This window comes from Aestuariivirga sp., from assembly GCF_037139295.1.
Lineage (GTDB): Bacteria > Pseudomonadota > Alphaproteobacteria > Rhizobiales > Aestuariivirgaceae > Aestuariivirga.
Window position 1 is genome coordinate 1 of sequence record NZ_JBAXGR010000003.1, and the last position, 56641, is coordinate 56641.

A 56641-nucleotide genomic window follows, 5' to 3' on the forward strand; every position below is an offset into this window, starting at 1 on the left:
TGTGTCAAAAGACGATCCCTCACATACTCTATGAGATTTTCTCATGGAGCCGTTCCGGTGTCCCGCCTGCCCTCCCTCAATGCGCTCCGCTGCTTCGAAGCCGCCGCCCGCTCAGGCTCCTTCTCGAAGGCGGCGGAGGAACTGAACGTCACCCAGTCCGCCGTCAGCCACCAGGTGCGCCAGCTTGAGCAATGGTTCGGCCTCTCCCTGTTCGACCGGCTGGGCCGCCAGACCATGCCCACCCCGAAAGGCCAGGACCTCGCCCGTTCGCTGGCCGAGGCCTTCGACATAATGGCCGCCGCCTGCCGCCGCCTGCAGCAGAGCGAGCAGGGCCCGGCGATGACCATCGCGGCCCTTCCCTCCTTCGCCACCATCTGGCTGATCCCCCGGCTGTCGCAGTTCTTCAGCGAGCACCCGGAAATCTCGGTCAAGGTCGTCTATGCCTTCGCCGACCACAAGATCGATTTCGACGAGGTGGACGTCGCCGTGCTCTGGGGCCCGGGCGAATGGGAGGGCTGCCGCTCCACAAGGTTGCTGCCCGGCAGCACGGTGCCCATCTGCAACCCGATCTACCTCGAGAAGGAAGGCCCCTTCGACGTGCCGCAGGCCATCCTCGGCAAGCCCCTGCTTCACGATACGGACAGACTCGACTGGCAGAACTGGATGCGCCACGCCGGCCTCAAGCACGCCGGCCCTTCGCCCGGCCCCATCTTCCAGGACTTCAACCTGCTGCGCGCGGCCGCACTCGCCGGCCAGGGCATTGCGCTCTGCCCCAACAGCCTGATCGCCGACGACCTCGCCTCGGGCCGCCTCGTCCAGCTCTTCGACATCGACATCAAGCACGACTACGCCTACTCGATCATCGAACCCAACTCCGGCGCCGGCCGCCGCACCGAGGCACTCGACACCTTCAAGGACTGGCTGCTGTCGACGGCGAAGGGGAAGTAGCTCGCCCGCGTCTTCTCCCGTTTCTTCAACGGGAGAAGAAGGGACCCGTTGCGGCACGCAACGGGGCGATGAGGGGACGGAGGTACGCGGGCCAGTTCTGAGCCCGTTGCCCCTCACCTCCCCCAACTGCGTTGGGGCCCCTTCCTCTCCCGCAGGCGGGAGAGGACGACAGCGCACATACCCAACCTGCCCACTCGGCATTGGCCATGGTCTCGGTTTCCCGCTAGGCACTCCCGCATGGCCACCACGCATTTCACCCCTGCCAAGGTCCAGGGCACCACCTATGCCGTGCTTTTCGCCGTCACGGCGGGGCACCTGATCAATGACACGCTGCAGGCGCTGCTGCTGTCGATCTATCCGCTGCTGCGCGACCTGCACAATCTGAGCTTTGCGCAGGTGGGCTTCATCACCATGGCCTTCCAGGCCACGGCCTCGGTGCTGCAACCGCTGATCGGGCACTATACCGACAAGAAGCCCTTCCCCTATTCGCTTCCCGTGGCGCCCGCCATGTCGCTGATCGGCCTCGTCGTCGTCGGCCTCGCCCACAGCTATGGGATGATCCTCGTCGGCGCCACGCTGATCGGCATCGGCTCGTCGATATTCCATCCGGAGGCCTCGCGGCTGGCGCGGCTGTCGTCGGGCGGCCGCTATGGCTTTGCGCAGTCGGTGTTCCAGGTGGGCGGCAATTTCGGCACCTCCATCGGGCCGCTTCTCGCAGCCTTCTTCGTGGTGCCGCACGGGCAAGGCAGTGTCGCGTGGCTGTCGTTGCTCGCGCTCTTCTCCGTCGCGGTGCTGAGCTATGCCGCGAAGTGGTATGCCCATCACCTCTCGCCCAAGGGTGGCCCGAAGCGCGCGCATGTCATTCCGCCCAACCCGCTGCCGCGGCGCATGGTCGTCACCTCGCTCACCGTGCTGCTGGGCCTGATGTTCTCGAAGTTCCTCTACACATCCAGCATGTCGAGCTTCTACACCTTCTACCTGATCGACACGTTCGGCCTCAGCCCGAAGGAAGCGCAGATCGACCTGTTCATCTATCTCGCGGCCTTCGCGGCGGGTACGCTGCTGGGTGGGCCCATCGGCGACAAGATCGGGCGCAAGGCGGTGATCTGGTTCTCGGTGCTCGGCGCCCTGCCCTTCACGGTGCTGCTGCCCTATGCCAACCACTTCTGGGCGGTCGTCCTGTCAGTGCCCATCGGCTTCATCCTGGCCTCCGCCTTTTCGGCCATGTTGGTCTTTGCGCAGGACCTGATGCCGGGGCGGGTGGGCATGATCTCAGGCCTGTTCTTCGGCGTGGCCTTCGGCATCGCCGCGGCGGGCGCGGCCCTGCTTGGCATGGTGGCGGACGCAACGTCCATCGGCTTCGTCTTCCACATCTGCTCCTTCCTGCCGGCCTTCGGGCTGCTGGCCATGTTCCTGCCCAGCAAGAAGCAGCTTGCGGTGGCGGAAGCTGCGGGTTGACCTTTCCGATATATATGGCCAAATATAACGCACGATGACCCAGCAGGCCCCCTTGATCGACCCGTTCGGACGCCACGTCAGCTACCTGCGCGTGTCGGTGACGGACCGCTGTGACTTCCGCTGCGTCTATTGCATGGCGGAGGACATGACCTTCCTGCCCAAGCGCGACCTGCTGTCTCTCGAGGAGCTGGACCGGGTCTGCACCGCCTTCATCGACAAGGGCGTCAGGAAGATCCGCCTCACCGGCGGCGAGCCTCTCGTCCGCAAGGGCATCATGACGCTGGTCGAAGGCCTCGGCCGTCATCTGAAGTCCGGCGCGCTGGAGGAACTGACGCTGACCACCAACGGCTCGCAGCTGGCCCGCTTCGCGGATGAGCTCTCTGCCCATGGTGTCCGCCGCATCAATGTCTCGGTCGATACGCTGGACGAGGCGAAGTTCCGCCAGATCACCCGCTGGGGCGACCTGCCCAAGGTCAAGGAAGGCCTCAAGGCCGCGCAGAAGGCGGGCCTTGCCATCAAGATCAACGCCGTGGCGCTGAAGGGCGTCAACGACACCGAAATCCCCGAGATGCTGCGCTGGGCCGGCGGCGAGGGCATGGACCTCACCCTGATCGAGACCATGCCGCTCGGTGACATCGACGGCGACCGGACGGACCAGTACCTGCCGCTCTCGGTCGTGCGCGCGCAGCTGATGGACCAGTTCACGCTGGAAGACATCCCCTACAAGACCGGCGGCCCGGCCCGCTACGTGACGGTGAAGGAGACGGGCGGCCGCCTCGGCTTCATCACCCCGATGACCCATAATTTCTGCGAGAGCTGCAATCGCGTCCGCCTCACCTGCACCGGCACGCTCTACATGTGTCTTGGCCAGGAAGATGCCGCCGACCTGCGCGCGCCGCTCCGCGCCTCGGAAGGCAACGAGCTCCTCAACGCCGCCATCGACGAGGCCATCGGCCGCAAGCCCAAGGGCCACGACTTCATCATCGACCGCCAGCACAACAAGCCCGCCGTCGCCCGCCACATGAGCGTCACCGGCGGCTGAGCCCTGCGCTGCCGGCATGGCGGCGCAGCCCCGAAGTGCGCTACCCATCATTGATGCTTCGCCTGCCGCAAAACACGGCACTCCGCGCCGGCCTTCTCATGGTCTGCGCCATGGGGTCCTTCGTCTGCAACGACACGATCGTGAAGATCGTCGGCGCGCATCTGCCGGTGGGCGAACTCATCGCGCTTCGCGGCGTCATGGCCATGACCATCCTCACTGCCATCTGCGCCTCTCAGGGCCTGCTGAAGGACCTCCCCCGCATCCGCCAGAAGAACGTGCTGATGCGCTCCACCTGCGATCTCTTCGCAACCGTCGCCTTCGTCACGGCCCTCGTCCACATGCCCATCGCCAACCTCACCTCGGTGATGCAGGCGGTGCCGCTCGCCGTGGCGCTGCTCTCCATGCTGTTCCTCGGCGAGGAGGTGGGCTGGCGGCGCATGATCGCCATCATCGGCGGCTTCATCGGTGTGCTGATGATCGTTAAGCCGTCAGTGTCCAACTTCTCGGTCTATGAGGTGCTGGCGCTGGCCATCGTGCTCTTCGTCGCCGTGCGCGACCTTCTGACCAAGACCATTCCCGCCCGCATCCCCGTCTTCGTGATTGCACTCGCCAATGCAGGTTTCGTGACGGTTGGCGGCCTCGCGCTGATGCTGTTCCAGGGCTTCGTCCGCCCGGAAGCATGGCAGGTTGGGCTACTTGCGCTCGCCGCCTGCTTCCTGTCCTCGGGCTACCTGCTGATGGTGGCCACGCTCCGGCTCGGCGAACTGACGGGAACGGCACCCTTCCGCTATTCGGTGATGATCTTCGCCATCATCTCCGGCATCCTCGTCTTCGGCGAATTTCCGGACTGGATCGCCATTCTCGGCATGGTGCTGATCGTGGTCTGCGGGCTCTATGCCGCGCACCGCGAGGCCAGGCGGTCGAAGGCGCTCAGTGATAGCGCAGAAATGCCAGCGCCGTAAGGCACACCGCCCAGATCAGGATGCCCTTCCTCACATAATGGTGCGGAATGCGCATCGCCACCTTTGCCGTGAAATAGCCCGAGATCATCGCGCCCGTCATCATCACCAGTGACGGCACCCAGCGGATGACGCCGGCCTGCGCGAAGATGGCGATCGAGATCACCGTCATCAGGGTGATCGTCACGTTGCGGATGGCATTGGCCTGGTGGATCGTCATGTGGCTGAAGATCGCGTAGATCGCGAACATCACGATCCCCATGCCGAGCCCGAAATAGCCACCATAGACGAAGACGATGAACTCGAGCAGGAAGGACAGCCACAGCCAGCGCGACCCATCGAAGGCGAAGTCGCGCTCCAGCTTGTTCTTCAGCCACGGCCCGAAGGCGAAGGACGAGGTGGCGAAGAGGAGGAGCCACGGGATCACCTTCTGGAAGGCCGCCTGCCCCGTATGGATCAGGATCCACGAGCCCAGCACGCCGCCCGCGGCCGCAAGGCACAGCCTGAACCACAGGTGCTTCCTGACCTTCTTCAGCTCATGGCGATAGACCACGGTGCCCACCACATTGGCTGGCAACACGGCCACGAAGTTCGAGGCATTGGCCTCGATTTCCGTCATCCCCGCCGCTAGCAGCAGCGGGAACGTCATGAAGCCGGCCCCGCCCGCCATCACATTGATGAACCCCGCAAGCAGGCCGCCGGCGAAAAGGAGGATGATGTGGAGGAGGTCCAAGGGCGCGGCTCTGAGGGTATCGATCATCCCTTATGCCGAGGGAGGCGCATGCTTCGCAAGGTCGCCTGCCTCAACCCTCCCCTCCCATCATCGCCAGGCCTGACCCGGCGATCCTCTTCCCCGCGCCGGCAAAGGATGCCCGGGTCGAGCCCGGGCATGATGAACCTTGGCCGGTACACGCCCCTATCATCAGCCCCCGAATGACCCTACACTTCCCCCCATGTGGCTCCATATCCTGATCCTCACCCTCGTCACCCTGCAGCGGGTGATCGAACTCGTCATCGCCCACCGCAACACGGGCAAGATCGACGCGCGCGGCGGCTTCGAGGTAGGCTCCAACCGCTATGGCTTCGTGATTGCCCTGCAGGTGCTGTGGCTCGCAGGCCTCTGGTACCTGGTGCTCACCTACCTTCCAGCCATCGACCAGCCGTGGATCTATGCCTATGTGGTGCTCGAAGCCACGCGCGGCTGGATCGTGGCGGCGCTGGGCAGCAGCTGGACGACGAGGCTCATGGTGGTGCCCGGCGAGAAGCTTCCCGACGAGGGCCTCCACGGCTGGATCCGCCACGCCAACTACTTCGTGGTGGCGGCCGAGATCTTCATCCTGCCCATGGCCTTCGGCTTCATCTGGTATGCACTGGCTTTCGGCATCCTCAACCTCATGCTGCTGTTCTGGCGCATGCAGTCCGAGGATGCGGCGCTGAAGCCCCTGCGGGAAGAGCCTTCGCCCGCCGAGCTGCCGCCCGAAGCCTAGTTCGTTCCGGCGGCAACGCCGGCGACCTTGACCATCACCTTCACATCACCCGCCTTCTCGAAGGTGAGAGTAAGTTCGATCTCGTCGCCTTCCTTCAGTGGCTTGGTCAGCCCCATCAGCATGATGTGGTAGCCGCCGGGCTTCATCGGCAGCCTGCCGTGGGCGGGAATATCAATGCCATCGACGTGTTCCATCTTCATCACGCCATCGACCTGCACGGTCTTGTGGAGACCCGCCATCTTTGCGGCAGGAGTCGAGGCTGCAACCAGCCTGTCTGCGTCGCCATGCAGCATCAGGCTGACATAGGCGGCTCCCGTCTCGGCACCGGGCGTGGCTGATGCACGGGCATACGCCTTCGTGATCATCACCCCACTGGCGCTGGCCCCGGGCGCCAGTGCTAGGATGGCCGCAAAGGTGAGCAGGATGGCGGCGGCGACTTCGATCAGATTCTTGCGCATGGGAACCTCCGTGACCGCGTTTTGGCGCGGCACGGCGGGCCTGTCACGCGCCATGGCGTCGCGGCTGCTTCCCGTCCTTCTGCTTGCGACCACCGCCCATGCGCAGGACACCCCGGTCGCCATCGAACTGGTGCTGGCGCTTGATGCCTCGGCCAGCGTCGACCGCCAGGAATTCGCGCTGCAGGTCGAGGGCCTTGCCATGGCCTTCCGTGATCCGGATGTGCAGCGCGCGGTGGAAGACCTGCAGCCGCTGGGGGTTGCCATCGCCGTCGTCCAATGGGGTGCCCCGGGCGACACCCAGCTTGTGCTGCCCTTCACCCAGTTGAACAGCGGGCGGGACGCCAAGGCATTCGGCTTCCGCATGAGCCTCATCCACCGCTTCATGTGGGCTGGCGTCACCTCCATTGCCACGGGCATCCGCGACAGCGCCGCCCTCATCGAGGGCAACGAGTTCGACGGGCAGCGCAAGGTGATCGATGTCGCGGGCGACGGCGAGGACAATGGTGCACCGGACCTCGAAGCTGCGCGCCAGTCAGCCCGCGCCCAGGGCATCATCATCAACGGCCTGCCGATCATGGCCGACAGCGTCGAGCTTGCGGACTACTACAAGGCCCGCGTCATCATCGGTCCGGACAGCTTCGTCGAACCCGCCCGCGACTTCGACGACTATGCCCGGGCAATCAGGGCAAAGCTGCTGAAGGAGCTGCGGCCGCTGGCGTCGTGAATATCCTGGGGCAATCACCCCAACTCTCATCATGCGCGGTCTTGACCCGCGCATCCTTTTCAACGCCCACAGAGGATGCCCGGGTCAAGCCCGGGCATGATGAGGGAGAGGGCTCGTAGTGCGCCCAGGACAGGGCTGTACTGGCTTTCCGTGGCCAGCACCTAGGTGCCTAGCGCTCTTCAAAATCGCCCAAAATCAATCGTTACGAACTCGATTATACGCAGATCGCCTTCGCTCACCGCTCCATCGCCCGGTCCGTCGCCGTCGCCGGGATCCACCATTCCCGCCCGCGCGGCGTCTCCACATATTCGGGCCATGGAAAGTCGATGGGCGGAGCGTAGTCGCACCACGGATCCGGATCGGCCGCCTGTGCACGGCGATCCCGGAACTCCGCTTTGGCACGTTCCAGCGCCGACGTGTCGGTCATCAGGTCGATGATCGTTCCGGCGATGGTCTTGCCCGCCGTCTCCACCGTCGGGTCGATGGTGGCGGGAATGCCGCCCAGCGCGTTCAACGCCCATTCGGGATAGCTGAAGCCCGGCGGCGCCTTCAGCACGGCGCGGCCGATGTAGAAGCGCACCGTGGGGGCGAACCACGTCATGTCGGTGTAGTCGTCGGAGGTGTAATGCGTCTGCCAAGACGGCAGGTCCCGGCGCAGCCGCCGCTCCGCTTCCTGCGGGGGAACGAGCTGCGACAGCTCATCCGCGAAGGGCTCAGCCAGCGGGTCGAGGCCAAGTTCCTTCTGCAGCGCCTGCGCCATTTTCACCGCTTCCGCGCCATAGCGCGGCGCACCGGCGCGCTCGAGATTGCGGAAGGTGATCTCGGCCATGGCATGGTTGGCAAGGCCGGGCTTCGACTTCGACACCCAGTGGCGCTTCACCGTGCAATGCGCCGCCGCCGCTGCGGCCTCGGCGTTGCGATCCAGCACGGCATAGATCTTCTTCAGCATGGCGACGTCCGGGCAGCGCGCCGCGTACATGATCATCGCCATCTGGGCCGCGAGATTATCCGCCGTGGCCTGCCCGCTCGCCAGGATCGTCTCGTTCAGCGTCCATGTGCCGGAGTGCGGCAGCATGTGGTCGCGCATCATCTTGGACAGCGTGTACATGGCGACGACCGCGTCGTTCGCACCCGGCGCACGCGCTGCCGTGTGCGCGGCGGGAATGGGCGCACCCGCCGCATCGGTCACCGCCCCTTGCAGCCACGTCTCCGGCCGTTCGCACAGGAACTCATAGATCGCTGCGAAATAGGGCCCGCAATGGGTGTCCCAGCGCGCCGTGTTGCACAGCGGCAGCATGTAGAAGGGGTGGAAGGAAATGATGGCGTCGAGCCCGTCGTAATAGCCCTTCGCCGCATGGATGGACTTGGAGCCCCGCACCTTCTCGGCGGGTTCGCCCATGAAGCGGAGCGTGCCGGTGATGCCGTGCTTTTCCATCGCCGCCTTGGCCGCGAGAGCGCCGACGAGCGAACCCATGCCCAAGGCCGAATGCGGGTCGGTGTGGCCGCCCGCGAAGCGCGAGAGGCCCTCGCGCGGCTGGCGCCACGGCACCGCTGCCTGGCAATTGCCGGGCACCGCGTCATATTCGGCATAGGCCATGATGGTGGGGCCGGGTCCGTTCGACCATGTGGCGGAGAAGGCCGTGGGCATGCCGCCCGAGCCTTCTTCCACCGTGAAGCCCTCGGCGCGCAGCCGCTTCACATACCAGTCTGCCGAGCGGTATTCGCGCCACGCCGTTTCGGCCAGGTGCCAGATGTGGCTGTTCCACGCCGACCAGTCGGCATGCCTTTCTTCTACCCAGCGGAAGGCGTCAGCGCGTGCGGCATCACTCATGAGAGAACTCCAATCAATCTGGCAGCGGCCTGCTGCAGGTTGTCTTCGCTGAAGCCCGCGAAGCTGAGCAGCAGCCCCTGCTCGCGCTTGCGGCTCGCATAGTGGCTGGACAGCGACTGCGTCTCGATGCCCTTTGCTTCGAGTTTCTCCACCAGTGCCTCGTCGCTCACACCCGGTGGCAGGCGCAGCAGCAGCATGAGGCCAGCAGGCGAGGCATCGACCGTGAAGAGCTTTCCCTCGCCGGGCTTCAGCGCCTCGATCAGCGCGCGGCGCCGCGCGGCATAGATGCGGCGCATGCGGCGGATGTGAATGGCGAAGGCACCCGAGCCCATGAACTCGGCCAGTGCCGGCTGCGCCATCAGCGACGGCGGTGCGCCATGCGACACACGCTCCTCGCGGAAGCGCTTGACCAGTGCTTGCGGCACCACGATGTAACCCAGCCGCACGATGGGCGAGAACACCTTGGAGAAAGTTCCGGTGTAGATGACGCGCGCCCGCTTATCGAGGCTCATCAGTGCCGGCAGCGGCTTGCCGACATAGCGGTACTCGCTGTCGTAGTCGTCCTCGATCACGATGGCATCGGCCTCCGCCGCCCAGTCGAGCAGTTCGAGGCGGCGCGCAAGCGGCATGGTTACGCCCGTCGGATACTGTCGCGCCGGGGTCACGAAGGCGGCCCGCGCCCCTCCTGCCCGCTCGCAGCCGCGCGTCACCACCATGCCCTCGGCATCGACAGGCACCGGCACCGCGGTGACACCACCCAGCGAGAAGATGCGCCGCGCCGTGGGGTAGCCCGGTTCCTCGAACCACACGTCGTCGCCCGGGCTGAGGACCGACCGTCCGATCAGGTCGAAGGCGTCCAGACCACCCGCCGTCACGATCACCTGTTCCGCCGCGCAGTCGATGCCGCGCCATTCATAGAGATGCCGGGCAATCGCCTCGCGCAATGGCAGCCAACCGAAGGGGTCGTTGTGTTCCAGAAGTGTCACCGGCGGGTTGCGCCAGAAGCGCCCGAGCAGCCTGCCCCAGTCGTCATGCGGGAAGTTTTCCCAGTCGACCAGGCCGGAGCGAAAGGGCCGTGCCGGTTCGCGGCGGCCTGTGCCGCGCGACGGTTCCCGCGCCCGTTCCCTGGGTGGCGAGGTGAGGAGCGACTCCGGCAGTTCCGCCGCAACCCGCGTGCCGGAGCCGGAGCGGGTCTCGAGATAGCCCTCGCTCAACAGCTGCTCATAGGCCTCCACCACCGTGGCACGGGCGACGTTCAGCTCCTCCGAAAGTGCGCGGGTGGAGGGAAGCTTGGTCTGCGGCTTCAGGCGGCCGCTCAGCACCAGCGAACGCAGCTGCCGGGCGATCTGGGCCTGAATCGGCTCGCGGTCATCGCGGTCGATGCCGATCTCGCTGGCCGAAGTGCCGAGAAGTGGTCTGCTCATTGGGGTCTGACTTGGTCCTTTCCACCAGACCATATCGCAGGCATTCGGGGTGCACAATGGAGTGACTGCGATGGATGCCCCCAGCGAACGGACCCGCGTCAAGCGGATGAACAAGCGCGCCGCCTATAACTCCGGGACGGTGCATGGCATCCTCGACGCCATGCCGATCTGCAATGTGGGCTATGTCTTCGACGGCGCGCCCTACGTGACTCCCACGCTGCAGTGGCGCGAGGGCGACCACGTTTATTGGCACGGCTCTTCCGCCAGCCGCATGCTGGAAGCCTGCGAGCAAGCGCAGGTCTGCCTCACCGTCTCCATCATCGACGGCTTCGTGATGGCGCGCTCGGCCTACAACCATTCCTGCAACTACCGCTCCGTGATGGTGCTCGGCACGGCGCACAAGTTGACGGACGCGGCGGAAAAGGAAGCGAGCCTCAAGTTGTTTACCGAGGGCCTGTGGCCCGGCCGATGGGACATGCTGCGCCAGATGACGCAGAAGGAACTGAAGGCCACGACCGTGCTGAAGATGTCGCTCGACGAGGCCTCGGCCAAGGTGCGCGACGGTGCGCCGGGTGACGACGAGGCCGATTACGCGCTGCCCATCTGGGCCGGCGTCATCCCCGTGCGCCAGCAGGTGCTGGCGCCGGTGGACGATCCGCGCTTAATCCCCGGCCTCTCGCCGCCGCAGCACATCACGGACTTCAGGTTCGGCTGAACCCTATGTCTTCTCCCGCCCACGGAGCTTCGGATTGCCGCAGCCGGCGATCAGCTGATGCGTCTGCGCGGAGAACTCGATCTCGCAGAAGCCGCGCCTAAGCTTCAGGTTGTGGTCAAGCCGACCCCTCCGTGATACCCCGGTCAAAATGCCGGGGGAAAGGTCAGCACACGGGTCGCTTCACAGTGGACACCCGTGCCCCTCCCGGGTCAACGCCCGGTTCAAATCAACCGGCCGGCACATTCCCGGACGGCCGGCACGGCCGGAACGCTGAGCTGCTGCGCTCATCGCGCCTGATGTCCGCCGTCGCGATGCACAGCACCATCCGCTCTCAGCAGTTCACCGAGGACCCGCTGGGCCTCCTCAATCAATGCCTGCTGATACCGATAGTAGATTTCGCTTCCCATTGGTGTCACGATCGACTTGAGCTGGCTCCGGCAACGCCTGTGCAGAAGATCGAAATCCGCTCGAAGCGCCAACAGCCTCTCATGATCCCGTTGAACCACAGAGACGCCGTCAGAATCGGCTTCGCTGCTCAAGCCCCCGCCTTGACGGGCATTCAGCAGCAACTTGAGGCGCTCATCCAACTGCTCCCGGTTGGCATCGATTCGCCACAGCCTAAACCGGCTATAGATGCCCAGGGCATTGATGACGACCGTTGCCAGCATCAACAGATAAATCCAGTACGTCGGCGACATGAGATCCACGAACACCGGGAAGTACTTATCGGCAAACTCCGGTTCACCGACGGCGAAGAATTTTCGCGCTTCTTCGGCCAAAGGGGCCTGGTCCTGCGATTTTGCAGCGGGGGGCGGATTGGAACGGATAAAGCTCGGGAACTCATGGCTCATCAGCATGAGGAATGCCACGCGCTCGGCGCGATGCACGCACTCGTTGGCCACGATCAGCGTATCCACCTGGGCAACCAATCGATCTGTCTCGGGACTTGGCTGGGTGACATCAAAAAACCCCGAAGGAATTCTGCCGATCCTCAGCCATCTCAGTCTCGACACCATTCCTTCGATATCATCCGGGGACAATATTTCCAGGCCGTATTCGGAGATTATCTTCCTGATCAGCGGCGAGTTCTCGTTCATGACTATCGACGCGACGTCAATACTGCCGCGTGCAACGAGAGCCGCCTCGGTCTCGAAATCATAATTCGATGTCTGCAACTGGAGCCCGTTTATGTCGTCCATCTCCAGTATTTGCCGCATCAGATAGTCGGTTCCGGAGCCGACGGGCCCCAATCCTATTTTTGCGTGCTTGAGATCGGCGAAATTCGCGATATTGCGGCCGCGCCGCATCAATAGGAAAAGCGTTTCCGGCTGCGGCAGTCTTCCCAGAATTTGTATTCCGGCATCCGCAGAGATCGGCAGGCCATCCTGCACGAACGCGAAACCGGGCGCACACTCCGAGGCCGGGTCGTCGAGTCTGGCAATGTTGTCCATCGCGCCTGCGGTCGCAACGACCTGCAGACTGCCGCCCCGGTCCCGGGCGGCCTGCTCGAGTTTCTTCGCGACCGCATGATACTGACCCTGCGGTGTGCCGGAGTAGAGAGCCGCCTTGAGAAACGAATAATCAATCGCGACCGAAAAATAGGACAGGGATACGAGGAGACCGACAAGGGTCAGGACCAGCAGGATACTCTTGATCCAAGCCCCCCGATCGCGTCCGGGCCCGAAGGCCAATTGATCCATCAAATTCATTTTCAGTATCCGTCGTCAGATTCATTTGGCTGTTGAGCAATGCGTCCACTGCTTCAGTTAAGGACCCAGCGCGCTTGTCACCGCGAGCTTGTCACCGCGGGCTTGTGCTCTTCCCGGGTCGACTCCGAGTGCAAATCAACACAGCATCTATTCTTTGAAACCACGGAAAACGCCACTGCCGTCCAAGGAGCTCGAGAAATCTCTGAAGTCCATGTTGCCGAGCGACAGGTTGTTCTCCACTGACCATGCCTGCGAGGCAATCAGGCGGAATGTGCTTCCGGGTTCGTCTGAAAGATCCAGACAGAGCATGGGGTATCCGGAACCTGTCATCGTGGCCTGGTCTGCGAGAAAGATGAACGGGCTTTTTGACTTTCCCTCAAGCGCCTGTTCAAGCTCGGCTGGACCGACGCCGTCGAAGGACGAATCTTCAACGAACATCAGGTTCGCCGCAAAATCACCAACGGGTGAGGCAGATACCGCTTTCACAGCATTCCACGACTCGTTGTTCGAATAGTCTGTCCTCAGAACGATCGCCTTGTCCGATCCTGACAGTAGCAATGCCGTATTCATCATGTCCGCAAACCCCGCCGAGATGCTTCAGGAGTGTCGTATTATCCATGCGACTCCGCCTGATAGAGCAAAATGCGATGACGCAGAAGGGGATCATGCCCGTTCTGATGGCGCAGCTGACGGCGCATGCGGCTGATCTCCTCCCGCTTGGGAGCGATGACAGTGAAGAAGGCCACGCGCCCGCCGCGCCGGCCACTCAGCTAAGTGGCGCCGATCCAGAGACAGGTCGGGTCAACCTTGATGGGACGGCCGTGGAAAGCTTTCGCCTCGCCCGCCGGAGCGACCCCATGGGCGCGCTTCGCGCGTGGATCCACGAGCGGAGGCTACTCCACGTCAAGGGCCCCCTCCGCCCTGCCCATCTGGGCCGGCGTCATCCCCGTCCGCCAGCAGGTGCTGGCGCCGCAAGATGATCCGCGCCTGCTGCCGGGACTGACGCCGCCAAAGCACATTACCGATTTCAAGTTCGGCTGAGCTGTTCGTCTTCTCCCGCTCCTTTAGCGGAAGAAGAAGGGACCCGTTGCGGAACGTAACGGGGAGATGAGGGGATGCCATTGCTGTCCCGACATCTGCGCCCGTTTTCCCTCACCTACCCCGACTGCGTCGGGGCCCCCTCCTCTCCCGCTTCGCGGGAGAGGAGGCGTGCTACTGCGTCCGTCGCACCAGCTCGACCATGTAGGCCGTCGACCAGCCAAAGCTCAGCAAGCCATTTGCCGCCGTAAGGCCGGAGAGGATGCGCCACTTCTCGTCGAGGATGATGTCGCCGAAGCCGAGTGTGGAGAAGGTGACGAGCGAGAAGTAGAGCGATGGCTCGAAGGCCTGAAACACCCCCGTCAGGTAGAAGGCCGTGGCCCAGACCCAGACATTCACCGTCTGCACACTCATGACGAACAGCACGCAGATGACGATCGTTGCCGTGTTGGCGAAGCGCCTGAAGATACGGCGCAGATGGATGATGATCTTCTCCAGCTGCTGCGCGAAGGCCGTGAACATTTCCGCCTGGATCACCGCATTGATTGCGATGACGAGCGTGCCAAGGGCGAGTTGTCCGATCATGCGTCGGTGACCTCGACGTGGGCGATGAGCCCATCGCCGTTGAAGGTGACCGTCTGCGTGCCGCGCCGCGTGACACGCTGACCGGTGGAACGTGCGGTGGCCTCAAGCTTCCAAACAGATTTTACTGCATCGGGCGCGACTCGCGTGACAACTTCATCGATTGCAGCCTGGTCCGGGTACTCAGCAAAATAAGCGGTGAAGGCAGCGATAATGGCATCGCGCCCCGCGATCCGGCCCTTCACGCCGGGAGAAACGTAAATCGCGTCTGCCGCAAACATCGCCTTCACCGTCTCCTCGTCATAGTCGTTCAGGGCCGCGTGGTAACGCCTGAGCAGCGCCACGGGATCGGTGGTCATCTGCCGAATTCACCCATGATGCGCACCCAGCTGCGGATGCCGCGCCGGTAGCTTTCGAGATCGTATTTCTCATTCGGGCTGTGGATCGCGTCATCGGTGAGCGCGAAGCCCACGAGGATCGAATCCATGCCGAGAATGTCCTTGAAGAAGCGACAGATCGGGATCGAGCCGCCGGAGCCCATCAGCACCGTGTCGCGGCGGAACTCGTCTTTCAGCGCCTCGGCCGACTTGGCGATAAAGGGATTGTCCTCGGGGATTTCGGTCGCAGGGCTGCCGCCGCCGCCCGCGAACTCGACCTTGCAGTCCTTCGGGATCAAGCCCTTCACGAATTTCTGGAAGGCCTTGAGGACCTTGTCCGGGTTCTGCTTGCCGACGAGGCGGAAGGTGAACTTGGCATGCGCCTTGGACGGCAGCACCGTCTTGGTGCCGACACCCGTGTAACCGCCCCAGATGCCGTTCACCTCGGCGGTGGGCCTTGCCCATATCTGCTCCAGCACCGACTTCCCCTTCTCGCCGGCGGCCTGCTTCAACCCCACGTCCTTGAGGAACTTCGCTTCCGAGAACTTCAGCGACTGCCACTGCTTCTTCGTCTGCTTCGGCAGGTCGGCCACGCCGTCATAGAAGCCGGGGATCGTGACCTTTCCATTCTTGTCGTGGAGCGCCGCGATCACCTTGCTCAAGACCCGGATGGGGTTCATCGCCGGGCCGCCATACATGCCGGAGTGGAGATCGATCTTCGGGCCGGTGATGGTGATCTCCTCGCGCACCATGCCGCGGAGCCTCGTGGTGATGGCGGGTGTCTTCGGGTCCCACATGTTGGTGTCGCAGACGAAGGCAGCGTCGCAGGAAAGCTCTTTCGCATTGGCCTTGAGGAAGGGCACCAGCGACGGCGAGCCTGACTCTTCCTCGCCCTCGATCAGGAAGGTGGCGCGGATGGGCAGCGTGCCGGTGGTGCGGATCCAGGCGCGCGCGGCCTCGACGAAGGTCATGAACTGACCCTTGTCGTCCGAGGTGCCGCGGCCATACATGCGCGTCACCGCGCCATCCTTCTTGATGGTGGGCTCGAAGGGCGGCGTCTTCCACAGCTCCAGCGGGTCAGCCGGCTGCACGTCATAGTGGCCGTAGAACAAGAGATGCGGCGTGTCCTTCGTCGCTTCCTTCGGCGTGTAATGCGCCACGACCATGGGGCGGCCCGGGGTTGGCCGCGCTTGCGCCTTGAAGCCCAGCGCCTGCAGGTCATCGACGATGGCATTGGCCGCCTTCTCGCATTCCGCGGCATAGGCCGGGTCGGTCGAGATCGAGGGGATGCGCACCAGCTTGAACAGCCTTTCGAGGCTGTTGTCGAAATCCTTCGTGGCGGCGTCGAGCACGGCGTTGAGTTCGGTCATGTCAGTCACTTTCCTGCAAATTGCGCGAAGATGCGGGCCCAGGCGCGGGTGCCGCGCCGGAAGCTCGCCACATCATATTTCTCGTCGGGTGAATGGGCATTGTCGTCGGGCAGGCCGAAGCCCGTCAGCAGGCTGTCGACCTTCAGGTATTTCTTGAAGCTCTCGACCACGGGGATCGAGTAGCCCGCCCCCATCAGCACCGCCTCGCGGTCGAACTCGGCCTTGAGTGCGGCGCGCGCCGCCTTGATCCAGGGCGTATCCTCCGAGACGGCGATGCCGCTGGAATTGCCGCCGCTGTCATCGAAGCGCACCTTGCAGTCCTTTGGCAGGCGGGCCTTCACGAAAGCCTTGAAACCGGCGCGGATCTTCCTCGGGTCCTGGCCCTCGACGAGGCGGAAGGTGAGCTTGGCGGTGGCCTCCGACGGCAGCACGGTCTTGCTGCCAACACCGCGATAGCCGCCATGGATGCCGTTCACCTCCGCAGTGGGCCTGGCCCACATCTGCTCGAGGGCCGAATAGCCCTGCTCGCCCGCCGGAACCGACAGGCCAACGTCGCCAAGGAATTTCTTCGCGGGAAACTTGAGGCCCGCCCAGGCCTTGCGCAGCTTTGCAGGGATCGGCTTCACGCCGTCATAGAAGCCTGGAATGGCAATGCGCCCGCGCTTGTCATGGATGGCCGCGATGATGCGGCTCACCACCTTGATGGGGTTCTGCACCGGCCCGCCGTAAAGTCCGGAATGCAGGTCGATCCTGGGGCCTGTCACGGTGAACTCGATCCCCATGCAGCCGCGCAGCCTGGTGTCAATGCCGGGCGTTTTCGCATCCCACATGCCGGTGTCGCAAATGAACACTGCATCGACGGGAAATTCACGCGCGTGGGTCTTGAGGAAGGTATCGATGTGGCTGGCATCGCCTTCCTCGTCGCCCTCGATCATCACGGTCAGGCGGAAGGGAAGAGACCCGTGCACCTTCAGCCAGCTGCGGCTGGCTTCCAGAAAGGTCATCAATTGGCCCTTGTCGTCCGCCGCCCCGCGCGCAAAAATTGCATCCTGGCCTCGCTTGCCCTTGCGGATTTGCGGTTCGAAGGGGGGCGACGTCCAAAGCTCCAGCGGATCGGCGGGCTGAACATCGTAATGACCGTAGAACAGGATATGGGGCAGTTTCTTGCCCCCCGGAGGCGCATACTGGCCCAGCACCAGTGGTTGGCCCGTGGTCTTGCGCAGGCCCGCCGTGAAACCCATGCCCTTCAACTGCCCGACCAGCCAATTGGCGGTCGCGAGGCAATCCTTGTGGTGGGCGGGATCGGTGCCGACGCTCGGAAATCGCAGCAGCTCGAACAGGCGATCCAGGCTCTCAGGGAATTGTTGATCTATTTCTGCAAGAACTGTCGTGGGATGTACCAAGATTTCACCAGTGGCCTCTCTTGCGCCGACAATGTCACGGCGGCAGCCCTTGCGGCAAGGGCCGCAGCATGAAGCCGGACGCGTTCTCGCTGGCACGTGACAGCCTGCAGGCGCAGGAGCCTTCAGCAGGCATCCGGCGCTTCCGCCGCCGCGGCTACCAGCGCTTTCTCGCCTTCATGGGTGATATCGATCTTGCCTTCCTGTGGAAGCGCCGCTGGTTCTTCATCACCATGGTGGTCGGTTTCGCGCTGATGGCGCTGCCCACACCCTCCGGCCTCACCCACGAAGGCCAGATCGTGCTGGTCATGTCGCTGATGGCGACCATGCTGTTCATCACCGAGCCCATTCCGCTGCCCACCGTGCCGCTCCTCATCATCGTGGGGCAGGTCGTGCTGCTGCACGTCGACCCCACCAAGGTGGCGCAGAGCCTGATGACGGACTCGGTCCTCTTCATCATGGGCTCGCTGATGCTGGCCGTCGCCATCGTCCGCCAGCGCCTCGACAAGCGCATCGCCTGGTGGATCGTGCGGATGACGGGCACCAACATCTACTGGATCAGCTTCGGCATCACGGCGGTCTGCGGCGTCATCGCCGCCTTCATCGGCGAGCACACGGTGGCGGCCATGATGCTGCCCGTAGGTGTGGCGCTCATCACGCTGACATCGAACGACCCGAAGAAGGTCCACAACCTCGCGGCCGTGCTGCTGTTCTCGATTTCCTATGGCTGCTCCATCGCCGGTGTTGCAACCCCTTCGGGTGGCGCGCGCAATGCCATCATCATCAGCTACTGGAAGGACTTCTTCTACAATCCCTCCGATCCGGCCACCTACCGCTACCTGATGGATTACGTGACCTGGATGACCTACGCCTTCCCGATGTTCATCCTCAGGCTGCCCATCGTCACGGCCATTCTCATCTTCACTTTCAAGCCAGAAGTCACCGACATGTCGCGCGCCATTTCGCGGCTGCGCACGCAGGTGTCCATGCAGGGCCCGATGCGCGCATCGGAATGGCTCACCATCATGATCTTCGCCCTCACCATCGTCGGCTGGGTGACTCTATCGAACTCGCTGGGCCTTGGCGTCATCGCCATCGGCGGCGCCTCGCTGTTCCTCATCCTCGGGCTGGTCCGCTGGGAGGACATCAACTCCGGCGTCAACTGGGGCGTCGTGCTGCTCTATGCGGCGGCGATCTCGCTGGGCGTAGAGATGAAGGCCACGGGCGCTGCCGAATGGGTGGCACAGAGCGTGTTCGAGGGCATGCGCCAGATCGGCGCCACCGGAACCTTCGGCTTCAACGCGGTGATCTCGCTCCTGACCATCGGCGTCTCCAACACCATGACGGCAGGTGCCGCTGTCGCCGTGCTGGCCCCCATCGTGCTCAAGACGGCCGTGACAGCCCACCAGGACCCGATCAGCGCCGGCTTCATCACCGCCATCTCCTCGGCATTCGGCTATCTCACGCCGGCCGCCCAGCCGGCCTTCACCATCATCTATGCCTCGGGCTTCCTGCGGGGCAGCGACTTCTTCAAGGTCGGCATCCGCATGATGGTTCTGTCCTTCATCGTGCTGATGGCGATTTCCGTGCTGTACTGGCCGCTGCTGGCTCCCTAGACTGAGGCCATGCTGTTCAAGCGCTCAACCCTTTCCGACCGGCAGGAAGCAGCGGTTAACAAGACGCTGCAGAACTTGCGTTCGCAGCGCCGCAACCGCTTCCGCTCACTGGCGTGCATCGACGGCACGGAGGAGTCCCTCGTCACCGTCCGCTTCGCCGCGCGCTTCAGCATTCAGGACAATTGCGACCTGATCATTCTCTTCGTCCGGCCCATCGATTCCGGCCTGCAGTCCGGCGGGTTGCAGGTCAGGCTGGCGCGCGAAAACATGCTGGATGCTGGCTTCGAACTGCCGGGCGTCAGGCACCTCAAGCGTGCCCTCGACATCCTCAGGCAAGAAGGCATCGACGTCGAAGGCTGGCCCAAGGAAGCCCAGCGCAGCGAGGCCTGGGGAGATCCGGCGGGCGACAACAAGCTCGAGTTTCGCAGTCCGGAAGGCCGCTCCGTGGTGCTGAAGCTCAAGACCGCGCCCGACGTCGCCAACGGCATCCTCGACCAGTATGAACTCGGTCCCTACAACCTCATCATCATGGGCCAGCCATCGCGCTGGCATGGCGAGCTGGTGACGTTCTTCCGGTCCGGCATCGTGCAGACGGTCACCACCATGGCGCCTGCCTCTGTGCTGGTTGCACGCGACAGCTTCGACAGGAAGGGCTTCTTCATCTGCACCGACGGCTCATCGCGCTCCATGCAGGCAGTGCGTCGTGCCGCCGTTCTGGCAGAGGTGACGGGCGAGCCGATCACGCTGTTCTCGGTTGCGGATGCCGAGGCAGGAAAACCTGCCGCAGAAGAGGCCGTGGCCAATGCCAAGGCACTGCTCAAGGCGATGAAGATCCAGGTCGCGGAAACCCGCGTTGCGGTCGGCAAGCCCGTGGAGGAGATCGTGGAAGTTGGCTCGCTCTACAAGGTGATCGTGGTCACCGACGAGGGACGCTCACGGCTCGAAAGGCTGTTGCGCGGATCGACGGCAACCGAGGTGGTGCGCAAGGCGCGCACGAGCGTGCTGGACGTCAGGTGACGGCAATTCGACAGGAGTGGGGCATGGCGGACTACAGGCTCTGGTGCATGGGGGAATCAGGCAACGCCTACAAGGTGGCGCTCATGCTGGAGCTCTGCCATCTCCCGTGGCAGCCGGTGTGGGTCGATTTCTTCCATGGCGAGACACGCACGGCCGACTATCGCGCAACGCTCAACGAGATGGGCGAGGTGCCGGTGCTGGAACATGCGGGCAAGCGCCTCAGCCAATCGGGCGTGATCCTTGACTATCTCGCCGAGGTCACTGGCAAGTTCGGCGCGACGAACGCGGATGAGCAGCGCGAGATCTGGCGCTGGATCCTCTTCGACAACCACAAGTTCACGGCGAACCTCGCCACGCTGCGCTATCTCATCCAGTTCGCCAAGACGGGTGAAACCCCGGTCACCGAGTTTCTGCGGGCGCGCAGCATCAATGCAATGAAGGTCGTGAACCACCAACTGGCGGACAAGCCGTTCATCACCGGCGACCGCATGACCATCGCCGACCTGTCGATGCTGGGCTATCTCTATTACGGCGACGAACTCACGGTGCCGCTCGCCGACTTCGCCCACATTGGGTCGTGGATGGACAGGGTCAAGGCGCTACCGGGCTGGAAGCACCCTTACAACATCATGCCGAGAGCCCCAGAGGGCGGCGGCTGAGCCTCAGCTCCGCACGCGATCCATGGCGTCGAGATATTCGTCGAGGTGCTCGAGGTTCTCGAAGCGCATCCAGCCTTCCGCCGTTTCGGCTTCAACCGTACCGTCGGACAGGATGCGAGCCGGATGGCGGCGGATGATCCGCTCCTCCACCACATAAAGCTGGCCTTCATCCATCACCTCTTCCTCGGTGATGGTCTCTTCCTCGGCCGTGGCATCATCCTCGGAAGCGACCTCTTTCTCCACAACCGATTCCTCGGACGCGACAAACGTCTCCTCGACTTCGGCAGCAGTCGCGGCAGGTGCCTCGCTGGTGCGGGCATCGAAGGCCTGCTCGATCTTCTGGCGGGCCTGCTCGAGGGCCTGGATGGTGTCGCGAGTCGGGCGGGAGACCTCTTTCTCCATGATCACGGCGGTAGCGGCGGCAACGGCGGCCTCCGGTGCCGTGGCGGCGGGCTTGGCGCCGCGCGGGTCATATTCGGGAATGGCGGCCTTGGCCGGGATCATGGGTTCGGGCATGAGCGAGCGCGCATGCGCCCCGGCGTGCCCGTTGGCCTGGCCATCGATCACGCTTCCAAGGCCGAGGGACAGCACGCCACCCACCAGCAGGATGGCGGCGGTCTGGAGATCGACACCGGCCGGAGGTGCCGCAGATACGAGGGCCACGATGCCGAGGGCCACGCCCGCCGCGATCAGCAGGATGCCGCAGATCCACATCAGCTTTGCCATCATAACCTCCCCGGACTGAATCGATTCGCCCGCAGTGAAACCTTCAGCATAAACAGCGCAGACACGGTTAATTTTTCATCAACCGGCGAACCGGCGCAACGATTACCCGTCAATCACGATCCGGGGTGCGGGTCGGGCCAGTTGCCCGCCTTCGAGGCTTGCCCAGACCTGGCGGGCCACATCCCGGTAGAGGGCAGTGTGCAGGGAATCAGGTTGGGTTGCCACCACCGGTTCGCCGGAATCGGAGCGCAGCCGCACTTCCTTGTCGAGCGGGATCTCGCCGAGGAAGGGAACACCGATGCGGGACGCCTCCTCCCGCGCGCCGCCGTGGCCGAAGATCTCGTGCCGCTCGCCGCACTTGGTGCAGGTGAAGTAGCTCATGTTCTCGACGATGCCGATGACCGGCACATTCACCTTGGCGAACATGTTGAGGCCCTTGCGCGCATCGATCAGCGCCAGGTCCTGCGGAGTGGACACGATCACGGCGCCGGCCAGCGGCGTCTGCTGTGCGAGCGTCAGCTGCACGTCGCCGGTGCCGGGCGGCATGTCGATGACCATCACGTCGGCCTCGCCCCACTCTGTGTCGCGCAGCAGCTGGGTGAGTGCCGACATCACCATGGGGCCGCGCCAGATCATCGCCGTGTCCTCAGGCACGAGGAAGCCGATCGACATGACCTCGACGCCATAGCGTGACATCGGCTTCATCTTCTTGCCGGCGGCAGTGGACGGTTCAGGCTTGCCGGTGAGGCCGAAGAGCTTCGGGATGGAGGGCCCGTAAACGTCCGCATCGAGCACCGCCACCTTCAGGCCCAGCGACTTCAGGGCGAGCGCCAGGTTGACGGCGGTCGTGGACTTGCCGACGCCGCCCTTGCCGGAAGCGACCGCGATCAGGTGCTTTACGCCGGGAATGCCGGTTCCACGCTGCCCCTGGGGCTGCTGCGATTGGCCCGGCTGCTGCGGGGCACGTTCGGCGGTCAGCGCCACCATCGCCTTGTCGACGCCGGCAATGCCGAGCACCGCCTTTTCGACGGCACCGCGCAAGGCTTCCATCGTTTTCACATGCTGTGGGCTGGTGGTGAGCGCGAACATCACCGTGCCACCCTGGATGGCGATGTCGGAGACGAGCCCGGCGGACACCACATTGCCCCGCCCGTCGGGCGCGGCGATGCGCTTCAACACCGAGAGAACGTCGTCCTGCGTGACAGTGGCCATGTGCTTCAGAATCCTTCGTGGTTTAGACATCTAGAACGGGGCTGACGGCGCTTCAAGCACGCGGGGCAAGAAGCCGCGCAACGCGGGCTTGCAGTTCGGGCAGCAGGTCGGCCGCAAACCACGGGTTCCGCTTCAGCCAGCCGCTGTTGCGCCAGGAAGGATGCGGCAGCGGGATCACCGCGGGCGTGAGGGCAAGCCCCACCCGCCAGTTCCGCACCGCCGCATCAACCGAGCCCGGCCAGGCCCGCCCCATGTGCCAGCGCATGGCATAAGACCCGAGGCAGACCACCAGTTCGATTTTCGGCATCGCCGCCAGCAGTTTCGCCCGCCAGGCCGGGGCGCATTCGGGGCGCGGCGGCAAGTCGCTGCCCTTGGCATCGAGCCCGGGGAAGCAGAAGCCCATGGGCAGGATCGCCACCTCGCGCGGGTCGTAGAAGATAGCCTCGGTCACCCCCAGCCACTCCCTCAGTCGTACGCCCGAAGGATCGGTGAAGGGCCTCCCCGAGGCATGAACGCGCAGGCCAGGGGCCTGGCCCGCGATCAGGATGCGCGCCTTCGGCCCCGGCTGCAGCACCGGGCGCGGTTCATGCGGCAGGGGCTTTGCGGCACCAATGCAGATGCGGCATGCGTGGACCTGGGCCAGAAGCGCGTCGAGCCCCATCGCCCCTCCTACTCTTCCTTGTTGCTGACACCCGCCGAGGCGAAGGTGGCCATGCCGGTGTGCAAGTTTGCAGCAGTCTTCACGATGCCCGCCGCCATGGCAGCGCCTGAGCCTTCACCGAGCCGCATGCCGAGTTCGAGAATGGGCTTGAGCCCCAGCTTCTCCAGCAGCCTGCGATGCGCGGGTTCAGCCGAGAGATGGCCCGCCACGCAATGTTCCAGCGCATCCGGCCGCATTGCGAAGAGCACCGCAGCGGCGGCGGTTGCCACATAGCCGTCGAGGATCACCGGGATGCGCTGCAGGCGGGCTGCCAACACGGCCCCAGCCATGGCCGCGAGTTCACGTCCGCCGAGGCGGCGCAGCACTTCGAGCGGGTCGCCCAGATGCGCCTTGTGCAGCGCCACCGCGCGCCTGACGGCATCTGCCTTGCGCTTCAGGCCTTCAGAGTCGACTCCGGTGCCCGGCCCCACCCAGTCCTCCGGCGCGCCGCCGAACAGGCCGTGGCAGATGGCCGCGGCAATCGTCGTGTTGCCGATCCCCATCTCGCCCACGCACAGGATGTCGCAGCCTTCGGTTGCCTCCATGCCATAGGCCATGGTGGCGGCGCATTCCGCCTCGTCCAGGGCGGCATCCTGGGTGATGTCGCGGGTGGGCTTCTCGAGGGCGAGCTCGAACACCTTGAGGCCCAGGTCGAAGCTCTTGCAGATCTGGTTCACGGCGGCGCCGTCATTCTGGAAATTGGCGACCATCTGCATGGTCACTTCCTGCGGATAGGCGGCAACGCCCTGTGCAACAACACCATGGTTTCCGGCAAAGACAGCAACGACAACACGCTCGGTTTTCGGCGGATGCTGGGCCTGCCAGGCGCAGAGCCATTCCGTCAGGTTTTCAAGGCGGCCAAGTGCGCCCGGCGGCTTCGTCAGCTGGCCTTCACGGGCGCGGCAATCCGCCACGGCGTCAAGATCGGGGCCCGGAATGTCCTTCACAAGGTTGCGGATATCGTCGAAGGGCAAACCTGTGGCAGCATTTGTCATTTGTAAAAAAGGCTCCTATTTCTATAGGCATAACACTACAGGATTCGGGACTGCCACACATCATGAGCGACGCGTTCGAGCCCCGCAGCGTACATCGGGGGCGGTTCCGGCCATTTGCGTCATTCCTCACGGCGCTGCGCTTCCTCACCCGCATGCCGGTGCCGTTTGTGAGAACGCTTGATCCGCCGCCCCTGAAGGATGCGATGTGGATGTTCCCGGTCGTGGGCGCCGTGGTGGGAACGGTGACGGGCGTGGCCCTTGTCTTCGCCCACTTCGCCCGCTTGCCGGAATTGTTCTGCGGCCTCTTCGCGCTGGCCATCGCTGCCATGCTGACCGGTGCCTTCCACGAGGATGGTCTGGCCGATGTCGCGGATGGCTTCGGCGGTGGCAACACGCGCGAGGAACGCCTTGAAATCATGAAGGATAGCCGCATCGGCGCCTTCGGGACGCTGACCCTCGTCATCACCGTTCTGGCCCGCGCCTCGCTGCTGGCCGCATTGCTGGTGCTGAAGCCACTGGCCGTCCTTGTGCTGGTGGCGGGGGCTGCGGCCTTCTCCCGGTCGCTGATGGTGGACCTGCTGTGGGCCACGAGGCCGGCGCGACCCAATGGGCTGTCGGTCATGGCGGGGCAACCTTCGCGCAACACGACGCTGCTGGCGCTGGCGCTTGGCGGCCTGATCGCGGGGGTTGGTGGCAGCGTGGTGCTGACGCCCGAGGCCGGGGTGCTGGCCCTGGTGGCCGGCGGACTGACGCTGGCGATGGTGCGGGCACTGGCGATCCGCAAGATCGGCGGGCAGACCGGTGACGTTTGCGGAGCCGGCCAGATTCTGGCGGAAACGGCCATGCTGGCGGTTTATGCCGCCGCCGTGGCATTCCGATAAACTGCCGTTTTTGAACTACCTTTCGGCACGGGCAGCATTACATTCGGCATGATGAACGCACCCCACCAAGCCGCCATCGAGACGCCCTGCGTCAAGATCTGCGTCGTCGATCCGGAGACCGGTTTCTGCATCGGCTGCGGGCGGACGCGCATGGAAATCGGCGGCTGGCTGGGCATGTCGCCGGACGAGCGGCGCAGCGTGATGGCGGAACTTCCCGAGCGCGTTGAAGGACTTACGCGGCGAAAGACGCGCCGGGGCGGACGGGCGGGACGTCTGCAGGCGGGCTGACCCGCGAGGCCACTTCTTTCGCAGCCTTTTCAAGCACTTCAAGCCCCGCACCGGGCTTCGGCGCCTCTTCCGACAACACGCGCCGCCACAAGCGGCCGCCGGGAAGCCCATGGAACAGGCCGAGCATGTGGCGGGTGATGTTCTGCAGCCAGACCCCCTGCGCAAGCTGTTGAGACACATAGGGTTTCATGCGCTCGACAACCTCCAGCGGATCGCTGATCTCACGCGCCTCGCCGAAGATGCGGGAGTCGACCTCGGACAACAGCCACGGCGTGTTGTAGGCCGCGCGCCCCAGCATGACGCCGTCGACGTGTTTCAGATGCTCCACTGCATCGTCGATGGTTGCGATTCCACCGTTGATAATGATGTTGTTGCCGATGTGCTTTTTCTTGATGCGGTTGACACGTTCGTAGTTGAGCGGCGGCACCTCGCGGTTCTCCTTGGGCGAGAGCCCCTTCAGCCACGCCTTGCGGGCATGGACGATGAAGGTGGTGACGCCCGAGCCCATCACCGTCTCCACGAAATTCGTGAAATCGTCTTCCTCGTCCTGGTCGTCAATGCCGATGCGGCACTTGATGGTAACCGGCACCTGAACCGCCGCGCGCATCGCGCCCAAACAATCGCGCACCAGCTCCGGCTCGGCCATCAGGCAGGCGCCGAAGCGGCCCGTCTGCACCCGGTCCGACGGGCAGCCGACATTGAGGTTGATCTCGCTGTAGCCGAAGTCCTCGCCCCACTTCGAGGCCTCGGCGAGAAGTTTCGGGTCGCTGCCACCGAGCTGCAGGGCGACGGGCTGCTCCAGCGAGTTGAAACCGAGAAGCCGCTGCCGGTCGCCGTGGCGGATGGCGAGCGCGGTGACCATTTCGGTATAGAGCAGCGCATGGCGTGTCATCTGACGGTGGAACACCCGGCAATGCCGGTCCGTCCAGTCCATCATCGGCGCCACCGAAAAACGGGAACTGCGCCCCACGTTATGCTTGCCCTGCTCTTCCAAATTCCTGACCGCGTTACCGGACGACCAAATCGCTGCCGTCGCCTCATGCTGGCGACCAAATTGCAAACTTGGGGCCAAAAAGCAAATTGGGGAGGCGGCCGTGCCAAATGCGAGTGTTCCGGCGCCCCTCAACCATAGCATGCATGACGCAGGGCGAATGGAGCCTGGAATGCGGTCATGTGACGGCCAGAGCACCGGAAAGGCGCTGTGGCAACGATATTGAACAGAAGCAGGCAGCGCCACATGACGATAAACAAATCCACTGAATGTCTTGTCAGTCACTTGCAAAGGTTTTTTAACTAACTAAGCGCTGATGTCCCAAGGCAATAATATGCCAGAACAGCCTGTAATTCATAAATTTTCGGACTGATATACTGTTTTCCCGTGCGACTCCGCTAGACGTGTTATACTTACTTATTTACACGGTCTTCCGGAGTAACGGACAAATGCCGCGCAGTAAGTTACGTGCACGCAAGTTGCTTACGGAAATGCATGAGGATACGGGCGGCGCGATCCTGATCTGGGTGGCTCTGGTGCTGACGGTGCTGATCGGACTCATTGGGCTTGCAATCGATGGCGGCCGCCTGTTCAACCTCAACAGCAATCTTCAGGAAGTGGCAGACGCCGCAGCGCTGGCAGGGGCCGCGGAACTGGATGGCTCCTCCGACGCCATCACGCGGGCCACCGATGCCGCCGTGAACTACCTCAACAACAACCCGAAATGGTCGGACGTGGCCAAGGCTGGCGCGCGGATCGTCAGCACGGGCACGTACAAGCCGCTGTTCTACAAGACGCTGAACGGCGCGCCGACCACCAATCCGGCAGAGGCTGTCTACATCAAGGTCCGCACCGTGAACCGCGAGGTGTCCATCACCTTCGCCCGGCCCATGTTCCCGCAGAGAAGCACCGGCAAGACCTTTGCCGAGGCCACGGCCAAGTCATCCTTCTCGTCCTGCGCCAACTTGCAGTCCTTCATGTGCAATCCGTGGGAATCCGAACAGACCAACAAGGGTGCGGCGACGAACTGGATGAGCAAGATCATTCCGGGCCAGATGCTGAAACTGGTGGGTGGCACCAACGGTGCGCCGGGCAACTGGGGCCTCATCGAACCTCCCGCGGCGAACGGCAATCCCCATAACCAGGCGGGTTTCTGGGCAAGGATGGCGCCCAGCACCTGCGAAGCGATGGACTTTTCGCAGCTGGGGCATCCGGTTGATACCGGCAACAACGGCCCCTTCGCGGCGCCGGGAATGAATGTGCGCTTCGACAATCCGCAGAACCAGCTGACCAACACGGCGGCGCCCATCGTGATCGACGGCCTCGAGCACACCTCGAACGCCAATGCCGCAAGTTGCGCCAATACGGTTGACATGCGGAACAGGGGTGCGATCCCGTTCAAGCAGACCAACGAAGACGGAGGCGTTGCCTATGGCCAGCTCTGCGTCGTCACCACGCCAGCCTCAAAGCGCATCAGCTGCCCGCTGCCGCGCGACCGTACGATGGCCAATCTCGGCGGCAATTCATGGTCAACTTCAATGATCGGCACTGGGGTGAACGCCGCAGACCTGCTCGCCTACTGGAAGAACCATCACACGGGCACGACGATCCCCAATTTCTACGATTCCAACCTTGGGCAATATGTTCCCACGACGACGCGCTGGCAGGTTTATCAGATGGAAAACAACCCGACCACCTACCCTTCCGCCGCCTTTACCTCTGACTCGATCGAAAGCTCCAGGCCGTTCTGCCGGGACAGCAAGCCGGCCGGCGACATCAAGCGGCGATTGATCAATGTGGCGATCGTCGACTGTGACTACTGAAACATCAGGGGCAGCTCGCACAACCTGCCGGTCACGACGCTGATGGCCGAGTTTTTCATGACGGAGCCCGCCAATTCGAACGGCGAAATCTACGGCGAACTGGTGAAGACCTACCAGGTGAACAGCGCGGGCAGCAACCTCTATCACCTCGTGGAGCTGGTGCGCTGATGCGGCTTAGGGACTTGCTGCGCCGCCTCGACCGTTGCACATCGGGGATATCGATCCTTGAAACCGCCATCGTGCTTCCGGTCATCCTGGTCGTCATCGGCGGCATCTTTGATTTTGGACGGGCCTATGCAACGCTTTCGGCCGCGCAGAAGTCGCTGTGGAGCGCAACGCGCTACCTGTCGCACGTGCCCTATGAGCAGGTCTGCAGCAGCTGGGCGCTGGCAGATGCGAAGAACATCGCGCTCTACGGCAACACGGCTGGCACTGGACCCTTGCTGGTCACTGGCTGGACCGCCGGCGACATCACGCTCAATGCGCCCACCAACTGCAACAACCCCGTCGTCGCCATCCGCATGAGTGCCAATGTGCCCTACCTGTCGTTCATGTGGGGCGTGGTGGGGCTGCCTGAACGCATAACAATGACTGCAGAACATGAAGAACGCTGGATCGGCCAATAGCATGAGAAACGACGAGCGCGGCGCAACCTTCGTGGAGTTTGCGGTCGCTTTCCCCGTCATCATGCTGTTCATCCTCGGTGGCGTGGACATCGGCCTGATGATGGTCAACTGGACGAGCTACAACCGCGCAACCTTTGCCGGAGCACGCTTCGCATCGATTTCAAACCCGGTGGCGACGGGCATCAATGCGACGATCAGCGGTACGTCAGGCACGATCCTTCCCGGGCAATCCTGCCTCAACAGCACCACGGGCGCGTCGTCAGGCAGCTGCACAATCAAGCAGGCGTCCACATGCATTGCCACGAGTGGGGTGACGGGAGGGGCGGGCAGCTGCACCAACGGCTACACCTTCGACAAGGCGGCATTGGATGCCATCGTCGCCAGGATGCGCGAACGCCTCATCGAAGGCCCACTGGACCGGCGCCAGGTTTCCGTCACCTACACGCCGACCAATTTCGGACATGTTTCACGCGTCGGCGGTGCGCCCATGAACGTGACGGTTTCGTTGCGCTGCCTGCGGCAGCATTTCTTCTTCCTTGATGGGCTGATGGGCTGGGCCTTCCCGCCGCCGACCGACTGCGTCGGCATATCGGTTGCGGAAGGCGTCAGGCTTCCCACCTTCTCGACGACACTGTCGAGCGAAGACCTGACCACAAACTAAGCAGAACAGCCGCAACTGGACGGCGCCGGCCGGGCATGCTCCAAGTCACTGCCGGTGTGGATCGACATGATCCCACGGACGCGAAACATGAGACGGAATGGCCCAGTGATCGAAATCAAGCTCAACACGCCGGAGCAGTTGCTGAACTCCTTCGATCCATCTCCCTTTCACACGCGCGACCTCGACGACAAGGCTGCCGACTACATCATCGAAAGCGCCGAGGAGGCGGGATCCGGGCAACAGCTGCTGCTCGTGATCGAGCTTCCGGGCGACCAGGCAATGCGTGAGCTTTCGAAGGACCTGCCCGTGGCCCTGCGCAACTCATTCCGCTTCCGCGCCAGCCAGTCTCGCCTGCGGCTGAGGGAGATGTTCCGGATCGGCCGATGGTCGCTTGCCATCGGACTGTCGGTTCTCGGGCTCTGCACGCTCATCATCCACCTTCTTGAACTCTCGGTGACGCAATCGACCTTCGCCCAGACGTTCGAGCAGGGCCTGTTCATCGTCGGCTGGGTGGCACTGTGGCGGCCGCTGGAGATCTTTCTCTACGACTGGTGGCCGCTCATGCGGCGGATCCATCTGCTGGAGCGCCTTTCGGACGCGACCGTCGAGATCAGGTCAAACTGACGGCGACTCGAAGGGCAGGTTGACGACCCACATCGGCGAGCAGGCAGATTGAGGGGAGCCGAAGTGGATTTCTGCAATTAAAACGTGAATTATCTTCCTGATTAGATACATAAACCAAATTAACAATTATTGATTGATATTTGACTGCAGAGGGACAATGAATTGAGAGCCGACGCCAGTGCCGGCAATGTAGCGAGAGGTCCACCATGAAGAGACTGAACTTACGTGCTCTGTCCGCTCTGCTTGCCTGCGTGTGGTGCGGGCTTACCGTTCCAGCCACCTCGGCAAAGGCCGATCCGGCATTCGTGATCAGGAACAATTCCGGCCTGACAACCAGCAAAGCCAAATTCTACTATCTGGGCTTCGGGCAGATCGGCAATGACTTCATGGTGCTCATGCCGGATGGCACCTGGTCGACGGCCGGGTCGGCCAATACCGGATGGAGTGCGACCGGGTGGAACCCGAGCGCCAACTCCGGAGCCGGAGCCTTCACCGGGGCGGGCGTGGTTCCCTGTTATGCCCTGAACGGCGGTGAGACGATTACCATTCCGCCCAACATTGCTGGCTCTCGAATCTACTTCTTCCAGGTGAACAGCAATTCGCCGTTCTTCGGTACGACCTGCGGCAGTTCACCCGCTGCCACCGCCAGCGTGAACGGCATCTTCGGTAACAACCTCTCGACTTCCGGAGGCCAGGCGCCATTTAGCTATTTCCAGACAACCGGCGGCGGCGCTTTGACGGGCGCAAGCCTTGCCATGTTGAGCCAAAAATCACTGCCGCTTTGGTCATACAGCGAGATCGGGTCGTCCCCTACCGCAGGAACCATAGACACTTCGCAGGTCGATTTCATTGGCTTTCCGATGAACGTGACCGCGAACATGATCTCTTCACCCGGGCAATCACATCCAGTCTGGAACGAGGGCGTGGGCTTCTCATTCAGTTCTCGGAGCCAAGTTAACATGGGGGCGGTGCGACAAACTTACAGGAGTTTTGTCAACCGGTTGCCCGTCGTGACGGGTACCGGGACCAACAAGATCTATCAACGCCGGAACTATACCAAGCTCTTGAAAACTGTGGGCTCCAGTCAGGTTCTCGTGAACCCCGGCAACTATCTTTCGTTCTTTGACAATGCTGCGTTCTCTAACTTCTTCCTAAACACTATAAACAACTACATGTGGAAGCCAGGCTGGACTGGCTCGATCGATGACGGAGGGGCATTCGGCAGCCTGCTGCAGACCGTGTTTGACGGGACGGCCGTTCAGCTGCCCTCCTACCCCGGCTACACGGGGACTACTCCCCTTTATGCAATCAAGTTCACCGGGAATGGAGCTTCTGCCTATGTGCTGAGCCCGGTTTCCTACCAAATACTATGCCAAGCGGGCGCCATTCCAGGCTGCAGCACAATGTCGCCCGCCTATCAGATATTTGCCACCGATGGCGCGCTGAACACGCCGATTGACAACAATCAGTTCCAGCTTCTCTCCCCAACCGAGCAGCAGGCTTGGAACGATAACTTCGACGGCGTAGGAAACTATAATGCCGTCGTGGGACGGTTGGGCTTCATCATTTCGATGGCATACAACCACGGTGTTGCCGGCGGCTTACAGACAAGCGGCGGTCTCTGCTACAATAAGGTGTTGAGCGCCTGTTGGAGCGACCAGACACTATGGTATCCGAATTATCAAATAGCAGCACGGAATCCCAATTCCAAATTGGGAGCTACCTTAAGTCAGCTCTATTTCAATGGCGATACGACACAGAACCAATTCGCTCGCTGGCTGCACACAGCCAAAATCGGCAATGTCCCGATGATGACAAGGCCTGTATTGCCGACTACCTCGCAAAGCGGATTGATGGGCATGGGCTATGGCTTTGCCGCCGATGAAAATCCAACACCGCCAAACGCCACTTACTCTCAGACGCCATCAAAATACGACAGCAACGTATCCATGGCCACGACGAGCGGGTGCAACTACATTACGATCATGCCATGGACGAGGGGCACGGCGAACTTGACGCCGGTCACAAACCCGAGCTGCCAGTGAGCTTGCCTCGGGCCCTGCACGACGCAGGGCCCGAGGTTTCCTGTCGCTGCGCGCGGCGGGCTTCACCGGCGAATGCCGGATTTTCCGAGTTGTCCAACACGTGAACGACCCTATACTCGCTGCCACTTTGGTCACTCCGGGGCAGGCGCGACGTGCCGCTGAACAAGACACGCTTCATCGACGCCCTCCTCTCTCGCATGAGCCTGCGCGAGAAAATCGGGCAGCTGAACTATCCCCATGCCGATGGGTTGCCGACCACGGGTGCGGCACAAGGTGCTGACACCAGGACGCTGATCCTGCGCGGCGAGCTGTGCGGCACCTCCGCCGGGCATGATGCGGCGGAACGGCGCGCGCTGCAGAGGCTCGCCGTGGAAAAGGGGCCGCACGGCATTCCGCTGTTCTTCGCCAAGGACTGCATCCAGCGCTACGTGACGGGCGCACCCATTCCGCTGGCACAGTCCTGCTCATGGGAGCCGGAGCTGCTGCGGCGCATCGCAATGATGACGGCGGCGGAAGCGCGCGCCGACGGCATCAGCCTCAACTGGGCGCCGATGCTGGACATCACGCACGATGCGCGCTGGGGCCGCGTGGCGGAGGGCCACGGCGAGTTGCCCTATCTCTGCGCGAAGCTGGCAGAGGCGGTGGTGCAGGGCTACCAGGGTGCCGACGGCGACCTGGCACGGCCCGGGCGCATGATGGCGACGCTCAAGCATTTCGCAGGCTATGGCCTTGCCATGGCGGGGCGCGACTATGCGGCAGTCGAGGCAAGCCCCGCGACGCTGATGCGCATCATGGAGCCGTTTCGCGCCGGGATCGCGGCGGGTGCGGGTGCCGTGATGGTGGCCTTCTCGACCCTGAACGACATGCCGGCCACCGCGCACCGTGTGCTGCTGCACGACGTGCTGCGCCAGCGCTTCGGCTTCAGGGGCATGGTGGTGACCGACTTCACCGCCATCGACCCCGAGCTCGTCAACCACGGCATCGCCGCCAACGCGCGCGAGGCGGCCTATCTCGCCTTCACGGCGGGTGTTACGGTGGACCTCGTGTCCTGCGCCTTCCTCAACCACCTCGAGGCACTGGTAGAAGAAGGGCGCATCAGAGAGGCGGAGGTGACGGCGCGCTGCCGGCTGGTGCTGGAAGCCAAGGCGCGGCTGGGATTGTTCGATGACCCTTACCTGGGCCTCGAGGAGGGCTCACACGCGGCGCGCAAGCCAGCCCATGTGGCGCTGGCGCGCGAGGCGGCGGTGAAGGGGCTGGTGCTGCTCAAGAACGACGGCCTGCTGCCGCTCGCCCGTGGCGGCCGGCTGGCGGTGATCGGCCCGCTGGCGGATGATCGCATCGACATGCAGGGCACCTGGGCCATCGACGTCGATCCCGCGCACAACGTGACGATGCTCGAGGGCCTGCGCGCCGCCGGGGGCAACACCCACCTGCTGCATGCCACGGGCTGCAACATCGTGGAGCATGAAAACGTCGCGGCGCGGCTCAACATCCATAACCGCGACATGCCTTCGGTGGTGATCGACGCACGCCCGCTGGCCGAGATGCTGGACGAGGCGCGCGCCATTGCCGAACAGTCCGATGCCATCGTGCTGTGCCTCGGCGAGGCGAAGGAACATGCGGGCGAGTCATCAACGCGCCTCGACATCGCGCTGCCCGGCGCGCAGCAGGCGCTGTTCGACTGCATGCGCGCGACGGGAAAGCTGCTGGTCGTGGTGGCGATCTCCGGCAGGCCGCTGGCGCTGACCGGCGTGATGGAGGCCGACGCGCTGATCTGGACGGCGCACCCGGGATCGGAAGGCGGACACGCGATTGCGGAGGTGCTGTTCGGCGACAAGGCACCTTCCGGGCGGCTCAGCATGGCGCTGCCGCGCCATGTGGGGCAATTGCCGCTGGCCACCGAGGAGCTGCCGAGCGGGCGGCCGAAGGATGCAATCGGCATCGACGTGCCGGGCGACCATGAAGTGGACGAAGCGGGCCGCCACGTGTTCCGCAAGTTCACCACGGCCTGCATCATCGAGGGGCCGGCAACGCCGCTGTTCCCGGCGGGCTTCGGCCTCACCTACACGCGCTTCGCCTATGGCGCGGCGACGGCCAGCGCGCGCGTGCTGAAGGGCGCGGACGCAGTGCTGGAAGTGAGCGTGCCGGTGACCAATGCCGGCGCGCGCGAGGGCACCGAGGTGGTGCAGCTGTGGCTGCGTGATCCGGTGGCAATGATCTCGCGCCCGGTGCGCGAACTGAGGGGCTTCGTGCGGCTGACGCTGAGGCCCGGCGACACGGCCGTGGCGCGCTTCCGCCTGACGGCGGACGACCTCTGCTATGACCGGGGAACGTCGCTCGGCGAGATGGTGCGGGGCTGGGAGGCCGGCGACTTCATCCTCATGGTGGGTCCCAATGCGCGCGACGTGCAGGCGCTGACGGTGACATGGGAAGCGTGACGACGCGCGCCCTGCTCGATCGCGTGCAGCGCGAGACGCTGCGCTACTTCACCGACTTCGCACATCCGGCAAGCGGCATGGCGCGCGAACGCTCCGGCAACGCGAAGATGATGGACACGGTGACGACGGGCGGCACCGGCTTCGGCATCATGGCGATGATCGCCGGGGCAGAGCGTGGCTTCATTGCGCGCGGCGAGGCGGTGGCACGAATCGCGCTGATCTGCCGCTTCCTCGAGAGCCTGCCGCGCTATCGAGGCGCCTTCGCGCACTGGATCAACGGCAACACGGGCGAGACGGTCGCCTTCTCGACCCGCGATGATGGCGGCGACATCGTGGAGACAGCCTTCCTGATGATGGGGCTGCTCACGGCGCGGGAATATCTGCGAGGCCATGAGCCCGCACTGGCGCTGCGGATCGACGCCTTGTGGCGCGCGGTGGACTGGGCGGGATATTGCCCAACGCCCGACGCCATGATGTGGCACTGGAGCCCGCAGCAGGACTTCGGCATGGCGCTGCATCTGCGCGGCTGGCACGAGGCGTTGATCGCCTTCGTGCTGGGAGCGGGCTCACCATCGCACCCCATCGACGTGCGCGCCTACAGCGATGGCTGGAAGAACAGCCCGTCATTCCGCAACGGCCATGCCTATTACCGCATCCGGCTGCCGCTGGGGCCGGAGATGGGTGGGCCGCTGTTCTTTGCGCATTACTCCTTCATGGGGCTGGACCCGCGCGGCCTTGCCGAGGGCGGCGTCGACTACTTCGCGCAGAACCGCGCGCAGGTGCGCATCAACCGCGCGCATTGCATCGCCAACCCGCACGGCTTTGCGGGCTATGGCAAGGCCTGGGGGCTGACATCGTCGGATGGGCCGCATGGCTATGAGGCCTTCTCGCCAACCGATGACAAGGGCGTGATTGCGCCGACAGCGGCACTCGCCTCGATGCCCTATCTGCCAGAGGCTTGTCTTGCGGCGCTGCGCCATTTCGATGCCTACCGGGATGGCGCGTTGTGGGGTGAATACGGCTTCCGCGATGCCTTCTCGGCACAGGAGGACTGGATCGCCCCGAGCCACCTCGCCATCAACCAGGGGCCGATCGTGGCGATGATCGAGAACGCGCGCAGCGGTTTGCTGTGGCGGCTGTTCATGTCGGCGCCCGAGGTGAGAGTGGGGTTAGACCGACTGGGCTTCACCATCGACGGCGGGCGCGTGGCCTGAGAGCAGTGGCGCGGCGACACCGGGTTCGGAGATGATGGTGACGCTGCGGCGATAGAGCTTCGCGAGATCTGCGCCACTGCCATTGCCGATGTCGAGCAGGCCCACATGGGCGAGCGGACCCTGCAGAAGGGCGATGATCTTGCCCTGTGCCTCCGGGTCGATCTGGACGAGCGCGTCATCCATCACCAGCCAGTCGGACTTCTGCAGGAGGGCGCGGGCAAAGGCGATGCACTGTCGCTCACCAGTGTCCAGCGACTGATCCCAGCGGTCATTTGTAGATAGCTGCTCCACGAGATAGCCAACCCCCACCGCTTCCAGCGCCGCGGCCACCTGGCCCGACGCATAGTCGCCGGGACGGTGCGGATAGCAGACGGACTCGATCAGGGAGCCCGGCGGTACATAGGCATGGGTCGGAAGATAGAGCGCACGTCCCTGTTCAGGCATGGTGATGCTGCCGCGGCCCACCTCCCACAGGCCCGCCAGCGCCCGGAACAGCAATGTCTTGCCGGACCCCGACACGCCATGCAGCAACACGCGCTCACCGGGAGCGATGTGCAGCGGATCCTCGTCGATGCGGACGCAGAGATAGGGTGTCATCACGCAGAGGCCGGATATCTCGATCGCATCCCCCTGCTCGCGGCGCACGATGTGCGGGGCGTCCGAGGTCTTGGTGCCATCAAACGCCGTGAGGGCGCGATGGAAACTGGTGACGCGGTAGAGCGTGGCGCGCCAATTGGCGATGGCGGGGAAGTTGCTGACATACCAGCGCAGCGAACTCTGCACCTGGTTGAAGGCGCCCACAATGAGCATCAATTCGCCGATGGTCATGCGGCCGGTGAAATAGAACGGCGAAGCGGCGACGATGGGGGCAACCAGCGCGAACCAGCCATAGCCCGCCGTCACCCAGGTGAGCCCCACAGTCGCGCGGATGGCGGCGCGGATGATGTCGACCACATTGCCAAAGGTGCCGGCGATGCGCGCGGCCTCCGCCGTCTCGCCATGCTGAAGGGAAATCGCGTCACGCGCCTCATTGACGCGGACGAGCTCGAAGCGGAAGGATGCCTCACGCGATGAGCGTTCGGCGTTCAACTCGACGAGACGGCGGCCGACGCGCCAACTGAGCCACGAGGCCGTGCCGGCGTAGAGCAACGCGCACCACACCATGAAGCCCGGAATCGCAATCTCATGCCCGGCAAGCGGAATGCTCACGGTGCCCGACTGGTCCCACAGCACGCCGATGAAAGACAGGAGCAGCAGCGTCGACTGGAACAAGCCGATGCCGAGAGCCCCCGTCAGGTCTGCCAGGTTGTCGACATCGATCTGCAGGCGCTGGTCAGGGTTTTCGCCGATCAGCCCCGAGCGCGCGATGGCCTCAGCGCGGCCGGGCTTCATCCACTGCGCCAGAAGGGCTCCGAACAGGCCCCGGCGCAGCGTGAGCTTCAGTGTCTGGTCAAGCCAGAGCTGGCCGACATTGAGCGCCAGCAGAACGAGCGCCAGTTCGGCGAAGACCTTGAGCTGCTGAAGGAAGCCCGGAAAGTCCTTATGGGTGAGCGAATCATAGAAGGGCTTGTTCCAGGCATTGAGCAGGATCTGGAACCAGGCGGTGGTGGCGATCACCACGACCAGCGCCGCTATCAGCAGAAGGATGCGACCGCCGCAGCGATTGGCGCGCAGCAGCGCGACCATTTCACCGAGTTGCCCGCCGAGGCCCTGGTGGGATGCATTGCCTGCCGGCTCACTCATGTCGCGAATCTTACCCCCGGAGCGCCGATGGCGCCAGCATGCGAAAGGCCCCGGCCGTGAAGCCGGGGCCTTGCATTTCCGGTGGGTCTCAGAGGGGCGTGACGCCCGTGATGTTGCCTGAAGCGTTGACGCGCACCTTGTACTTGTTGCCACCCTGCCAGGCGACGAACTTGTAGCTCGGCGCCGAGCAATCGATGGCGGTGACCTTGTAGAAGCCGCTGCCCTTGACGATGCTGCGGGCCTCGCCGCAGCTGACACCATAGTAGGGCTCGTAAACCGGCGCATAGACGCCGCCATAACCGTAGCCGGGATAGAAGCCGCCAACCCCGATGCCGACGCCGACGTTGAAATCGACGTGGGACTTGGCTTCGGCATTCTGGACCGGGAGCGCTGTGAGCGAGACAAGCACGGCGGCGATGGCAATCATGGACTTGGTCAGCATTGGGTGGTTCCTCCGTTTGAGTGAGGTCACCCTAACGCCGTGCCCGATGCGATGATGTGGTGCGCATCACAGGCCGCGGAATAAGCGAAAAATGTTTTGATCAGCCGGCCACGCCGGGCGCCGTCGGCGGGTTCGTGTTGCCGCCCGCCGGCGGGGTGTTGGGGTTGCCAGCAGCTGGTGGCGTGGTGGGGTTGCCAGCCGCGGGCGGCGTGGTGGGGTTGCCAGCCGCGGGCGGCGTGGTGGGATCGCCGGCTGCGGGCGGAGTCGCGGGGTCTCCAGCAGCCGGAGGCGTGTCGGGGTTGGTCGCAGGAGATGTGGGCGTTGGGGGCGTGCCCTGGGTATTGCGGTTGTCACGCGGGCCAAGGTCGGGGAAGTTGAAGTCAAGCGGGTCAGCGGGCTGGCCGAAGCCATTGTTGAGTCCGGGCTGGCTGAGCGCCGCACAGGAGCTGCCCGACAGGAAGCCGCGCGGCAGGCGGACGCCACCAGCAAGGAAGGGGAAGGCCTGGCCCACCGGAACGCCGAGCCCGGTGCTGCGGGTGATGCCGCGCGGCTTGGTCACCGCGCCGCCGGGCCGTGCGATGATGAATTCGCAACGGCGCTTCAGCGTCTGGCAGCCGCGGGCATTGCAGAACTGTGCTGAACCATTGAGCAGCGTCACCGCGGTGACACCGTTGCGGCCGACATAGACGTCAAAGGCGGTGCCGCGCACGCCCAGCGTGCCCGAGGGCGTGGTGATCTTGTACGCGGAATGGTCAGACTTTCCGCTGATCCAGCGCAGTGCGCCCTTGGTGGCGCCCAGGGTGAGCTTCTTCGCGGTGCTGCCGCCGGCATAGACATATTTGTCGATGACGACGCTGGAATTGGGACCGACCGCCAGCTTGGTGCCATCCTCGAACAGGAAGGCGCCGACGCCGACAGCATTGGTACGAATGCGCTCATCGCGGTGGATGTCGCCGCCCTTGGCGATGGGACCGGCTTGCCCGGTGACCTGCACTGTGATGCTGACGGCTTCGCCGACCTTTTCGGCGGCCAGCGCCGGCGTACCCAACGCCGCCGCAACCAGCAGGCCGAGAAGCAGTTTCCGAGGAGTCGCCATGCCGTCACACCCCTTCGCATTCAGATAAGTACATCTACGCACAGGCGCAGCCGTCGTTCAAGAAAGATCGTTTTCAACGCGGTCGTCGAGAAAGAACACTTCGTCCGCATGGCTCTTGCCGCGCAGGCGCACCTCGCCTGCCCGCCTGGTGCGGAACTGCGGGAGAAGCCGCGCCGTGGCGCCCGAAACCAGGATGTCGGTGGCCAAGTCCTTGCAGGTGGCCTCGATGCGGGCGGCCGTGTTCACTGTATCGCCCACGGCGGAATAGTTGAGGCGGCTCTGGGTGCCCACATTGCCGACGCAGGCAATCCCGGTGTGGATGCCGATGCCGATCCGCACCTGCTGGCCTTCGGGCAATGCGAAGGCTCCTGCCTCGTTCAGCTTTCGCAAGGCCTCGCGCATGCGCAACGCAGCCTCTGCGGCCTTGGCGGCATGGTCGCCCACGTCAAGCGGCGCGTTCCAGAAGGCCATGAGGCTGTCACCGATGTATTTATCCAGTGTGCCGTCCAGTTCCACCACCGGCACGCTGAGCGCGCCATGCACGGTGTTGAGGAAGCGGATCGTGTCCTGCGGGGAGAGCGCTTCGCTGAGGCTGGTGAAGCCGCGCACGTCCATGAACAGCACGGTGATCTCGCGGTTGACGCCACCCAGCTTCAGCGCCTCCGGGCTCTGCTCGATGCGGGCCAGAAGTGCCGGCGAGACATAGCGCCCGAAGGCCTGCCGGATGTAGCGCCGCTCGCGTTCGATGACGATGTACCAGAAGGCGGTGGTGGCGAAGACGGTGAGCAGCGCGCCGCCGATGGGCGAGACCGGATCGATGAGCAGGCCTTGCACCGTGAAGAGATACCAGCACAGCCCGGCGATCACCGCCATCATGACTCCCGCCGCGACGAGGCCTGCGAGGGGGCCGATGAATGTCGCCACAGTCACCAGCAACAACGACAAAGCCGCGATGGCGAGCACTTCCGCACCGTCGACCCAGGCGGGGCGGTTGAGGAACTGGCCGGTCATGATCTGGCTGATGATCTGGGCATGGATGGTGACACCCGGCACCGCCTCGCCCAGCGGCGTCACGCGGATATCCTGCAGGCCGGCAGCGGACACGCCGACGAGGACAATTGAACCTTGGACCCTGGACAGGTCAGCCTTGCCATCAAGAACATCAGCGGCGGAAAGGGTGGGGGTCGAGGCCTGTGGCGCTGCGTAAAAGCGCAGTTGGCCCTTCTCGTCGGTGGGCACGGTGAAGTCGGCGACGCGGAGCGACTGCATCTGGCCTGCAAAGAGAGGATCGCCCTGAATCACATAGGTCGAGGCAACAGCCCCCAGCCGCAGGGCCTCGAGCAGGAAGGCAGGATAGAGGTTGCCACCGTCCGACAGGAGCAGCGGCACCTCGCGCACCGTGGTGCCGGCCTGCTGGCCACTCAAGGTAATGTGGCCGAGACCGGATGCAGCGACGGTAAGCTCTGGCAACGGCAGGATGGCGGCGCCCAGTCGGGTGACGCCGCTCGCCACCTCCTCGCCAGAGACTGCGAAGCCTGCCATGACCTGCGGAAGTGCGCCCTGGCCCGGCGTGTCAGTGAAGGCCAGCGCCACGGGCTTGCCCGCAATCGCCGTGGCGAAATCCGCATCGCCGTCATGCAGGGTGGCGAGAAGAGCCGGATCGCTGATGCCGAGGGCGTGGCTGATAGCGGCGGGCGACAGGCGGTCCGGTTCGGCGAAGAGAATGTCGAATCCAACGGAAGCAGCGCCCGCGGCAAACAGCCGGTTCGTCAGTTCAGCCAATCTGGCGCGCGGCCACGGCCACTGGCCTTCGGCCTTGAGCGAGGCTTCGTCGATGGCGACGACGGTGACAGGCGTTTCGACAGCGGCGCGCGGCTTCAGCCGCTGGTAGATGTCGAGGGAGGCGGCGCGGAGTTCCTGCAGCGGGGTCGGGTCGAGCCAGCGCAGCAGGGTGAGCAGTGCGGCAATGGTGATGCCGAGGAGGAAGCCGCCGCGCCGTGCCCTTTTCATCGGCGGCGCAGCCCCCGTCAGTACATCGACTTGATGTCGGCCAGTTCGCGGGCGAGCCCCGCTTCGTCTCGCTGCTCGATGAAGCGGGCGATATCAGGAAGACGCGGGCCAATGAGCGCACCGGTGACGGTGAAGAACTCATTCTCGTTGATGGCCTCGGTGGGCTTGCCATCCTCGGCGAAGAGCAGCGCAACGCAGGCAATCGAGAACACCGCCACGTTGGGCTCGACCCGTGCGAAGAAGCGGTTCTTGTCCGACACCGCGCCGATGCGGGCGACGGGGCCCTGCTCGACCAGCGCGATCAAGATGCGCGCCATGGTGAGGCTTTCCGGCACGCTGTCATCACTGCGCGGGGCGAGACTCCTGCGGGCGGCATCCACCCGGTGCTCGAGAATGAGCCAGGGGGGCGAGGAATAGCGCCCGGCGATGTGGATCGCAGCGCGGTAGAAATAGGCATTGAAGGTGGGGTTGTGGGTGAGGCTGTCGTTGCGGATGTCGCCCGCCACCGCATGCATGAGGCCGGGCGTGAAGGGCGACGGCAGCTTGCGCCATGAGGGCAGGAACAGCGAGATCGAGAGATCGGCCCCGCAGCTCATCAGCCCGTCCACCATGCGGGCACCGCGCGCCACCACGCGGGAGAGGAAGGGCACGCGGCCGGGCTCCCCCTTGCCGAAACGGTCGGCATTGGCGAGGTCACGGATATAGTACTGGGCCGCCCGCAGGCCATCGCGCACACCGGCGGCAGCGCAGGTAGCGTGGGCGGCGAAAGGTACGTTCTCGGCTCGCGAAGCGGTGGTCATGGTCCCATTTGAGCCCCGGGGAGGCCCCGCCGTCAAGTTTTGCTATTTCTTCAGCGCGGCGTTGCGGATGTCGGTGAGGCTTCTGGCCGGGGTGATGGCCTCCGGGTCGATCAGGCAATGGATGATCGAGGCCTTGCCGCTGGCCCGGGCGCGCGCCAGCGCGGGGCCGAATTCGGCAGTATTCCGCACCGTTTCGCCATGGCCGCCATAGGACCGGGCCAGTGCGGCAAAGTCCGGGTTCTTCAGCGCCGTGGCCGAGATGCGGCCGGGATACTCGCGCTCCTGGTGCATGCGGATGGTGCCGTACATGCCATTGTCGACAACCACCACGATGACCGGCAGGTCATATTGCATCATGGTCGCGAATTCCTGGCCGTTCATCATGAAGCAGCCGTCGCCCGCGAAGGCCATGACCTCACGCTCAGGCTGCAGCGCCTTGGCGGCGACTGCAGCGGGCACGCCATAGCCCATGGTTCCGGATGTGGGGGCAAGCTGCGAGGCAAAGGCCCGGAAGGGCCAGAAGCGGTGCACCCAAGTGGCATAGTTGCCCGCACCGTTGCAGTAGACCGTGTCGGCCGGCATCACCTGCTTCAGGTGCGCCATGACTTGCGCCATCTGAAGCTCGCCCGCTGTCTTCACCTTCGCGGTGTCGCTCCACGCGAGATATTCGGCATGCGCCGCCTTGGGGCTGCCGGCCCATTTCACGGCATCGGGCTTCGGCAGCTCTGCCGCCGCTGCCGCGAAGGCATGCGGCATGGCGAGAATGCCGAGGCCAGCGCGATAGACCTTGTTCAGTTCCTCCGCACCCGGATGAACATGGACGAGCTTCGAGCCGTCGCCCGGAATGTCGAACAGCGTGTAGCTCTGCGACGGCATTTCGGAAAGCCTGCCACCGACCAGCAGCACGAGGTCGGCGTTCTTGACGCGCTCCAGCAGCTTCGGGTTGGGGCCGATGCCGAGATCGCCCGCGAAATTCGGATGGTCCGCCGGGAACAGCATCTGGCGGCGAAAGGTGACGGCGACGGGAAGATCAAAGGTCTCGGCGAAGCGCTGAAGATCCTTCACGCCCTGCTCGCTCCAGCCGGAGCCGCCCGCCAGCACGATGGGGCGCTCGGCTTCGAGCAGGCGGCGCTGGAGGGCCTCCATGTCTGCTGCACCGGGCTTCATCACCACGGGTGCGCAGGCCAGCGAGTCTGCGACCTCCACCTCGTCGGTAAGCATGTCCTCCGGCAGGGCAATCACCACCGGACCGGGGCGCCCTTGCGTTGCGACATGGAAGGCGCGGCTGACGATTTCGGGAATGCGCTCGGCGCGGTCGATTTCGACCACCCACTTGGCCATGGTGCCGAAGACGGCCTTGTAGTCGAGTTCCTGGAAGGCCTCGCGCTCCTTCATGTCGCGCGCCACCTGGCCCACGAACATGATGAGCGGGGTCGAATCCTGCGAGGCGACATGAATGCCGCAGGAGGCATTGGTGGCGCCGGGGCCACGCGTGACCATGACGATGCCGGGTTGGCCCGTGATCTTGCCCGCGGCTTCCGCCATGTAGGCGGCACCACCCTCCTGGCGGCAGACGATGGTCTTGATGTCCACGTCATGCAGCGCGTCGAGCACCGCGAGGTAGCTTTCACCGGGCACGCAGAAGACATGGCTGGTGCCGTGGATCTTCAGCTGGTCGACGAGGATCTGTCCGCCGGTGCGAAGGCTCATCGATTGGTCCTCAACAGTCTGGCACGCGTTTCGGACACGGCATTGGCATGGCCGTCGAAGCCCTCGTAGCGCGCGATCACCTCGGCATGCTTGGCCTGTTCAGGGTAAGCCTTGCCGGTGACATAGGCCACCGAGGTGCGCTTCATGAAGTCATGGACAGTCAAGGGCGAGCCGGTCTTGGCCCAGCCGCTCGTCGGCAGCACGTGGTTTACGCCGATGGTGAAGTTGCCGAGCGTCGGCGGGGTGTGTCGGCCGAGCAGGATTTCGCCTGCGTTCTCCAACCGGCCCAGATACTGGAACGGCTCGTCCGAATGCACGCCCAGGTGCTCCGGCGCATAGTCGTTGCAGAAGGCGATGGCTTCCTCCTCATCGCGCGCAAGTACGATGCCGCCCATGGGGCCGCCGAGCACGGTGGAGGAGTAGGCTACGCGCTGTTCGCCCATCTGCTTCCAGAACTCGGGGATCGCCTGCAAGGCATCCTCGGCGACCTTGCGGCTCCACGTGACGAGAAAGGCTGAGGAGTCCGGCCCGTGCTCGGACTCGATGATGAGGTCGAGCGCCGCGAGGCGACCATCCGCCGTGTCATCCGCCAGCACGATCAGTTCGCTGGGGCCGGCAGGCGTGCCGACGTCGAGCAGGTGCGAGCAGAGGCGCTTGGCAGCACCCACCCAGGGGCTGCCGGGACCGACGACCTTTGCGCATTTCGGAATGGTCTGCGTGCCATAGGCGACGGCCGCAATGCCTTGCGCGCCACCGGCCTTGAACACCTTCGAGACACCGGCCATGCGGGCCGCGACGAGGGTTGCATCATCGAGGCTTCCATCGGGGCCTGGCGGCGTAATGATGCAGATTTCCTTCACACCCGCCACCTTGGCCGGGATCGACTGCATGAGCACCGAGGACGGAAACGACCCCTTGCCGCGCGGAATGTAGCAGGCCACCGAGTGGATCGCGTTGGTGCGGTCGCCTGCGAAGACACCGGGGCGGATTTCGTGGAACCACATTTCCTCCGGCTTCTGGTCCTCATGGAAGCGTCGGATGTTGACGGCCATATACTCCAGCGCGTCCTTCACCTTGGGGTCCAGCGTCTTCTCGGCGCGGGCGAAATCGGCCTCCGTCGCGGCCAGCGTATTGGCCTCGACTGGGGCCTTGTCGAACTGGCGGGCAAAGCGGGCCACCGCCTCGTCGCCCTCGTTCTTCACGGCGAAGACGATGGGCCTGGCCTTTTCCTCGAAGTCGGCGAGGTCGGCCTCGCTGCGCTTCAGCAGCTGGTCACGCGCGGTGCGCGTCATCTTCGAAAGATCGTGGAAGGAGATGGTCATGCCGGGTCCCTCAATAGGATACTTTCTTGTAGTAGCGGCGCGTGGTCAGCGGATGGTTGCGTTTCACCTCGAGGTGGGCCGAGAGGCGCTCCAGGATGGTGGCAAGGATGACGGGAGAGATCAACGCGCGCGTTTCCGGCGAGATGCCGGGCATTGCGAAGATGGCCGTATCGAGCACCGTGACCTTGTCCGTGTACTGACGGGCGAAAGCCTCCACCCGGTCGGTGAGCGGGCGGTAGGCATCCTCACCCTTGAAGATCACGACGCTCACGCCCTTCTCGACCAGCTCCAGCGTGCCGTGGAAGAAGTCAGCGGCGTGGATCGGCCTTGTCCTGATCCACTGCATCTCTTCCAGAATGCACATGCCGTAGTACCAGGCCTCGGCCCAGCTGCCACCCGCAGCCGTGATGATGTGATAGGGCTCGTTGCGGAAGGCCTCGGCCAGATGCACGGCCTCAGGCTCGAAGGCCTGCTTGGCGGCGAGCAGTTGCTGCGGCAGCATGGTGAGCTCGGCGACCGTCTTCCGGTAATCCGCGAACTCGCCGCGATGCGCCATGATGGAGAGCGCGATGAGCAGCGACTGCAGGTAGAAGGACTCGGATGACGTGTCGTCCTCGGCGAAGTTTACGAACACATGGTCGGCCTTCTGGCCGAGCGGCGTCTCCTTGTGGCCAACCAGCGCGATGATGGTGGCGCCCTTCGCCTTGCAGTAGTCGAGGGTGGCGACGGATTCCTTCGTTGTGCCCGACAGCGAGGGGATGACGATAATCGAGTCCTTGCCCAGCGCATGGTGCCCGGTGATCACCAGTTCGGCGGCGATTTCCATGAAGGCGGGAAAGCCCGAGCGGCGCTGCAGCAGCAGGGCCGCAGGCTGCATGAGGATGGCGGCACCGCCGGTGCCGAGGAAGAAGATGTTCTTCGCGCCCTTCAACAGCGCTTGGCCGATGGCGGCGTGGATGGGTGCTGCCACCGCAAGAGCGCCGGACTCGATGCGGAGGAAGCGGTTGCCATCGAAGTTCAGCATGTCAGGTCACCACCGGATAGAGTTCGAGGACGCCGCGCCAGATCATGTCGAGGGCGACGTAGAAGATGATGGCAAGGCCGACATAGGCGATCCACCTGTACTTCTGAAGCAGCCGCGCGATGAAGGAGGCGGCAAGGCCCATCAATGCGATCGACAGGGCGAGGCCGATGACCAGCACGCCCGGGTGCTCGCGCGCGGCACCGGCGACAGCCAGAACATTGTCGAGCGACATCGAGACGTCCGCCACGATGATCTGCCAGGCCGCCTGCGCGAAGGTTTTGCCACTTGCGGGTGCGCCCACCGAGCCGTCGGCGTCGAGATCCTCGCCGGTCACAGCTTCGATGCCCTCTTGCTCGGCGTGGCTTTCACGCAGTTCGCGCCACATCTTCCAGCACACCCACAGCAGCAGGAAGCCACCAATGAGGATGAGGCCGAGAACGCCGAGTAGCTGGGTAGCGATGCTGGCGAACAGGATGCGCAGCACGGTGGCGGCAATGATGCCGACGAGGATCGCCTTGTTGCGCTGTTCGCGCGGCAGCCCTGAGGCGGCGAGCCCGATAACGACGGCGTTGTCGCCTGCCAGCACGAGGTCGATCATGATGACCTGCCCCAGCGCCCAAAGGGCTTCTCCCGTCAGCAACGACTGCACGAATTCAAGCATGTGAAACTCCTCGCGGCTTTCAGCACCAATGGGGCGGAAAGCGCAAGGGTTTCCTGCGGGATGGGGCTATGTGATCAGGTAATCCGCTTGATCGAGGCGGCGATTTCTTCCGGCTCGAAAACGCGCTTCCAGTCGTCGCGCATCAGCATGGGCTTGCCGAACTGGATGGCCTTGTTGCAGGCATCCGAGAACACGCCCGGCTGTTCCTTGAAGATGACCGCGCCCAGAATGTTCATGTGGCCGAGCAGGAAGTCCCGCGCGGCTTCCGCCGGAACGCCACGGGCCACCACCTCGTCCATGGCCTCGCGCATCACGTCCAGCAGCGAGGCGACGACGGTTTCGGAGAGGCCCGGCTCCAGCAGAGCCATCTGCTCCACCGTCACCCGGTGCGAGCGCATGACGGGGGCCCAGATGGTGCGGGCGACCTCTTCGCCCAGCGCATAATGCTCCTCCGGGCCCTGCATCAGGGCGGAGACGATGTGCTGCCTGGCGGCGATGCCGCCGAAACGGTCGAGCTTGGCCTCCATCGCCGTCTCGTCGTTGAAGATCGGCGGATGGCAGGGATGGGTGACGAAATAGGTGAGGTCCGGCCGGTCCGGCAGATGGCCCGCGAAAGGGGCCGCGGCATCCAGCACCACCACCATGGTGCCGGGCTTCAGCAGGTGGTTGATGGACTGCGCTACCTTGCCGATATGGGTGTCCGGCACGGCGAGGATCGCCACCTCGGCATCGGCCAGCGCGGTTTCCGCCGAGACGCACTGCACGCCGAAATCCTGCGCGAGGCGCGCCCGGCCCTGCTCGCTCACCTCGACATGCCGCAAGGTAAACCGCGACTCCTTGAGATTGCGCGAGAGGCGATGGCCCATTTTGCCACCAGCCCCGAAGAGAGCGATTGACGTCATGCAAAAACCTCGGATAGCCTTCGGCTCTGCTTACATGCTACTGGTATGATAAGTCAAACAGTGCGACCTGGAGCCAACCGGGCGTTCATGGGAGGAGTGCCCGATGGGGCTGAAGGAACTCGCGCATGCGCCGGGGCCGAAGATCGGCAATTTCATTGTCGAATTCGCCACGCCGGGCATCGGCCACATCCTCAAGGCGGCGGGCCTGGACTTCGCCTTCTTCGACATGGAGCATTCGGGCTTCTCCTTCGAGACGCTGAAGAGTGCTGTTCGCTATTTCGAGGCAGCACAGGTGCCCTTGATCGTGCGCGTGCCCGCCCAGGAGAACGACATGCTGGCGCGGGCCTGCGACATGGGGGCGGAAGGCCTCATCGCGCCAATGATCTCGAGCGCCGCGCAGGCGCAGGCAATGGTCGACTCGGTGAAATATTTCCCGGCCGGCAAGCGCGGCGTGGGCCTGCAGATGGCGCATGACAATTACCGCGCAGCCCCGGTGGCCGACGCGCTGAACGCCGCCAATGACCGCACCTCCGTGATCTGCCTTATCGAGACGGCAGAGGGAGCCGAGAACGTCGACGAGATCGCAGCCGTCAAGGGTGTGGACGGCTTGTGGGTCGGGCACTTCGACCTCTCCGTGTCACTCGGCATTCCGGGCGAGTTCAACCACCCGAAGTTCACCGCCGCCATCGACCGCACCATCAGGGCCGCAAAGAAGCACGGCAAGTTCCTTGGTCGCCTGGTGCCGAGCGCAGACGCCGGTATCGCATTCTACAAGGACGGTTTCGACTTCATCTGCTACTCGGGCGACATCTGGGTGCTGCGCGACGGGCTTGCTGCCGCCGCCAAGGAAATCCGCGAAGGGGCGAAGTGATGGGCCCGTTCCGCGTCGCCCTCTCCGAAGACTTCAGGAAGGCGGACGGATCGCCCACCTTCCCCGACTTTGACCTCACGCCGCTCGCTGAAGCGAAGAACGTCGAGATGGTGTACCTCGACAATGCGTCACCCATTCGCGGTGACCAGCTCGAGGAATTCGACGCACTCATCCTGCTCGCACACCGCTTCGATGCGACGAGCGTGCCGACGTCCGGCCGCCTCGCCGTCGTGGCCCGCTTCGGGGTTGGCTATGACACGGTGGACGTTGCCGCCTGCACGGCGAATGACATTGCGCTCGCCATCACGCCCGATGGCGTGAGGCGCCCGGTGGCTGTGTCCATCATCACCTTTATCCTCGCCCTCACCGGCAAGCTGATGGTGAAGGACAAGCTCGCCCGGCAGGGCGCCCCCGGCTTCGCCGCACGCGGCGCACACATGGGCGTTGGCCTCGTCGGCAAGACGCTAGGCTCGCTGGGCGTTGGCAACATCGGTGCTGAAATGTTCCGGCTGGCGAAGCCCTTCGACATGAACTTCATTGCGCATGATCCCTTCGCGGACAAAAAGATTGCCGCCGAGCTCGGCATCGAGCTCGTGTCGCTGGAGGAGCTGTTCCGGAGCTCCGACATTCTTTGCGTCAACTGCCCGCTGACACCCGAGACGCACCACATCGTCAATGCCGAGCGCCTTGCACTGATGAAGCCCACGGCTTACTTCATCAACACCGCACGCGGGCCCATCGTCGACCAGAAGGCGCTGACGAAGGTACTGCAGGAAAACAGGATCGCCGGTGCGGGCCTCGACGTGTTCGAGCAGGAGCCGACCGACCCCGACGACCCGCTGCTCAAGCTCGACAACATCATCGCAGCACCCCACGCCCTGTGCTGGACCGACCAGTGCTTTGCAGGGAATGGTGCCGCCGACATCAAGGCCGTGCTCGACGTGATGAAGGGCCAGCAGCCGCGCGGCGTGGTCAACCGGGACGTTCTGGAACAGCAAGGATTCAAGGCCAAGCTCGCTGCCTTTGGCAGGCGCTTCGGCTGAACAGGAATTCCCCGGAAAGCGGGGAAACGAATGGCTGCTCACCGCCGCCGTTCAACAATAGGAGGAAGACAAATGGTTACAAGACGTGACGTAGGCAAGATCGGCGTCGCAGCCGGACTTGCTGGCTCGACGAGCCTTGCTGCTCGCCAGGCCGCAGCGGCAGACGCGGCGCAGACCGCCGTCGACGCCGCCAAGCAATACAGCGGCCAGACGATCTCCATCGTCTGGGAAGCGGGCCTGCAGGCCCTCGACCCGCTGAACTTCTCCGGCCCGAAGTGGAAGGAACTGACCGGCATTGACGTGAAGGTCGTGGAAGTTTCCACCGCCGAAATGTTCACCAAGATCATGCAGGACTACAAGTCGGGTGCCGGCGCCTATGACGCGCTCAACGTCATCCCGTCGTGGATGCCCGACCTTGTGAATGCCGGTGCACTCGAAGACCTCGACCCGTTCGTGGACAAGTACGGTTACCGCGAGGAACTGCAGAAGATCGCCGCTACCTACCGTGACAACCAGATGATGGTGAACGGCAAGATCTATGGCTTCCCGGACGACGGCGACGTCTTCGTGATGTATTTCCGCAAGGATATCTTCACGGACCCGGCAGTGCAGGCCGCCTTCAAGGAAAAGACCGGCAAGGACCTGGCCGTGCCCACCACCTGGGCCGAATTCGACGCCACAGGCCCGGTGCTGACCGAACTCCTGAAGGACAAGGGCACCTATGGCGCCGGCTTCTTCCGCCAGCCGCCCTACACCATGTTCATGTTCCAGGAGCGCTTCCGCAACGAAGGCGGCAAGTTCTTCGACGCCGACTCGATGAAGGCGACGATCAACTCGGACGTCGGCGTGAAGGTTTTGACCGACATGCGCGCAGAGAACGCGTGGATGCCGCCAGGCGTGGAGCAGTGGGGCTTCGTCGAGAACCTCGCCGCCTTCCTGCAGGGACAGACCGCGATGACCATCTCGTGGCCGCCCTATGGCCGCTGGGCCGCCGGATACGGCACCGACCAGGAAGTGCTGAGCTGGGTCCCGAAGTCCACGATCGCCGGCAAGGTGGGTTACGCCATGCCGCCGGGCGGACACCCGGAACTGGCCGCTGGCTTCTGCCTCTCCGTCGCATCGACGTCGAAGAACAAGGATGCGGCCTATCTGTTCATCCAGTGGCTGAACAGCGAGTCGACTTCGCTGCAACGCGTGCAGCTTCCCTACGCGCTGCGTGACCCGTTCCGCGACTCGCACTTCACCTCGGCCGAGTATCTTGCCAAGTGGCCGGATGCGAAGGACTATCTCGCGGCCCTGCAGGCGGGTGCAACGAACGGCCTTCTCGACCTCTCGGTGCTCCAGACCGACAAGTACGAGGAGACCTTGCGCCAGATGATCTCCAAGCTGTGGGCCGGCGACGACCCCAAGGCGATTGCCGACGCGGCCGCCGCCGAGTGGGACGCCATCACCGACAAGATCGGCGTCGACAAGCAGAAGGCGGTCTATGGTGCCTGGGCGTCAAAGTCCGGCGCCTATCCGAAGATGTAAGCAAGCGCTCAAGTCCCTCCCCCTTATGGGGAGGGACATCTCTTCCTCCATGCCCCCTTGAGTCACATGCCCACCATTGCCGCCCATCGCCAGCCGGACCGGAACTTCAGGTACTGGATCATCGCGCCTGCGATCTTCCTGCTGCTGGCGGTTGGCCTGTTTCCGCTGATCTATTCGCTCATCGTGTCGTTCATGCGCATCGACATGATGGATACCGACACCTCCTTCGCCGGTCTCTACAATTACAAGCAGCTGTTCAAGGATCTCCGCCTCTGGCAGTCGCTGCTGCACACCCTTGTCATCACCGCCATCGCGCTGCCGCTGGAGCTGCTGTTCGGCCTCGCCATGGCGTATCTCTTTCTCGAAAAGATGCCGTGGCGGCAGATCTTCGTGTCGCTCCTCGTGCTGCCCACCATCATCTCGCCCATCGTGGCGGGCGCCACATGGCGGCTGCTGCTCGACAACCAGTATGGGCCGATCAACCAGATCCTCGGTTGGTTCGCCGGCCACCGGGTGAACCTGCTGTGGACGATCAACCCCTTCCTCGTCTACCCGGCCATCATCTTCTGCGAGATCTGGCAGTGGACGCCCTTCATGTTCCTGATCCTTCTGGCGGCGCTGTCCAACGTCGACAAGTCGCAGACGGAAGCCGCCGAGATCGACGGCGCATCCTTCATCCGCACCTTCCGCTACATCGTGTTGCCGGCGATCTGGCCGGTGATGGCGATTGCCATATTAATCAGGGGCCTCGACCTGTTCCGCATCTTCGACATCATCTGGGCGCTCACCATGGGCGGACCCGGCACCATGACGGAGACGATCTCCATCTACACCTACACCATGGGCTTCAAGCAGTTCGAGACGAGCTACACGGCGGCCATCGCCTTCCTCGTCATCGCCATCCTCACCGTGGTCGTCACATGGGCCATCCGCAGAATGGGACTTGCCAAGTGAAGAGATCAGCGAAATGAGCGCCGCCCTGCCCTTCCACCGCCGCCCCGGCAACCGGCTCGCCTTCCGCTATGCGCTGGCGGTGATCATCACGATCATCTTCGTGTTCCCGGTCTACTGGCTGTTCATCATCTCGTTCAAGACGCCGGACGAGATCTTCGCCTTTCCGCCGGTGTGGTATCCGAAATCGCTCCAGCTGGCGAACTACAAGGTGCTGTTCAAGGACGGTGACGCCGCCACCGTGGGCAACAGCCTCATTCTCGCGTCCGTCTCCACCTTCTTCGCCATGATCCTCGGCACCATCGCCGCCTACAGCCTCGTGCGCTTCAAGACGGGTGGCGAGAACCTCGCGGTGTGGATCATCTCGCAGCGCATGATGCCGCCCGTCGCCATCGTGTTCCCGCTTTTCCTCGTTTATGTGTGGCTGGGCTGGGTTGACACCTATGTGGGTCTCATCGTGCTCTACACCGCCTTCTCGCTGCCCTATGTCATCTGGATGATGCGCGGCTACATCGAGGACATTCCGCTTGAACTCGAAGAGTCTGCCCTCGTCGATGGCTGCACGCGCGGGCAAGTGCTGTGGAAGGTGGTGCTGCCGATGGCGCGCTCCGGCCTCTTCGCCACCGCCGTCTTCACCTTCGTGTTCGCGTGGAACGACTTCCTCTTCGCGCTGGTGCTGACGCGCACGGAGGTGACCACCTACACCGTGCAGGTGACGCATTACTTCGGCGGGCAGTCCAATTTCTGGGCCAAGATCGCCGCCATGTCGGTGCTGGGCACCATTCCCGTCTTCTTCACCGTCGCGGTGATGCAGCGCTACCTGGTGCGCGGCATCTCCATGGGCGCAGTCAAGGGCTAACGATGTCTGACCTCAAGATCACCGGTCTTCACAAGCATTACGGCGCCTTCCATGCCGTGAAGGGCATCGACCTCGAGGTGCCATCGGGCGAGTTCACCGTGCTGGTCGGCCCCTCGGGCTGCGGCAAGTCCACGCTACTGCGGACCATCGCAGGCCTGGAGGAGGCAAGCTCGGGCACCATCGAGATCGGCGGCGAGGACGTGACATGGGCTCGCCCGCGCGACCGCAACATCGCCATGGTGTTCCAGAACTACGCGCTCTACCCCTATCTCAACGTGAAGGACAACGTGGCCTTCGGGCTCCGCTCACGCAAGGTGCCGGAGGCAGAGGTGGAGAAGCGCGTGTCGCGCGCGGCCGAGATGCTGGGCATCGGCCACCTGCTGACGCGCTTCCCGCGCGAGCTTTCGGGCGGCCAGCGCCAGCGCGTGGCCATCGGACGGGCCATCGTGCGCGACGCGATCCTCTATCTCTTCGACGAGCCGCTCTCGAACCTCGATGCGCAGCTGCGCGACGACATGCGCGTCGAGATCAAGCGCCTGCACCAGGAGCTCGGCCGCACCATGGTCTATGTGACGCATGACCAGATCGAGGCCATGACGCTCGCCGACCGGATCGTGCTGCTGCGCGACGGTCTGATCGAGCAGCAGGGTTCGCCCCTGGACCTGTTCGAGCGCCCGAAGACGCGCTTCGTGGCGGGCTTCCTCGGCAGCCCCAAGATGAACTTCATCCCCGCGACGACGACCGAGACGGGTGTTGCGCTCAACGACGGCACACGGCTTGACATGCCAGGCCGCAACGGACTGAAAGCCGGCCAGGCCGTGGTGCTGGGGCTTCGCCCGCAATATATCGCCATGGCGGGGCAGTCGCTGGCCAAGGGTCATGCCCGCGTGCCCGTCACCATCGAACTCGTGCAACCGACGGGCTCGCGCGTTCAGGCCACCATGCCGCTCGGTGGCGCCTCGATCATCGCGGAACTCGCCGCTCATGATGTTTCCCGCCCCGGCGAGCGGACGGAGATTGACATCGACATGACACGTGCGGTCATCATCGATCCCCAGAGCGAACAGGTCATTTGAGGATTCCCATGGCGAAAAGCACCCTTACCCGCGCAGTGAAGCTGACCGGCACGGACGTCGCCGAAGGCAAGCGCCGCACCCTCACAGCCGGGCCGATCACCGCGATGTTCGACAATGGCGCGCTGCGCTACATCCGCTATCGGGGCTCGGAAGTACTGCGCGGCATCGCCTATCTGGTGCGCGACAAGGACTGGGGCACCTATGCACCGGCCATCGAGAACCTCAAGATCAGACAGGGCAAGGATGGCTTCTCCATCAGCTATTCCGCCACCACCAAGGACAGGACCCAGGGCCTGCATTACGTGGCGAAGATCGAGGCGAGTGCCAAGGGCACGCTGAACTTCACCGTCACCGGAACGCCGTCGACCGACTTTCTCACAAACCGCACCGGTTTCACCATCCTGCATCCGCTCAATGGTGTCGTCGGTGAGCCCGTGGAGATCGTCCATACTGACGGCAAGAAGAAGAAGGGCCGCTTCCCCAAGATCATCAGCCCCGGCCAGCCGGTGTTCGAGATCCGCTCGCTGAAGCACCAGGTGGTGCCGGGCGTGACCGCGACCGTGCTGATGGAAGGCAACAAGTTCGAGATGGAGGACCACCGCAACTGGATGGACGCCTCCTACAAGACCTATGTGTGTTCGTTGCTGGACCCCTGGCCCTACACGCTGAAGAAGGGTGAGCCCTTCACCCAGTCGATCACCGTGACGATCGAGGGCAAGCCTGCGGCGAAGAAGGCTGCCAAGGTCGGCTCCGGCATCACCGTGGACGTCGGCGCCGTCAAGGGCATGATCCCGGCCATCGGCATCGGCGTGCCCATGTCAGAGGCCAAGCACGCGCTGGCCAAGATTGACCTCATCGCGGCGATGGAGCCCAACCACCTCGTCTGCCAGATCGATGGCCGCAACAGCGGCCAGCGCGAGGCCGCCGCTGCCTTCCGTGAACTGCGCGAACGCACCGGTGCCCTCTCCTTCCTCGAGATCGTGCTGTCGGCCAAGAAGCCAGCGGCGGAAGAGGTTGCCGCCATCGCGAAGGAAATCCGCGCGGCGGACTACAAGCCCGATGCCATCGTTGTCACGCAGATGCACGACCTCAAGTCGTTCCAGCCCAACACGCCGCGCCCGTGGGGACCCACTTACGAAGAAATGGCAGCCGCGGTGCGCAAGGAATTCCCCGGTGTCACGCTGGGCGGCGGCATGCTGTCGTTCTTCACGGAACTCAACCGCAAGCCCACACCCAAGGGCGTGTTCGACTTCATCACCCACACGGTGTGCCCGATCGTGCACGCGGCCGACGACATCTCGGTGATGGAGACGCTGGAGTCGCTTCCCTCCATCATCGCCTCCACCCGCAACATGATCGGCAAGGATACGCCCTATCTGCTGGGACCTTCCTCCATTCCCTGCCGCGACAACCCGTATGGCGCCGTGGTCTCTGCCAACCCCAACAACTCCCGCGTCTGCCTCGCCGACATGGACCCGCGCCAGCGCGGATTGTTCGCCGCCGCCTGGAATGTCGGGCTGCTCTCTGCCTTCGCCAAGGGCGGGCTCGATGCCGTGTCGCTGGGCGCGGTGACGGGGCCGCAGGGCGCCATCTACCGCAAGGCGGACCATGCCCAGCCGTGGTTCGATGGCGCCAAGGCGGAGGTCTATCCCACCTATCACGTGCTGGCGGGGCTCAGCGCTGCAAGCGGCAACCGCCGCCTCGATGCCGTGTCGAGTGCGCCGTCAACCGTCGCCGCACTGGCGCACAAGTCACCCGATGGCACGGAGCTGTGGCTCGCCAACCTCACGCCTGAGGCGCAGAAGGTGAAGCTCTCGGGCCTCAAGGGTGCCGCTGAAATCCATCGCCTGACGGATGGCAACTTCCAGAAGCTCGCCACCGACCCCGACTTCCTGTCGGGCAAGGGCGAGACGGTGAAGAAGCTTTCCAGCGTCGAACTCGGGCCCTACGGCGTCGTCCGCATCCGGACGGCCTGAGCGCCATGATCCTCGGCTGCATCGCCGACGATTTCACGGGCGCCACCGACCTCGCCAACACGCTCACGCGGCGTGGCATGCACACGGTGCAGACCATTGGCATTCCCAAGGGTGCAGCACCTGAGGCTGATGCCGTGGTGGTAGCGCTGAAGTCGCGTACCATTCCGGCGGCTGATGCGGTGGCGCAGTCGCTTGCTGCCTGCCGCTGGCTGAAGGCCAATGGCGCAAGGCAGATCTTCTTCAAGTACTGCTCGACCTTCGATTCCACTGACGAAGGCAACATCGGCCCGGTGGCCGATGCGCTGCTGAAGGAGTTGGAATCGGACTTCACCATCGCCTGCCCGGCCTTCCCGGAAAACGGCCGGACGATCTATCTGGGCCACCTCTTCGTTGGCGGCGAGCTGCTCTCCGACTCATCGATGAAGAACCACCCGCTCACGCCCATGCGCGATGCGAACCTCGTGCGCGTGCTGGGGCGGCAGTCGCAGCACAAGGTGGGGCTGGTGCCCTACAAGACGGTGAAACAGGGTGCCCCCGCCATCGCAGAAGCCTATGCAGCACTCGCGGCACAAGGCATTGGCCATGCC

At 64.0% G+C, this 56641-nt stretch carries 54 protein-coding genes (1 of these 54 cut by a window edge); 29 read left to right on the forward strand and 25 right to left on the reverse strand.

The window, feature by feature from the left end; genetic code table 11:
- The first annotated feature begins 57 nt into the window (after positions 1 to 57).
- From gcvA to WCJ41_RS01530, 4 genes are all read left to right on the forward strand, one after another.
- Entirely contained in the window at positions 58 to 948 is an 891-nt protein-coding gene (gene gcvA, locus WCJ41_RS01515; RefSeq protein WP_336904051.1) for a transcriptional regulator GcvA, read from the forward strand.
- A gap of 237 nt (positions 949 to 1185) precedes the next feature.
- Positions 1186 to 2406 carry an MFS transporter gene (locus WCJ41_RS01520; protein ID WP_336904052.1) on the forward strand — a complete coding sequence of 407 codons (1221 nt, stop codon included), beginning with the start codon at positions 1186 to 1188 and terminating at the stop codon, positions 2404 to 2406.
- A 34-nt stretch (positions 2407 to 2440) separates the two neighbouring features.
- Positions 2441 to 3448, forward strand: coding sequence for a GTP 3',8-cyclase MoaA (gene moaA / locus WCJ41_RS01525; protein WP_336904053.1), 1008 nt, complete (start codon positions 2441 to 2443; stop codon positions 3446 to 3448).
- 35 nt (positions 3449 to 3483) lie between these two features.
- Positions 3484 to 4410, forward strand: a complete 927-nt coding sequence (locus WCJ41_RS01530) for a DMT family transporter (RefSeq protein ID WP_336904054.1) — start codon at positions 3484 to 3486, stop codon at positions 4408 to 4410.
- Here WCJ41_RS01530 and WCJ41_RS01535 read toward each other — a convergent pair.
- Positions 4379 to 5167: a sulfite exporter TauE/SafE family protein gene (locus tag WCJ41_RS01535; protein WP_336904055.1), complete on the reverse strand. Its 789-nt coding sequence runs from the start codon at positions 5165 to 5167 to the stop codon at positions 4379 to 4381. The two genes, WCJ41_RS01530 and WCJ41_RS01535, sit on opposite strands and share 32 nt — an antisense overlap.
- Positions 5168 to 5360: 193 nt before the next feature.
- Between WCJ41_RS01535 and WCJ41_RS01540 the strand changes: the two genes are divergently transcribed.
- Complete coding sequence (locus WCJ41_RS01540) at positions 5361 to 5894, forward strand: isoprenylcysteine carboxylmethyltransferase family protein (protein ID WP_336904056.1); 534 nt, start codon at positions 5361 to 5363, stop codon at positions 5892 to 5894.
- On the opposite strand, the gene WCJ41_RS01545 is transcribed toward WCJ41_RS01540, so the two are convergent.
- Positions 5891 to 6352 (reverse strand): copper chaperone PCu(A)C, encoded by a 462-nt coding sequence (locus tag WCJ41_RS01545; RefSeq protein WP_336904057.1) that lies wholly within the window; start codon positions 6350 to 6352, stop codon positions 5891 to 5893. The genes WCJ41_RS01540 and WCJ41_RS01545 overlap by 4 nt on opposite strands.
- Positions 6353 to 6362: 10 nt before the next feature.
- Between WCJ41_RS01545 and WCJ41_RS01550 the strand changes: the two genes are divergently transcribed.
- Entirely contained in the window at positions 6363 to 7076 is a 714-nt protein-coding gene (locus tag WCJ41_RS01550; protein ID WP_336904058.1) for a DUF1194 domain-containing protein, read from the forward strand.
- Between the two features lie 235 nt (positions 7077 to 7311).
- Here the strand turns inward: WCJ41_RS01550 and WCJ41_RS01555 are convergent, their stop codons facing one another.
- Positions 7312 to 8907, reverse strand: a complete 1596-nt coding sequence (locus WCJ41_RS01555) for an amidohydrolase (RefSeq protein WP_336904059.1) — start codon at positions 8905 to 8907, stop codon at positions 7312 to 7314.
- The gene (locus tag WCJ41_RS01560; RefSeq protein ID WP_336904060.1) at positions 8904 to 10331 is read right to left on the reverse strand and encodes a PLP-dependent aminotransferase family protein; all 1428 of its coding nucleotides are present in this window, start codon (positions 10329 to 10331) and stop codon (positions 8904 to 8906) included. Before WCJ41_RS01560 ends, WCJ41_RS01555 begins: the two co-directional genes overlap by 4 nt.
- A gap of 70 nt (positions 10332 to 10401) precedes the next feature.
- On the opposite strand from WCJ41_RS01560, the gene WCJ41_RS01565 reads away from it, so the two are divergent.
- Positions 10402 to 11046 carry a pyridoxamine 5'-phosphate oxidase family protein gene (locus WCJ41_RS01565; protein ID WP_336904061.1) on the forward strand — a complete coding sequence of 215 codons (645 nt, stop codon included), beginning with the start codon at positions 10402 to 10404 and terminating at the stop codon, positions 11044 to 11046.
- Between the two features lie 284 nt (positions 11047 to 11330).
- Here the strand turns inward: WCJ41_RS01565 and WCJ41_RS01570 are convergent, their stop codons facing one another.
- Entirely contained in the window at positions 11331 to 12755 is a 1425-nt protein-coding gene (locus tag WCJ41_RS01570) for a TAXI family TRAP transporter solute-binding subunit (protein WP_336904062.1), read from the reverse strand.
- Between the two features lie 147 nt (positions 12756 to 12902).
- The gene (locus WCJ41_RS01575) at positions 12903 to 13328 is read right to left on the reverse strand and encodes a hypothetical protein (protein ID WP_336904063.1); all 426 of its coding nucleotides are present in this window, start codon (positions 13326 to 13328) and stop codon (positions 12903 to 12905) included.
- Between the two features lie 237 nt (positions 13329 to 13565).
- On the opposite strand from WCJ41_RS01575, the gene WCJ41_RS01580 reads away from it, so the two are divergent.
- Complete coding sequence (locus WCJ41_RS01580) at positions 13566 to 13796, forward strand: hypothetical protein (protein ID WP_336904064.1); 231 nt, start codon at positions 13566 to 13568, stop codon at positions 13794 to 13796.
- Between the two features lie 171 nt (positions 13797 to 13967).
- On the opposite strand, the gene WCJ41_RS01585 is transcribed toward WCJ41_RS01580, so the two are convergent.
- Genes WCJ41_RS01585 through WCJ41_RS01600 form a run of 4 tightly spaced genes read right to left on the reverse strand, consistent with a single transcriptional unit; the run spans position 13968 to position 17525 of the window.
- Positions 13968 to 14378, reverse strand: a complete 411-nt coding sequence (locus WCJ41_RS01585; protein ID WP_336904065.1) for an ion channel — start codon at positions 14376 to 14378, stop codon at positions 13968 to 13970.
- Positions 14375 to 14734, reverse strand: coding sequence for a nuclear transport factor 2 family protein (locus WCJ41_RS01590; protein WP_336904066.1), 360 nt, complete (start codon positions 14732 to 14734; stop codon positions 14375 to 14377). Before WCJ41_RS01590 ends, WCJ41_RS01585 begins: the two co-directional genes overlap by 4 nt.
- Positions 14731 to 16122 carry a M20/M25/M40 family metallo-hydrolase gene (locus WCJ41_RS01595; protein WP_336904067.1) on the reverse strand — a complete coding sequence of 464 codons (1392 nt, stop codon included), beginning with the start codon at positions 16120 to 16122 and terminating at the stop codon, positions 14731 to 14733. The genes WCJ41_RS01590 and WCJ41_RS01595 overlap by 4 nt, the downstream gene beginning before the upstream one ends.
- Positions 16123 to 16127: 5 nt before the next feature.
- Positions 16128 to 17525 (reverse strand): M20/M25/M40 family metallo-hydrolase, encoded by a 1398-nt coding sequence (locus WCJ41_RS01600; RefSeq protein ID WP_336904068.1) that lies wholly within the window; start codon positions 17523 to 17525, stop codon positions 16128 to 16130.
- Positions 17526 to 17593: 68 nt separating this feature from the next.
- On the opposite strand from WCJ41_RS01600, the gene WCJ41_RS01605 reads away from it, so the two are divergent.
- Genes WCJ41_RS01605 through WCJ41_RS01615 form a run of 3 tightly spaced genes read left to right on the forward strand, consistent with a single transcriptional unit; the run spans position 17594 to position 20814 of the window.
- Complete coding sequence (locus tag WCJ41_RS01605) at positions 17594 to 19138, forward strand: DASS family sodium-coupled anion symporter (protein WP_336904069.1); 1545 nt, start codon at positions 17594 to 17596, stop codon at positions 19136 to 19138.
- 9 nt (positions 19139 to 19147) lie between these two features.
- A complete protein-coding gene (locus WCJ41_RS01610; RefSeq protein ID WP_336904070.1) occupies positions 19148 to 20155 on the forward strand; it encodes a universal stress protein in 1008 nt (335 codons plus the stop codon).
- Between the two features lie 23 nt (positions 20156 to 20178).
- Positions 20179 to 20814: a glutathione S-transferase gene (locus tag WCJ41_RS01615; protein ID WP_336904071.1), complete on the forward strand. Its 636-nt coding sequence runs from the start codon at positions 20179 to 20181 to the stop codon at positions 20812 to 20814.
- Between the two features lie 3 nt (positions 20815 to 20817).
- Here the strand turns inward: WCJ41_RS01615 and WCJ41_RS01620 are convergent, their stop codons facing one another.
- The 4 genes from WCJ41_RS01620 to cobT form a co-directional block, all read right to left on the reverse strand.
- Positions 20818 to 21540 carry a hypothetical protein gene (locus tag WCJ41_RS01620; RefSeq protein WP_336904072.1) on the reverse strand — a complete coding sequence of 241 codons (723 nt, stop codon included), beginning with the start codon at positions 21538 to 21540 and terminating at the stop codon, positions 20818 to 20820.
- 102 nt (positions 21541 to 21642) lie between these two features.
- Positions 21643 to 22752: an iron-sulfur cluster carrier protein ApbC gene (gene apbC, locus WCJ41_RS01625; RefSeq protein ID WP_336904073.1), complete on the reverse strand. Its 1110-nt coding sequence runs from the start codon at positions 22750 to 22752 to the stop codon at positions 21643 to 21645.
- 52 nt (positions 22753 to 22804) lie between these two features.
- On the reverse strand, positions 22805 to 23413 hold the full coding sequence (locus WCJ41_RS01630; RefSeq protein ID WP_336904074.1) for a uracil-DNA glycosylase family protein: 609 nt from the start codon (positions 23411 to 23413) through the stop codon (positions 22805 to 22807).
- Positions 23414 to 23421: 8 nt separating this feature from the next.
- Entirely contained in the window at positions 23422 to 24447 is a 1026-nt protein-coding gene (cobT, locus tag WCJ41_RS01635; RefSeq protein WP_336904075.1) for a nicotinate-nucleotide--dimethylbenzimidazole phosphoribosyltransferase, read from the reverse strand.
- Between the two features lie 62 nt (positions 24448 to 24509).
- On the opposite strand from cobT, the gene cobS reads away from it, so the two are divergent.
- Both cobS and WCJ41_RS01645 read left to right on the forward strand, forming a co-directional pair.
- On the forward strand, positions 24510 to 25328 hold the full coding sequence (gene cobS, locus WCJ41_RS01640; protein ID WP_336904076.1) for an adenosylcobinamide-GDP ribazoletransferase: 819 nt from the start codon (positions 24510 to 24512) through the stop codon (positions 25326 to 25328).
- Positions 25329 to 25376: 48 nt separating this feature from the next.
- Positions 25377 to 25616, forward strand: a complete 240-nt coding sequence (locus WCJ41_RS01645; RefSeq protein ID WP_336904077.1) for a DUF1289 domain-containing protein — start codon at positions 25377 to 25379, stop codon at positions 25614 to 25616.
- Here the strand turns inward: WCJ41_RS01645 and dusA are convergent.
- The gene (gene dusA / locus WCJ41_RS01650) at positions 25561 to 26586 is read right to left on the reverse strand and encodes a tRNA dihydrouridine(20/20a) synthase DusA (protein ID WP_336904078.1); all 1026 of its coding nucleotides are present in this window, start codon (positions 26584 to 26586) and stop codon (positions 25561 to 25563) included. The two genes, WCJ41_RS01645 and dusA, sit on opposite strands and share 56 nt — an antisense overlap.
- 470 nt (positions 26587 to 27056) lie before the next feature.
- Here dusA and WCJ41_RS01655 point away from each other — a divergent pair, with 470 nt between their 5' ends.
- The 8 genes from WCJ41_RS01655 (at position 27057) to WCJ41_RS01690 (ending at position 36038) form a co-directional block, all read left to right on the forward strand.
- Entirely contained in the window at positions 27057 to 28430 is a 1374-nt protein-coding gene (locus WCJ41_RS01655) for a pilus assembly protein TadG-related protein (protein WP_336904079.1), read from the forward strand.
- Between the two features lie 42 nt (positions 28431 to 28472).
- Positions 28473 to 28598 (forward strand): hypothetical protein, encoded by a 126-nt coding sequence (locus WCJ41_RS01660; protein ID WP_336904080.1) that lies wholly within the window; start codon positions 28473 to 28475, stop codon positions 28596 to 28598.
- A complete protein-coding gene (locus WCJ41_RS01665; RefSeq protein ID WP_336904081.1) occupies positions 28598 to 29056 on the forward strand; it encodes a TadE/TadG family type IV pilus assembly protein in 459 nt (152 codons plus the stop codon). Before WCJ41_RS01660 ends, WCJ41_RS01665 begins: the two co-directional genes overlap by 1 nt.
- Position 29057: 1 nt before the next feature.
- Complete coding sequence (locus WCJ41_RS01670) at positions 29058 to 29717, forward strand: TadE/TadG family type IV pilus assembly protein (RefSeq protein ID WP_336904082.1); 660 nt, start codon at positions 29058 to 29060, stop codon at positions 29715 to 29717.
- A gap of 105 nt (positions 29718 to 29822) precedes the next feature.
- The gene (locus tag WCJ41_RS01675; RefSeq protein ID WP_336904083.1) at positions 29823 to 30341 is read left to right on the forward strand and encodes a hypothetical protein; all 519 of its coding nucleotides are present in this window, start codon (positions 29823 to 29825) and stop codon (positions 30339 to 30341) included.
- Between the two features lie 206 nt (positions 30342 to 30547).
- Complete coding sequence (locus WCJ41_RS01680; RefSeq protein WP_336904084.1) at positions 30548 to 32386, forward strand: hypothetical protein; 1839 nt, start codon at positions 30548 to 30550, stop codon at positions 32384 to 32386.
- Between the two features lie 152 nt (positions 32387 to 32538).
- Positions 32539 to 34824, forward strand: coding sequence for a glycoside hydrolase family 3 N-terminal domain-containing protein (locus WCJ41_RS01685; protein ID WP_336904085.1), 2286 nt, complete (start codon positions 32539 to 32541; stop codon positions 34822 to 34824).
- Entirely contained in the window at positions 34812 to 36038 is a 1227-nt protein-coding gene (locus tag WCJ41_RS01690; RefSeq protein ID WP_336904086.1) for a glucoamylase family protein, read from the forward strand. The genes WCJ41_RS01685 and WCJ41_RS01690 overlap by 13 nt, the downstream gene beginning before the upstream one ends.
- Here WCJ41_RS01690 and WCJ41_RS01695 read toward each other — a convergent pair.
- The 10 genes from WCJ41_RS01695 to WCJ41_RS01740 all read right to left on the reverse strand — a co-directional run bounded on the left by WCJ41_RS01695 (position 35994) and on the right by WCJ41_RS01740 (position 47748).
- Entirely contained in the window at positions 35994 to 37781 is a 1788-nt protein-coding gene (locus WCJ41_RS01695) for an ABC transporter ATP-binding protein/permease (protein ID WP_336904087.1), read from the reverse strand. The genes WCJ41_RS01690 and WCJ41_RS01695 overlap by 45 nt on opposite strands.
- A gap of 88 nt (positions 37782 to 37869) precedes the next feature.
- Positions 37870 to 38223: a hypothetical protein gene (locus WCJ41_RS01700; RefSeq protein WP_336904088.1), complete on the reverse strand. Its 354-nt coding sequence runs from the start codon at positions 38221 to 38223 to the stop codon at positions 37870 to 37872.
- A 100-nt stretch (positions 38224 to 38323) separates the two neighbouring features.
- Complete coding sequence (locus WCJ41_RS01705) at positions 38324 to 39319, reverse strand: FecR domain-containing protein (protein WP_336904089.1); 996 nt, start codon at positions 39317 to 39319, stop codon at positions 38324 to 38326.
- A 57-nt stretch (positions 39320 to 39376) separates the two neighbouring features.
- Positions 39377 to 41329 carry an adenylate/guanylate cyclase domain-containing protein gene (locus WCJ41_RS01710; RefSeq protein WP_336904090.1) on the reverse strand — a complete coding sequence of 651 codons (1953 nt, stop codon included), beginning with the start codon at positions 41327 to 41329 and terminating at the stop codon, positions 39377 to 39379.
- Positions 41330 to 41346: 17 nt separating this feature from the next.
- Positions 41347 to 42129 (reverse strand): hypothetical protein, encoded by a 783-nt coding sequence (locus WCJ41_RS01715; RefSeq protein WP_336904091.1) that lies wholly within the window; start codon positions 42127 to 42129, stop codon positions 41347 to 41349.
- 42 nt (positions 42130 to 42171) lie between these two features.
- A complete protein-coding gene (locus WCJ41_RS01720) occupies positions 42172 to 43839 on the reverse strand; it encodes a thiamine pyrophosphate-binding protein (protein ID WP_336904092.1) in 1668 nt (555 codons plus the stop codon).
- Positions 43836 to 45161, reverse strand: a complete 1326-nt coding sequence (gene hisD, locus WCJ41_RS01725; RefSeq protein ID WP_336904093.1) for a histidinol dehydrogenase — start codon at positions 45159 to 45161, stop codon at positions 43836 to 43838. The genes WCJ41_RS01720 and hisD overlap by 4 nt, the downstream gene beginning before the upstream one ends.
- Before the next feature lie 10 nt (positions 45162 to 45171).
- Positions 45172 to 46185 carry an SIS domain-containing protein gene (locus WCJ41_RS01730; RefSeq protein WP_336904094.1) on the reverse strand — a complete coding sequence of 338 codons (1014 nt, stop codon included), beginning with the start codon at positions 46183 to 46185 and terminating at the stop codon, positions 45172 to 45174.
- 1 nt (position 46186) lies between these two features.
- The gene (locus WCJ41_RS01735) at positions 46187 to 46846 is read right to left on the reverse strand and encodes a TerC family protein (RefSeq protein ID WP_336904095.1); all 660 of its coding nucleotides are present in this window, start codon (positions 46844 to 46846) and stop codon (positions 46187 to 46189) included.
- 74 nt (positions 46847 to 46920) lie between these two features.
- Positions 46921 to 47748, reverse strand: coding sequence for a phosphogluconate dehydrogenase C-terminal domain-containing protein (locus tag WCJ41_RS01740; protein WP_336904096.1), 828 nt, complete (start codon positions 47746 to 47748; stop codon positions 46921 to 46923).
- Positions 47749 to 47851: 103 nt separating this feature from the next.
- On the opposite strand from WCJ41_RS01740, the gene WCJ41_RS01745 reads away from it, so the two are divergent.
- The 8 genes from WCJ41_RS01745 to otnK form a co-directional block, all read left to right on the forward strand.
- A complete protein-coding gene (locus WCJ41_RS01745; RefSeq protein ID WP_336904097.1) occupies positions 47852 to 48619 on the forward strand; it encodes an aldolase/citrate lyase family protein in 768 nt (255 codons plus the stop codon).
- Positions 48619 to 49662 (forward strand): NAD(P)-dependent oxidoreductase, encoded by a 1044-nt coding sequence (locus WCJ41_RS01750; RefSeq protein WP_336904098.1) that lies wholly within the window; start codon positions 48619 to 48621, stop codon positions 49660 to 49662. Before WCJ41_RS01745 ends, WCJ41_RS01750 begins: the two co-directional genes overlap by 1 nt.
- A 72-nt stretch (positions 49663 to 49734) precedes the next feature.
- Positions 49735 to 51192, forward strand: a complete 1458-nt coding sequence (locus WCJ41_RS01755; protein WP_336904099.1) for an extracellular solute-binding protein — start codon at positions 49735 to 49737, stop codon at positions 51190 to 51192.
- A 66-nt stretch (positions 51193 to 51258) separates the two neighbouring features.
- On the forward strand, positions 51259 to 52146 hold the full coding sequence (locus WCJ41_RS01760; RefSeq protein WP_336904100.1) for a sugar ABC transporter permease: 888 nt from the start codon (positions 51259 to 51261) through the stop codon (positions 52144 to 52146).
- Between the two features lie 13 nt (positions 52147 to 52159).
- Positions 52160 to 53002 (forward strand): carbohydrate ABC transporter permease, encoded by an 843-nt coding sequence (locus tag WCJ41_RS01765; protein WP_336904101.1) that lies wholly within the window; start codon positions 52160 to 52162, stop codon positions 53000 to 53002.
- A gap of 2 nt (positions 53003 to 53004) precedes the next feature.
- The gene (locus tag WCJ41_RS01770; protein ID WP_336904102.1) at positions 53005 to 54078 is read left to right on the forward strand and encodes an ABC transporter ATP-binding protein; all 1074 of its coding nucleotides are present in this window, start codon (positions 53005 to 53007) and stop codon (positions 54076 to 54078) included.
- 8 nt (positions 54079 to 54086) lie between these two features.
- Entirely contained in the window at positions 54087 to 56054 is a 1968-nt protein-coding gene (locus tag WCJ41_RS01775) for a hypothetical protein (RefSeq protein WP_336904103.1), read from the forward strand.
- 5 nt (positions 56055 to 56059) lie between these two features.
- On the forward strand, positions 56060 to 56641 hold the 5' portion of the coding sequence (gene otnK / locus WCJ41_RS01780; protein WP_336904104.1) for a 3-oxo-tetronate kinase. Its footprint extends 678 nt past the window's final position; 582 of the gene's 1260 nt are visible here — the first part of the coding sequence; the start codon lies at positions 56060 to 56062; the stop codon falls past the right edge of the window.

Bases quoted from the DNA above. Each gene is read 5' to 3' on its own strand.
- WCJ41_RS01740 (WP_336904096.1), bottom strand. From the start codon at position 47,748: ATGACGTCAATCGCTCTCTTCGGGGCTGGTGGCAAAATGGGCCATCGC.
- WCJ41_RS01760 (WP_336904100.1), top strand. From the start codon at position 51,259: ATGCCCACCATTGCCGCCCATCGCCAGCCGGACCGGAACTTCAGGTAC.
- WCJ41_RS01660 (WP_336904080.1), top strand. From the start codon at position 28,473: ATGGCCGAGTTTTTCATGACGGAGCCCGCCAATTCGAACGGCGAAATC.
- WCJ41_RS01605 (WP_336904069.1), top strand. From the start codon at position 17,594: ATGAAGCCGGACGCGTTCTCGCTGGCACGTGACAGCCTGCAGGCGCAG.
- WCJ41_RS01615 (WP_336904071.1), top strand. From the start codon at position 20,179: ATGGCGGACTACAGGCTCTGGTGCATGGGGGAATCAGGCAACGCCTAC.
- WCJ41_RS01690 (WP_336904086.1), top strand. From the start codon at position 34,812: ATGGGAAGCGTGACGACGCGCGCCCTGCTCGATCGCGTGCAGCGCGAG.
- WCJ41_RS01720 (WP_336904092.1), bottom strand. From the start codon at position 43,839: ATGAGCCTTCGCACCGGCGGACAGATCCTCGTCGACCAGCTGAAGATC.
- cobS (WP_336904076.1), top strand. From the start codon at position 24,510: ATGAGCGACGCGTTCGAGCCCCGCAGCGTACATCGGGGGCGGTTCCGG.
- WCJ41_RS01655 (WP_336904079.1), top strand. From the start codon at position 27,057: ATGCCGCGCAGTAAGTTACGTGCACGCAAGTTGCTTACGGAAATGCAT.
- WCJ41_RS01540 (WP_336904056.1), top strand. From the start codon at position 5,361: ATGTGGCTCCATATCCTGATCCTCACCCTCGTCACCCTGCAGCGGGTG.
- WCJ41_RS01535 (WP_336904055.1), bottom strand. From the start codon at position 5,167: ATGATCGATACCCTCAGAGCCGCGCCCTTGGACCTCCTCCACATCATC.
- WCJ41_RS01645 (WP_336904077.1), top strand. From the start codon at position 25,377: ATGATGAACGCACCCCACCAAGCCGCCATCGAGACGCCCTGCGTCAAG.
- WCJ41_RS01555 (WP_336904059.1), bottom strand. From the start codon at position 8,907: ATGAGTGATGCCGCACGCGCTGACGCCTTCCGCTGGGTAGAAGAAAGG.
- WCJ41_RS01595 (WP_336904067.1), bottom strand. From the start codon at position 16,122: ATGACCGAACTCAACGCCGTGCTCGACGCCGCCACGAAGGATTTCGAC.
- WCJ41_RS01735 (WP_336904095.1), bottom strand. From the start codon at position 46,846: ATGCTTGAATTCGTGCAGTCGTTGCTGACGGGAGAAGCCCTTTGGGCG.
- WCJ41_RS01580 (WP_336904064.1), top strand. From the start codon at position 13,566: ATGGGACGGCCGTGGAAAGCTTTCGCCTCGCCCGCCGGAGCGACCCCA.
- WCJ41_RS01620 (WP_336904072.1), bottom strand. From the start codon at position 21,540: ATGGCAAAGCTGATGTGGATCTGCGGCATCCTGCTGATCGCGGCGGGC.
- WCJ41_RS01570 (WP_336904062.1), bottom strand. From the start codon at position 12,755: ATGAATTTGATGGATCAATTGGCCTTCGGGCCCGGACGCGATCGGGGG.
- WCJ41_RS01680 (WP_336904084.1), top strand. From the start codon at position 30,548: ATGAAGAGACTGAACTTACGTGCTCTGTCCGCTCTGCTTGCCTGCGTG.
- hisD (WP_336904093.1), bottom strand. From the start codon at position 45,161: ATGACCATCTCCTTCCACGATCTTTCGAAGATGACGCGCACCGCGCGT.
- WCJ41_RS01775 (WP_336904103.1), top strand. From the start codon at position 54,087: ATGGCGAAAAGCACCCTTACCCGCGCAGTGAAGCTGACCGGCACGGAC.
- moaA (WP_336904053.1), top strand. From the start codon at position 2,441: ATGACCCAGCAGGCCCCCTTGATCGACCCGTTCGGACGCCACGTCAGC.
- WCJ41_RS01700 (WP_336904088.1), bottom strand. From the start codon at position 38,223: ATGCTGACCAAGTCCATGATTGCCATCGCCGCCGTGCTTGTCTCGCTC.
- WCJ41_RS01765 (WP_336904101.1), top strand. From the start codon at position 52,160: ATGAGCGCCGCCCTGCCCTTCCACCGCCGCCCCGGCAACCGGCTCGCC.
- WCJ41_RS01575 (WP_336904063.1), bottom strand. From the start codon at position 13,328: ATGATGAATACGGCATTGCTACTGTCAGGATCGGACAAGGCGATCGTT.
- WCJ41_RS01560 (WP_336904060.1), bottom strand. From the start codon at position 10,331: ATGAGCAGACCACTTCTCGGCACTTCGGCCAGCGAGATCGGCATCGAC.
- WCJ41_RS01730 (WP_336904094.1), bottom strand. From the start codon at position 46,185: ATGCTGAACTTCGATGGCAACCGCTTCCTCCGCATCGAGTCCGGCGCT.
- WCJ41_RS01545 (WP_336904057.1), bottom strand. From the start codon at position 6,352: ATGCGCAAGAATCTGATCGAAGTCGCCGCCGCCATCCTGCTCACCTTT.
- WCJ41_RS01520 (WP_336904052.1), top strand. From the start codon at position 1,186: ATGGCCACCACGCATTTCACCCCTGCCAAGGTCCAGGGCACCACCTAT.
- WCJ41_RS01750 (WP_336904098.1), top strand. From the start codon at position 48,619: ATGGGCCCGTTCCGCGTCGCCCTCTCCGAAGACTTCAGGAAGGCGGAC.
- cobT (WP_336904075.1), bottom strand. From the start codon at position 24,447: ATGACAAATGCTGCCACAGGTTTGCCCTTCGACGATATCCGCAACCTT.
- WCJ41_RS01705 (WP_336904089.1), bottom strand. From the start codon at position 39,319: ATGGCGACTCCTCGGAAACTGCTTCTCGGCCTGCTGGTTGCGGCGGCG.
- WCJ41_RS01695 (WP_336904087.1), bottom strand. From the start codon at position 37,781: ATGAGTGAGCCGGCAGGCAATGCATCCCACCAGGGCCTCGGCGGGCAA.
- WCJ41_RS01770 (WP_336904102.1), top strand. From the start codon at position 53,005: ATGTCTGACCTCAAGATCACCGGTCTTCACAAGCATTACGGCGCCTTC.
- WCJ41_RS01710 (WP_336904090.1), bottom strand. From the start codon at position 41,329: ATGAAAAGGGCACGGCGCGGCGGCTTCCTCCTCGGCATCACCATTGCC.
- apbC (WP_336904073.1), bottom strand. From the start codon at position 22,752: ATGGCCACTGTCACGCAGGACGACGTTCTCTCGGTGTTGAAGCGCATC.
- WCJ41_RS01665 (WP_336904081.1), top strand. From the start codon at position 28,598: ATGCGGCTTAGGGACTTGCTGCGCCGCCTCGACCGTTGCACATCGGGG.
- WCJ41_RS01715 (WP_336904091.1), bottom strand. From the start codon at position 42,129: ATGACCACCGCTTCGCGAGCCGAGAACGTACCTTTCGCCGCCCACGCT.
- WCJ41_RS01565 (WP_336904061.1), top strand. From the start codon at position 10,402: ATGGATGCCCCCAGCGAACGGACCCGCGTCAAGCGGATGAACAAGCGC.
- WCJ41_RS01745 (WP_336904097.1), top strand. From the start codon at position 47,852: ATGGGGCTGAAGGAACTCGCGCATGCGCCGGGGCCGAAGATCGGCAAT.
- WCJ41_RS01610 (WP_336904070.1), top strand. From the start codon at position 19,148: ATGCTGTTCAAGCGCTCAACCCTTTCCGACCGGCAGGAAGCAGCGGTT.
- WCJ41_RS01670 (WP_336904082.1), top strand. From the start codon at position 29,058: ATGAGAAACGACGAGCGCGGCGCAACCTTCGTGGAGTTTGCGGTCGCT.
- WCJ41_RS01630 (WP_336904074.1), bottom strand. From the start codon at position 23,413: ATGGGGCTCGACGCGCTTCTGGCCCAGGTCCACGCATGCCGCATCTGC.
- WCJ41_RS01590 (WP_336904066.1), bottom strand. From the start codon at position 14,734: ATGACCACCGATCCCGTGGCGCTGCTCAGGCGTTACCACGCGGCCCTG.
- WCJ41_RS01755 (WP_336904099.1), top strand. From the start codon at position 49,735: ATGGTTACAAGACGTGACGTAGGCAAGATCGGCGTCGCAGCCGGACTT.
- WCJ41_RS01585 (WP_336904065.1), bottom strand. From the start codon at position 14,378: ATGATCGGACAACTCGCCCTTGGCACGCTCGTCATCGCAATCAATGCG.